The organism is Microlunatus endophyticus (assembly GCF_014646195.1).
Taxonomy (GTDB): domain Bacteria; phylum Actinomycetota; class Actinomycetes; order Propionibacteriales; family Propionibacteriaceae; genus Microlunatus; species Microlunatus endophyticus.
This window is the reverse complement of record NZ_BMMZ01000002.1, coordinates 403,282-460,952: the sequence shown is the minus strand read 5'-3', so window position 1 is coordinate 460,952 and position 57,671 is coordinate 403,282. Positions and strand designations below refer to the sequence as shown.

The 57,671-nt window shown below is 67.6% G+C and carries 50 protein-coding genes (2 of these 50 only partly in view); 37 read left to right on the top strand and 13 right to left on the bottom strand.

Annotation, left to right across the window (positions count from 1 at the left end; all coding sequences use genetic code 11):
- From IEY07_RS05800 to IEY07_RS05755, 10 genes are all read left to right on the top strand, one after another.
- On the top strand, positions 1-261 hold the 3' portion of the coding sequence (locus tag IEY07_RS05800; RefSeq protein ID WP_188894213.1) for an HGxxPAAW family protein. 39 nt of this gene lie to the left of the window's left edge; only the last 261 of its 300 coding nucleotides appear in the window; its start codon lies off the left edge, out of view; it ends in the stop codon at positions 259-261.
- A gap of 93 nt (positions 262-354) precedes the next feature.
- Positions 355-1,161 carry an indole-3-glycerol phosphate synthase TrpC gene (gene trpC / locus IEY07_RS05795; protein ID WP_188894212.1) on the top strand — a complete coding sequence of 269 codons (807 nt, stop codon included), beginning with the start codon at positions 355-357 and terminating at the stop codon, positions 1,159-1,161.
- Between the two features lie 140 nt (positions 1,162-1,301).
- A complete protein-coding gene (gene trpB, locus IEY07_RS05790) occupies positions 1,302-2,612 on the top strand; it encodes a tryptophan synthase subunit beta (RefSeq protein WP_373288812.1) in 1,311 nt (436 codons plus the stop codon).
- 32 nt (positions 2,613-2,644) lie between these two features.
- Positions 2,645-3,502 (top strand): tryptophan synthase subunit alpha, encoded by an 858-nt coding sequence (trpA, locus tag IEY07_RS05785; RefSeq protein WP_373288811.1) that lies wholly within the window; start codon positions 2,645-2,647, stop codon positions 3,500-3,502.
- Positions 3,502-4,059, top strand: a complete 558-nt coding sequence (locus IEY07_RS05780; protein ID WP_188894209.1) for a MauE/DoxX family redox-associated membrane protein — start codon at positions 3,502-3,504, stop codon at positions 4,057-4,059. The genes trpA and IEY07_RS05780 overlap by 1 nt, the downstream gene beginning before the upstream one ends.
- Entirely contained in the window at positions 4,059-4,844 is a 786-nt protein-coding gene (locus IEY07_RS05775) for a DsbA family protein (RefSeq protein ID WP_188894208.1), read from the top strand. Before IEY07_RS05780 ends, IEY07_RS05775 begins: the two co-directional genes overlap by 1 nt.
- Positions 4,845-4,888: 44 nt before the next feature.
- Positions 4,889-5,695, top strand: a complete 807-nt coding sequence (locus IEY07_RS05770) for a DsbA family protein (RefSeq protein WP_188894207.1) — start codon at positions 4,889-4,891, stop codon at positions 5,693-5,695.
- A complete protein-coding gene (lgt, locus tag IEY07_RS05765) occupies positions 5,692-6,696 on the top strand; it encodes a prolipoprotein diacylglyceryl transferase (RefSeq protein WP_229669741.1) in 1,005 nt (334 codons plus the stop codon). The genes IEY07_RS05770 and lgt overlap by 4 nt, the downstream gene beginning before the upstream one ends.
- Positions 6,697-7,084: 388 nt before the next feature.
- A complete protein-coding gene (gltB, locus tag IEY07_RS05760) occupies positions 7,085-11,668 on the top strand; it encodes a glutamate synthase large subunit (RefSeq protein ID WP_188894206.1) in 4,584 nt (1,527 codons plus the stop codon).
- The gene (locus IEY07_RS05755; RefSeq protein WP_188894205.1) at positions 11,661-13,124 is read left to right on the top strand and encodes a glutamate synthase subunit beta; all 1,464 of its coding nucleotides are present in this window, start codon (positions 11,661-11,663) and stop codon (positions 13,122-13,124) included. Before gltB ends, IEY07_RS05755 begins: the two co-directional genes overlap by 8 nt.
- A gap of 33 nt (positions 13,125-13,157) precedes the next feature.
- Here the strand turns inward: IEY07_RS05755 and IEY07_RS05750 are convergent, their stop codons facing one another.
- A complete protein-coding gene (locus IEY07_RS05750; protein ID WP_188894204.1) occupies positions 13,158-14,201 on the bottom strand; it encodes an NAD(P)-dependent alcohol dehydrogenase in 1,044 nt (347 codons plus the stop codon).
- Positions 14,202-14,272: 71 nt separating this feature from the next.
- Between IEY07_RS05750 and IEY07_RS05745 the strand changes: the two genes are divergently transcribed.
- The 4 genes from IEY07_RS05745 to IEY07_RS05730 all read left to right on the top strand — a co-directional run bounded on the left by IEY07_RS05745 (position 14,273) and on the right by IEY07_RS05730 (position 19,634).
- The gene (locus IEY07_RS05745) at positions 14,273-14,797 is read left to right on the top strand and encodes a DUF1697 domain-containing protein (RefSeq protein WP_188894203.1); all 525 of its coding nucleotides are present in this window, start codon (positions 14,273-14,275) and stop codon (positions 14,795-14,797) included.
- A 131-nt stretch (positions 14,798-14,928) separates the two neighbouring features.
- On the top strand, positions 14,929-18,459 hold the full coding sequence (gene dnaE / locus IEY07_RS05740; protein WP_188894202.1) for a DNA polymerase III subunit alpha: 3,531 nt from the start codon (positions 14,929-14,931) through the stop codon (positions 18,457-18,459).
- 6 nt (positions 18,460-18,465) lie between these two features.
- Complete coding sequence (locus tag IEY07_RS05735) at positions 18,466-19,155, top strand: hypothetical protein (RefSeq protein WP_188894201.1); 690 nt, start codon at positions 18,466-18,468, stop codon at positions 19,153-19,155.
- Positions 19,152-19,634 (top strand): OsmC family protein, encoded by a 483-nt coding sequence (locus tag IEY07_RS05730; protein ID WP_188894200.1) that lies wholly within the window; start codon positions 19,152-19,154, stop codon positions 19,632-19,634. Before IEY07_RS05735 ends, IEY07_RS05730 begins: the two co-directional genes overlap by 4 nt.
- Before the next feature lie 23 nt (positions 19,635-19,657).
- Here IEY07_RS05730 and dacB read toward each other — a convergent pair whose 3' ends face one another.
- From dacB to ybaK, 6 genes are all read right to left on the bottom strand, one after another.
- The gene (gene dacB / locus IEY07_RS05725; protein ID WP_188894199.1) at positions 19,658-21,157 is read right to left on the bottom strand and encodes a D-alanyl-D-alanine carboxypeptidase/D-alanyl-D-alanine endopeptidase; all 1,500 of its coding nucleotides are present in this window, start codon (positions 21,155-21,157) and stop codon (positions 19,658-19,660) included.
- A 74-nt stretch (positions 21,158-21,231) separates the two neighbouring features.
- Entirely contained in the window at positions 21,232-22,344 is a 1,113-nt protein-coding gene (locus IEY07_RS05720) for a Gfo/Idh/MocA family protein (RefSeq protein WP_188894198.1), read from the bottom strand.
- 30 nt (positions 22,345-22,374) lie between these two features.
- The gene (locus tag IEY07_RS05715) at positions 22,375-23,154 is read right to left on the bottom strand and encodes an SDR family oxidoreductase (protein WP_188894197.1); all 780 of its coding nucleotides are present in this window, start codon (positions 23,152-23,154) and stop codon (positions 22,375-22,377) included.
- Positions 23,151-25,832: an MGH1-like glycoside hydrolase domain-containing protein gene (locus IEY07_RS05710; RefSeq protein WP_188894196.1), complete on the bottom strand. Its 2,682-nt coding sequence runs from the start codon at positions 25,830-25,832 to the stop codon at positions 23,151-23,153. The genes IEY07_RS05715 and IEY07_RS05710 overlap by 4 nt, the downstream gene beginning before the upstream one ends.
- Before the next feature lie 79 nt (positions 25,833-25,911).
- A complete protein-coding gene (locus IEY07_RS05705) occupies positions 25,912-28,413 on the bottom strand; it encodes an ATP-dependent DNA ligase (protein ID WP_188894195.1) in 2,502 nt (833 codons plus the stop codon).
- A 29-nt stretch (positions 28,414-28,442) separates the two neighbouring features.
- Entirely contained in the window at positions 28,443-28,958 is a 516-nt protein-coding gene (gene ybaK / locus IEY07_RS05700; RefSeq protein ID WP_188894194.1) for a Cys-tRNA(Pro) deacylase, read from the bottom strand.
- A gap of 55 nt (positions 28,959-29,013) precedes the next feature.
- On the opposite strand from ybaK, the gene hisD reads away from it, so the two are divergent.
- Genes hisD through hisH form a run of 4 tightly spaced genes read left to right on the top strand, consistent with a single transcriptional unit; the run spans position 29,014 to position 32,726 of the window.
- Positions 29,014-30,333 carry a histidinol dehydrogenase gene (hisD, locus tag IEY07_RS05695; RefSeq protein ID WP_188894193.1) on the top strand — a complete coding sequence of 440 codons (1,320 nt, stop codon included), beginning with the start codon at positions 29,014-29,016 and terminating at the stop codon, positions 30,331-30,333.
- Positions 30,330-31,445 carry a histidinol-phosphate transaminase gene (locus IEY07_RS05690; protein ID WP_188894192.1) on the top strand — a complete coding sequence of 372 codons (1,116 nt, stop codon included), beginning with the start codon at positions 30,330-30,332 and terminating at the stop codon, positions 31,443-31,445. Before hisD ends, IEY07_RS05690 begins: the two co-directional genes overlap by 4 nt.
- Complete coding sequence (gene hisB / locus IEY07_RS05685; RefSeq protein WP_188894191.1) at positions 31,438-32,079, top strand: imidazoleglycerol-phosphate dehydratase HisB; 642 nt, start codon at positions 31,438-31,440, stop codon at positions 32,077-32,079. Before IEY07_RS05690 ends, hisB begins: the two co-directional genes overlap by 8 nt.
- Complete coding sequence (gene hisH, locus IEY07_RS05680) at positions 32,079-32,726, top strand: imidazole glycerol phosphate synthase subunit HisH (RefSeq protein ID WP_188894190.1); 648 nt, start codon at positions 32,079-32,081, stop codon at positions 32,724-32,726. Before hisB ends, hisH begins: the two co-directional genes overlap by 1 nt.
- Here the strand turns inward: hisH and IEY07_RS05675 are convergent.
- Entirely contained in the window at positions 32,723-33,223 is a 501-nt protein-coding gene (locus IEY07_RS05675) for a GNAT family N-acetyltransferase (protein WP_188894189.1), read from the bottom strand. The genes hisH and IEY07_RS05675 overlap by 4 nt on opposite strands.
- Positions 33,224-33,696: 473 nt before the next feature.
- Here IEY07_RS05675 and IEY07_RS05670 point away from each other — a divergent pair, with 473 nt between their 5' ends.
- Positions 33,697-35,121 (top strand): HNH endonuclease signature motif containing protein, encoded by a 1,425-nt coding sequence (locus IEY07_RS05670; RefSeq protein ID WP_188894188.1) that lies wholly within the window; start codon positions 33,697-33,699, stop codon positions 35,119-35,121.
- A gap of 39 nt (positions 35,122-35,160) precedes the next feature.
- Positions 35,161-36,192, top strand: coding sequence for a TRM11 family SAM-dependent methyltransferase (locus IEY07_RS05665; RefSeq protein WP_188894187.1), 1,032 nt, complete (start codon positions 35,161-35,163; stop codon positions 36,190-36,192).
- On the opposite strand, the gene IEY07_RS05660 is transcribed toward IEY07_RS05665, so the two are convergent.
- Together IEY07_RS05660 and IEY07_RS05655 are read right to left on the bottom strand one after the other, a co-directional pair.
- Complete coding sequence (locus IEY07_RS05660; RefSeq protein WP_188894186.1) at positions 36,146-36,637, bottom strand: class I SAM-dependent methyltransferase; 492 nt, start codon at positions 36,635-36,637, stop codon at positions 36,146-36,148. The two genes, IEY07_RS05665 and IEY07_RS05660, sit on opposite strands and share 47 nt — an antisense overlap.
- A gap of 41 nt (positions 36,638-36,678) precedes the next feature.
- Positions 36,679-38,046, bottom strand: coding sequence for an MFS transporter (locus IEY07_RS05655; RefSeq protein ID WP_229669740.1), 1,368 nt, complete (start codon positions 38,044-38,046; stop codon positions 36,679-36,681).
- 192 nt (positions 38,047-38,238) lie between these two features.
- Between IEY07_RS05655 and IEY07_RS05650 the strand changes: the two genes are divergently transcribed.
- Complete coding sequence (locus IEY07_RS05650) at positions 38,239-39,228, top strand: HAD-IA family hydrolase (RefSeq protein ID WP_188894185.1); 990 nt, start codon at positions 38,239-38,241, stop codon at positions 39,226-39,228.
- On the opposite strand, the gene IEY07_RS05645 is transcribed toward IEY07_RS05650, so the two are convergent.
- Complete coding sequence (locus tag IEY07_RS05645) at positions 39,225-40,760, bottom strand: alpha-N-arabinofuranosidase (RefSeq protein WP_188894184.1); 1,536 nt, start codon at positions 40,758-40,760, stop codon at positions 39,225-39,227. The two genes, IEY07_RS05650 and IEY07_RS05645, sit on opposite strands and share 4 nt — an antisense overlap.
- Positions 40,761-40,815: 55 nt before the next feature.
- On the opposite strand from IEY07_RS05645, the gene IEY07_RS05640 reads away from it, so the two are divergent.
- Genes IEY07_RS05640 through IEY07_RS05605 form a run of 8 tightly spaced genes read left to right on the top strand, consistent with a single transcriptional unit; the run spans position 40,816 to position 48,934 of the window.
- Entirely contained in the window at positions 40,816-41,169 is a 354-nt protein-coding gene (locus IEY07_RS05640; protein WP_188894183.1) for an MmcQ/YjbR family DNA-binding protein, read from the top strand.
- A gap of 42 nt (positions 41,170-41,211) precedes the next feature.
- Positions 41,212-41,616, top strand: a complete 405-nt coding sequence (locus tag IEY07_RS05635; protein ID WP_188894182.1) for a hypothetical protein — start codon at positions 41,212-41,214, stop codon at positions 41,614-41,616.
- A 40-nt stretch (positions 41,617-41,656) separates the two neighbouring features.
- Positions 41,657-42,286 (top strand): TetR/AcrR family transcriptional regulator, encoded by a 630-nt coding sequence (locus IEY07_RS05630; RefSeq protein ID WP_188894181.1) that lies wholly within the window; start codon positions 41,657-41,659, stop codon positions 42,284-42,286.
- 58 nt (positions 42,287-42,344) lie between these two features.
- Complete coding sequence (priA, locus tag IEY07_RS05625; protein WP_229669800.1) at positions 42,345-43,124, top strand: bifunctional 1-(5-phosphoribosyl)-5-((5-phosphoribosylamino)methylideneamino)imidazole-4-carboxamide isomerase/phosphoribosylanthranilate isomerase PriA; 780 nt, start codon at positions 42,345-42,347, stop codon at positions 43,122-43,124.
- Entirely contained in the window at positions 43,121-45,655 is a 2,535-nt protein-coding gene (locus IEY07_RS05620) for an HAD-IB family hydrolase (RefSeq protein WP_229669739.1), read from the top strand. The genes priA and IEY07_RS05620 overlap by 4 nt, the downstream gene beginning before the upstream one ends.
- Positions 45,656-47,242 (top strand): lactate racemase domain-containing protein, encoded by a 1,587-nt coding sequence (locus IEY07_RS05615; RefSeq protein WP_188894180.1) that lies wholly within the window; start codon positions 45,656-45,658, stop codon positions 47,240-47,242.
- Positions 47,239-48,093, top strand: a complete 855-nt coding sequence (locus IEY07_RS05610) for a lysophospholipid acyltransferase family protein (protein ID WP_188894179.1) — start codon at positions 47,239-47,241, stop codon at positions 48,091-48,093. Before IEY07_RS05615 ends, IEY07_RS05610 begins: the two co-directional genes overlap by 4 nt.
- A gap of 55 nt (positions 48,094-48,148) precedes the next feature.
- A complete protein-coding gene (locus IEY07_RS05605; RefSeq protein WP_188894178.1) occupies positions 48,149-48,934 on the top strand; it encodes a YebC/PmpR family DNA-binding transcriptional regulator in 786 nt (261 codons plus the stop codon).
- Here IEY07_RS05605 and IEY07_RS05600 read toward each other — a convergent pair.
- Positions 48,886-49,317, bottom strand: a complete 432-nt coding sequence (locus IEY07_RS05600; protein WP_229669738.1) for a DUF3054 domain-containing protein — start codon at positions 49,315-49,317, stop codon at positions 48,886-48,888. The genes IEY07_RS05605 and IEY07_RS05600 overlap by 49 nt on opposite strands.
- 59 nt (positions 49,318-49,376) lie before the next feature.
- On the opposite strand from IEY07_RS05600, the gene dop reads away from it, so the two are divergent.
- The 5 genes from dop to IEY07_RS05575 all read left to right on the top strand — a co-directional run bounded on the left by dop (position 49,377) and on the right by IEY07_RS05575 (position 54,040).
- A complete protein-coding gene (gene dop, locus IEY07_RS05595) occupies positions 49,377-50,927 on the top strand; it encodes a depupylase/deamidase Dop (RefSeq protein ID WP_188894177.1) in 1,551 nt (516 codons plus the stop codon).
- 183 nt (positions 50,928-51,110) lie between these two features.
- Positions 51,111-51,311: a ubiquitin-like protein Pup gene (locus IEY07_RS05590; protein ID WP_188894176.1), complete on the top strand. Its 201-nt coding sequence runs from the start codon at positions 51,111-51,113 to the stop codon at positions 51,309-51,311.
- Positions 51,312-51,318: 7 nt separating this feature from the next.
- The gene (gene prcB, locus IEY07_RS05585; protein ID WP_188894175.1) at positions 51,319-52,173 is read left to right on the top strand and encodes a proteasome subunit beta; all 855 of its coding nucleotides are present in this window, start codon (positions 51,319-51,321) and stop codon (positions 52,171-52,173) included.
- Between the two features lie 47 nt (positions 52,174-52,220).
- On the top strand, positions 52,221-52,937 hold the full coding sequence (prcA, locus tag IEY07_RS05580; RefSeq protein WP_188894174.1) for a proteasome subunit alpha: 717 nt from the start codon (positions 52,221-52,223) through the stop codon (positions 52,935-52,937).
- Complete coding sequence (locus IEY07_RS05575) at positions 52,934-54,040, top strand: prephenate dehydrogenase (RefSeq protein WP_188894173.1); 1,107 nt, start codon at positions 52,934-52,936, stop codon at positions 54,038-54,040. Before prcA ends, IEY07_RS05575 begins: the two co-directional genes overlap by 4 nt.
- Before the next feature lie 10 nt (positions 54,041-54,050).
- On the opposite strand, the gene IEY07_RS05570 is transcribed toward IEY07_RS05575, so the two are convergent.
- The gene (locus tag IEY07_RS05570; protein ID WP_188894172.1) at positions 54,051-54,800 is read right to left on the bottom strand and encodes a GolD/DthD family dehydrogenase; all 750 of its coding nucleotides are present in this window, start codon (positions 54,798-54,800) and stop codon (positions 54,051-54,053) included.
- A gap of 17 nt (positions 54,801-54,817) precedes the next feature.
- Between IEY07_RS05570 and cmk the strand changes: the two genes are divergently transcribed.
- The 3 genes in view from cmk to der are tightly spaced (each overlapping or abutting the next) and all read left to right on the top strand, a layout consistent with a single transcriptional unit that may run on beyond the window.
- Entirely contained in the window at positions 54,818-55,522 is a 705-nt protein-coding gene (cmk, locus tag IEY07_RS05565) for a (d)CMP kinase (protein ID WP_188894171.1), read from the top strand.
- On the top strand, positions 55,519-56,328 hold the full coding sequence (locus IEY07_RS05560) for a lysophospholipid acyltransferase family protein (protein ID WP_188894170.1): 810 nt from the start codon (positions 55,519-55,521) through the stop codon (positions 56,326-56,328). Before cmk ends, IEY07_RS05560 begins: the two co-directional genes overlap by 4 nt.
- Positions 56,325-57,671 carry the 5' portion of a ribosome biogenesis GTPase Der gene (der, locus tag IEY07_RS05555; RefSeq protein ID WP_188894169.1) on the top strand. Its footprint extends 39 nt past the window's final position, so 1,347 of the gene's 1,386 nt are visible here — the first part of the coding sequence; its start codon is at positions 56,325-56,327; the stop codon falls past the right edge of the window. Before IEY07_RS05560 ends, der begins: the two co-directional genes overlap by 4 nt.

The following is a 57,671-nucleotide window of genomic DNA, read 5'->3' as shown; positions in this document are numbered from 1 at the left end:
CGCGCGCAAGCGGCCAATCCGCAACTGCAGCCGCTGGATCCGCGGCCGATGCGGCATGTCCACCACGGCCAGACCGGGGCCATGTGGACGGCTGTGGTGATCGAGATCGTCGGTTTCATCGTCGGCGGCATCTCGCTGATGCTCGGCCCCAACTGGCCGCTCTTCGCGATTGCCGCCGGGATCTGCGTGGCGGGAATCATCGTCGGGGTGGCGATGCAGAAGCTCGGATTTGGCATTTACGAGAAACACCAGAAGTCTTAGTCGGAAGGCCTGACGGGCTGGTCAGTGTTGTGGCGGCGTCAGGCGGGAACCAGATTCCCGGAACCGGTTCGCAAGAGGGAGTGGGAAACGGTCATGGGCGTTCTCGACACCATCGTCGACGGCGTACGGCAGGATCTTGCCGAGCGCCAGGCAGCCGTGCCCCTGGATCGGCTGAAGGAGCGGGTCCAGCACGTCGATGCGGCCCTGGACCCGATGCCGCGCTTCCGCCAGTCCGGTGTCTCGGTGATCGCCGAGGTCAAGCGGGCCAGCCCGAGCAAGGGGGCCCTGGCCAACATCCCCGATCCGGCCCGACTGGCCGCCGAGTACGCCTCCGGTGGCGCTGCGGCGATCTCGGTGCTGACCGAGCGACGCCGCTTCGGCGGCGCACTGCAGGATCTCGTCGACGTCCGCTGTGCGGTCGACATCCCGGTACTGCGCAAGGACTTCATCGTCACCGCCTACCAGCTCTTCGAGGCCAGGGCCGCCGGCGCCGATCTTGCTCTGCTGATCGTTGCGGCGCTGAGCGACTTCGAGCTGGTCTCCCTGATCGAACGGGCCGAGTCCATCGGCCTGACCCCGCTGGTGGAGACCCATACCGCCGAGGAGATCGACCGTGCAGTCGACGCCGGCGCCCGGCTGATCGGGGTCAACGCGCGGAATCTGCAGACCCTCGAGGTCGATCCGGCCACCTTCGGTCGGCTGGCTCCGCGGATCCCCGACGGGATCGTCAAGATCGCCGAGTCCGGTGTCCGGGGTCCGCACGATGTGATCGAACTGGCGCGCGAGGGCGCCGATGTGGTCCTGGTCGGTGAAGCGCTGGTGACCGGCCGCGACCCGCGGCTCGGTGTCGCCGACCTGGTGGCCGCCGGTGCGCACCCCGCGCTGGCGAATCGCGACTGAGAGCATTATCGCGAGATGATCACCGGCCAGATTGCGGGCATCCGCACCGACCTGCGGCGATGGCGACCCTGACCGAGACCCGCTCGACATGCCCCGCTCGGCCAGAAGAAGGACAATAGACAACTATGACCAGTACGCCCATCGCGCGCGCCCACAGCGCGGCGCAGGATGACCAGCTGCCCGACGACAGCGGCCACTTCGGCCGGTTCGGCGGGAAATTCGTTCCGGAGGCGCTCTACGTCGCCCTGGACCAGTTGGAGGCCGAATTCGGCCGGGCCATGAAGGATCCGCAGTTCTGGGCCGAGCTCGACGCGTTGCGCAAGGACTACTCCGGCCGGCCGACCCCGATCACCGAGGTGCCCCGGTTCACCCGGGCTGCATTGACCGGCAGTCCCGAGTTGACCGGGGTGCCGGTGGACGGGCCCGACACCAGTCCGACGATCGTGCTCAAGCGCGAGGACCTCAACCACACCGGCTCGCACAAGATCAACAACGTCCTCGGCCAGGCGTTGCTGACCAAGCGGATGGGCAAGACCCGGGTGATCGCCGAGACCGGCGCCGGCCAGCACGGCGTGGCCACCGCGACCGCGGCCGCCCTGATGGGCCTGGAGTGCCGGATCTACATGGGCAAGGTGGACACCGAGCGGCAGGCGCTCAACGTCGCCCGGATGCAGTTGCTGGGTGCCGAGGTGATCGCGGTCGAGTCCGGCACCCAGACGCTGAAGGACGCGATGAACGACGCCCTGCGGGACTGGGTGGCCAGCGTCGAGGACACCCACTACCTGATCGGTACGGTCGCCGGGCCGCACCCGTTCCCGAAGGTGGTGCGGGAGTTCCAGCGGGTGATCAGCACAGAGGCCCGCGCCCAGTTGCTCGAACGCTACGACCGGCTGCCCGATGCGGTGGCGGCCTGTGTGGGCGGCGGCTCCAACGCGCTGGGCATCTTCGCCGACTTCATTCCCGACGAGTCGGTCCGGTTGTACGGCTTCGAGGCCGGCGGCGACGGTGTCGAGACCGAGCGGCACGCGGCCAGCATCTCCAGCGGCGGCGTCGGAGTGCTGCACGGCACCCGCAGCTTCGTGCTCCAGGACGAGGACGGCCAGACGAAGGACTCGCACTCGATCTCGGCCGGCCTGGACTACCCGGGCGTCGGACCCCAGCATGCCTGGCTGGCGGACTCGGGACGGGCCTCGTACGAGGCGATCACCGACAGCGAGGCGATGGACGCGTTCCGGCTGCTGAGCGAGACGGAGGGCATCATCCCGGCGATCGAGTCCGCGCACGCGCTGGCCGGCGCGATCAAGCTGGTCCGCCGGCTGTCGGAGGAGGACCGGGAACAGCCGCCGCTGATCCTGGTCAGCCTGTCCGGCCGCGGCGACAAGGATGTCGACACCGCGATGAAATGGTTCGCCGACATCCACGGCGAGGCGACCGGGAGCAGCGAACTGTGAGCACCAGCGAGAACACCGGCTTCGATCAGGGCATCACCGGCAAGATCTTCGCCGCCGCCCGCAACGAGGGCCGCGGCGCGCTGGTCGGCTACCTGCCGGTGGGCTACCCGACGGTGCCCGGTTCGCTCGAAGCGATGCGCGCGCTGTGCGGGATCGGTGACAGCGGCACCAAGGAGTACGCCGGCGTCGACCTGGTCGAGATCGGGATGCCGTACAGCGATCCTGTCATGGATGGGGTGACGGTCCAGAAGGCCAGCACGCGCGCCCTGCAGCGCGGCGTCCGGGTCCGCGACGTGTTCTCCGCAGTCGAGGCTGTCGCCGAGACGGGTACCGCAGCGGTCGTGATGATCTACTGGAATCTGGTCGAGCACTACGGGCCACACGCCTTCGCCCGGGACCTGGTCGCGGCCGGCGGGGCCGGGCTGATCACTCCCGACCTGACCCCGGACGAGGCCGGCGCCTGGTTCGAGGCGTCCGACTCCTACGGTCTGGACCGGATCTTCCTGGTCGCACCGAGCTCGTCCGACGAGCGCCTGGCAGCGACCGTCGACTCCTGCCGGGGATGGGTCTACGCGACCTCGCTGATGGGCGTCACCGGCGCCCGCGCGCAGGTCTCGTCGGCGGCGCCGGCATTGGTCGAGCGGATCCGTTCGCTTCGTCCGCAGGCGCTGGCGGGCGTCGGTCTCGGGGTCTCCAACGGGGCCCAGGCCGCCGAGGTGAACGGCTATGCCGACGCCGCGATCGTCGGCTCGGCGTTGGTGGCGACCCTGATCCAGGCCGACGACGCCGGCAGCCCGGATGATTTGGCCGGTCTGCGTACGGTTGTTGCCGATCTGGCCACAGGCGTCAGGTCGGGAACTTCTGAGTCCGCTGTGAGGTTGAGCAACTGATGAGCGAATCTGCGTCGGCGTCGCGCCCGGCATCCCGGGGGGTCAACTGGGCGGTCGTGCTGCCCTGGGCCCGGACCGTCGTCCGGGTCGGCCTCGGTGTGGTGTGGGTGGTCGCCGGCGCGGTGAAGGTGACGGATCCGACCCAGTCGGTCGCCGCGGTGCGCGCCTACCAGCTGCTGCCGCAGAGCTTGTCGTACCTGGTCGGCTGGACGCTGCCGTACCTGGAGATCCTGCTCGGACTGGTGCTGATCAGCGGCCTGTTCACACGCTGGGCCGCGGCGCTGAGCGGGCTGCTGCAACTGGCGTTCGTGATCGGCCTGCTCCAGGCTTGGGCCCGGGGCTTCAGCATCGACTGCGGCTGTTTCAGCGCCGGCGGCCAAGTGGCGCCGGGAGCAACGACCTACGTACCGGACCTGATCCGTGACATCGTTTTCCTGGCGGCCGCCGCGTGGTTGGTCATCCAACCGTTCACTCGGTTGAGCCTTGACTCGCTCACCGGTGGTTACATCGATGATCATGCCGACCGGACTGCCGACCTGAGCGACGAGGAGAACTGATGAGCGAGGCCACCCGGGTCAACGGCGGCAAGCGGAAGCCGCCGAAGGACGGCGGCAGCCGCAACGCCCGTGAGCGCGCCGCTGCGGCGGCACGGGAGAATGCCCGGCGGAAGCGGCGCCGCAATCTCGGCATCCTGGTGCTGGCCGTCGTCGTGGTCGTCGCCGCGATCGGCGTCGGGATCGGCTACGCCACCAACTTCGGCCACGTCAGTGGCGACAAGCAGGCCAGCGCCACCGGCTGGGGCCCGGTCTCGGTGGACTCGGGCAAGCCGATCGTCCTCGGCAATCCCGACGCGAAGACCACCGTCACCCTGTTCGAGGACTTCCGGTGCCCGCACTGCCAGGAGTTCGAGGAGAAGTTCGGCGACACGCTCAGCTCGCTGCAGAAGAACAACACGATCAAGATCGAGTTGTGGATCCTGCCGGTGATCGACGCCGAGGACGGCACCAACGAATCGGTGCAGGCCGGCAATGCCTTCGCCTGCGCGGCCCAGGACGGCTTCGGCCAGGCCATGTATCAGGGCTTCTGGAAGAACCCGAACCAGACCTGGAGCACGGACTCGCTGGTCGAACTGGCCAACAAGGTCGCCGACCCGCCGTCCTCGTTCAAGAACTGCGTGACCAGCATGAAGCACCAGGACTGGGTGAACTCCTCCCAGCAGGCGGCCTCTGCCGCCAACGTGTCCGGCACGCCGACGATGTTCATCAACGGCAAGGTGCAGGACCTGACCACCGTGATGAACTGGACCACCCAGCAGATGAAGGACGCGGTCACCAAGGGCTGATCGGTGGTCTTGTCAGCGATCCGCCCTGAGTCAGCAAGCACCTGATGCCAACCAACAAACCTGGACCTCGCAAACCGTCCCGGTCGGGCAATCCAGCCGTCCGTACGGCCGCTGCACATCAGCAGCAGGACCGCCCACGGCAGTCCGCGCGCACGAGGCCGGCGCCAGGGCGGGGATCCGGCCCGCGACAGTCCCGGCAGCGATTGGTCCTCGGTGTCCTGCTCGCCGCCGTGGTGCTGATCGTGATCGTGGCCGTCGCGGTGATCTCCCACCAGAGGTCCGCTGCCGACCCGCAGCCGCCCGCTGCCCAACCGAGCTTCGCTCCGGTCACCCTGACCAACGGCCAGCCGATCCGGCTCGGACACGACGACGCCGGGGTGACATTGACCCTGTTCGAGGATTTCAACTGCCCGCACTGCGCGGATTTCGAGAAGAATCTGGGGCCGACGATCACCGATCTGCAGCGGTCCGGACGGGTCGAGGTCGAGTTGTATCCGATGAGCTTCGTCACCAAGCGCTCACCGGCGCTGGCCAATGCGATGGCCTGTGCGGCGACCGAGGGCTTCGGACAGCCGTACTGGGTCGGGCTGTTCGCCAACAGCGGCCTGTCCTGGTCCGACGACCAGCTGATCCGGCTCGGCACGCTCGTCGGCAAGCCGTCGCGCGACTTCGCCGGTTGCATACGATCTGATGCGCACCGCGCGTGGGTGGATAGCATCACTTCCGCCGCAAGTGCGAAAAACGTGACGGAGACCCCGACTGTGTTCATCAATGGCGTACGCCAGCCGGCCGACAAGGTGTCGAGCTGGACCGCTGCCGATCTCAAGTCCGCGATCGGCGCGGCGACGTGATCCCCGCCCTGTCGATCCCCAGCCCGCCGTTCCGCGAGTTCCATCTCGGCCCGCTGCCGATCCGGATGTACGCCCTGTGCATCATCACCGGCGTCGTGGTCGGCACGATCATCGCCACCCGGCGCTGGATTGCGCGCGGCGGAGCCCGGGACACCGTGGAGACGGTCGCGCTGGTGTCGGTGCCGTTCGGCATCGTCGGCGCCCGGGCCTATCACGTGATCACCGACCACCAGCTCTACTTCGGACCGGGACAGCATCCGATCCGGGCGCTCTACATCTGGGACGGGGGACTGGGCATCTGGGGCGGCGTCGCCCTAGGAGCCCTCGGTGGCTACCTCGTCGCCCGCCGTCGCAAGATCAGGTTCTGGGCACTGGCCGACGCGCTCGCTCCCGGTGTCGTGGTCGCCCAGGCGATCGGCCGGCTGGGCAACTACTTCAACCAGGAGCTGTACGGCGGCCCGACCACCCTGCCCTGGGGCCTGCAGGTCGACCCCCAGTACCGGATGGCCGGCTACGAGCAGTACGCCACCTTCCACCCGACCTTCCTGTACGAACTGCTGTGGGACCTGGCGGTCGGCGTCGCACTGGTCCTGCTGGACCGGCGGTTCAAGCTCGGTCATGGCAAGGTCTTCGCCCTCTACGCGATGTTCTACACCGCCGGACGGGCCTGGGTGGAGCATCTGCGGATCGACCCGGCCCATCGCATCGACGGTCTGCGGCTGAACGACTACACCTCCGGTGTCGTCTTCCTGGTCGCTCTGGTCGTCCTCCTGCTGCTGGTCCGCTTCCGGCCCGGGCGCGAGGAGATCGTGGAGGGTGACCGCCGCTACGTCGACGGAGTGCTGCCCGACCAGGAGGACGTGCCGGCCCATGCGGAGGTCGCGGAGGGTATAGCCCACGACGCGGCGGAAGACCCACAGCGCGGCGACCCTGTGACCAACACCTCATCGGCGACCAAGGACGACGGTTTGTCGACCGGCGACGGCGGGGGATCTGATTAATCTCGTGCGCCGCCAGTCCGGAGGCCGCATAATCAATCGTAATGGGACCATGGCCGCTATTCACCTAACGCAATGGGTCCGGTAACGAATTCTGGTCCTGTGGGTGTCCGGCAGTAGACTCCGGTCGGATCGAGGCTGCCGCGCTCACATCGCGGACCCGCCCCGGCCCGACTGCAGTCAACAGGATCGACACCCATCGACAACGGGGGAGTCTCGAGCCTCACCCGGCACGAGCCCGACAACTTCAAGGCCGACCGACCGCGCACGTTCAACGACGCCGTGCGCCGCTATCTCGAACAGGCGCAACGGCGGATTTCCCGCCGACGCCTCCGAACCCGCTTTGCCGCTGGTCCGCACGTGACCCGAGCCGAGCACCGACGGGAGAACCATGACCGCTGGGACCGCAGCACCGTCCACTCCTGGACGTCGGGTTGCCGCACCTTCCGGCCTGCCCGGACGTCAGGGTCTGTACGACCCTGACTTGGAGCGCGACGCCTGTGGCGTCGCCTTCGTCGCCACCCTGACCGGGGTACCCGCTCATGCCATCGTCGAGCAGGGCCTCGAGGCATTGCGCAATCTCGACCATCGCGGCGCGACCGGTGCCGACGAGGCGGCGGGCGACGGGGCCGGGATCCTGATCCAGGTGCCCGATGCCTTCCTGCGTGCTGTCGCCGGAATCGAGCTTCCGCCGCTGGGTGAGTACGCCGTCGGTACTGCCTTCCTGCCTTCCGATGCCGAAGAGGCGGACACGGCGCGTACGGCGATCGAGGAGATCGCCGTCGAGGAGGGCCTGCGGGTGCTCGGCTGGCGCGAGCTGCCGATCGACCCCTCCGGGCTGAGCCCGATCTCGCTCAATGTGATGCCGCGGTTCGAGCAGCTGATGGTGACGGCCGTCGCGCCCGGAGTCCAGGGCCTGGATCTGGAGCGGCTGGCCTTCTGCCTGCGCCGCCGGTCCGAGCACGAGCTCGGGGTCTACTTCCCGTCGTTGTCGAGCCGCACGCTCGTCTACAAGGGCATGCTGACCCCGGCTCAGCTGGAGCAGATCTTCCCCGAACTGCACGACGAGCGACTGGCCAGCGCGCTGGCGGTGGTGCACAGCCGGTTCTCGACCAACACGTTCCCGGCCTGGGAGCTGGCCCACCCGTATCGGATGATCGCGCACAACGGCGAGATCAACACCGTCAAGGGCAACCGGAACTGGATGCGGGCCCGTGAGGCGCTGCTGTCCTCCGAGGTCATCCCGGGTGATCTGGAGCGGCTGTTCCCGATCTGTACGCCGACCTACTCCGACTCGGCGTCCTTCGACGAGGTCGTCGAGTTGCTGCACCTGGCCGGCCGGTCGCTGCCGCACGCGATCCAGATGCTGATTCCCGAGGCCTGGGAGAACAATCCCCAGATGGGTCGCAAGCTGCGGGAGTTCTACGAGTTCCACGCCTGCCTCATGGAGGCCTGGGACGGGCCGGCCGCGGTGGTCTTCACCGACGGCAACCAGGTCGGCGCGGTGCTGGACCGCAACGGCCTGCGGCCCGGGCGCTACTGGGTCACCGACGACGACCTGGTGGTGCTGGCGTCCGAGGCCGGCGTGCTGGACATTCCGGCCGAGAAGATCATCAGCAAGGGCCGGCTGCAGCCAGGGCGGATGTTCCTGGCCGACCTCGAACAACACCGGATCATCGGTGACGACGAGATCAAGCAGGGCCTGGCGTCCGCGGAGCCGTACGGCGAATGGCTGCTGGCCGGTCGGCTGAAGCTGTCCGACCTGCCTGACCGCGAGCACACCATCCACACCCACGCCTCGGTGACCCGCCGGCAGCAGGTCTTCGGCTACACCGAGGAGGAGCTGCGGATCATCCTGGCGCCGATGGCGGCCAGCGGCACCGAGCCGATCGGGTCGATGGGCACCGACACTCCGGTGGCGGCGCTCAGCGACCGGCCGCGGATGATCTTCGACTACTTCTCCCAACTGTTCGCCCAGGTCACCAACCCGCCGCTGGACGCGATCCGCGAAGAGCTCGTCACCTCGCTGCACAACACCATCGGACCGGAGCAGAACCTGCTCGCGCCCGGCCCCGCGTCCTGCCGTCGGCTGGTGCTGGACTTCCCGGTCCTGGACAACGATTCGCTGTCCAAGATCAACCACATCAACCGGCACGGCGACCTGCCCGGTTACGCCACCCATGTCGTACGCGGCCTGTACAACGTGCACGGCGGCGCGGCGGCACTGCAGGCCAAACTCGACCAGCTGATGACCGAGGTGTCCGAGGCGATCGCCAACGGCGCCCGGACGATCATCCTGTCCGACCGGCACTCCAACGCCGAGCTGGCGCCGATCCCGTCGCTGCTGTTGACCGCCGCGATCCACCACCACCTGGTCCGGGAGAAGACCCGGACCCAGGTCGGGCTGATCGTCGAGGCCGCCGACGTCCGCGAGGTGCATCACGTCGCGCTGCTGATCGGGTACGGCGCCGCAGCGGTCAACCCGTATCTGGCGATCGAGACGGTCGAGGACCTGGCGCTGCGCGGGGTTTACCTCGACACCCCGCCGCAGAAGGCGGTACAGAACGTGATCAAGGCGCTCGGCAAGGGCGTCCTGAAGGTGATGAGCAAGATCGGTGTCTCCACCGTCGCCTCCTACACCGGCGCCCAGATCTTCGAGGCGCTCGGACTGTCCCAGGAGTTGGTGGACCGCTATTTCACCGGCACCACCAGCAAGCTGGGCGGCATCGGCCTGGAGCAGATCGCCGACGAGATCCGCAGCCGACATCTGCGCGCCTACCCGTCCGACGGGATCCCGCTGGCCCACCGCAGCCTGGACATCGGCGGCGAGTACCAGTGGCGCCGGGAGGGTGAGCCGCACCTCTTCGATCCGGAGACCGTCTTCCGGCTGCAGCACTCCACCCGCTCCGGTCGGTACGACATCTTCAAGCAGTACACCCAGCGGGTCGACGACCAGGCCGAACACCTGATGACGCTGCGCGGGCTGCTGAGATTCGCCGGCCCGCAAGGACATGGCCGGGAGCCGATCAGCATCGACGAGGTCGAACCGGTCAGCGAGATCGTCAAGCGGTTCTCCACCGGCGCGATGAGCTACGGCTCGATCTCCCGGGAGGCCCACGAGACCCTCGCGATCGCCATGAACCGGCTGGGCGGCAAGTCCAACACCGGCGAGGGCGGCGAGGATCTCGACCGCTTGTACGACCCGGAGCGGCGCAGTGCGATCAAGCAGGTCGCGTCCGGCCGGTTCGGCGTCACGTCGGCCTATCTCACCCAGGCCGATGACATCCAGATCAAGATGGCCCAGGGCGCCAAGCCCGGTGAGGGCGGCCAACTTCCCGGCAACAAGATCTACCCGTGGGTTGCCGGGACCCGGCACTCGACCCCGGGGGTCGGGTTGATCTCGCCGCCACCGCACCACGACATCTACTCGATCGAGGATCTCAAGCAGCTGATCCACGACCTGAAGTGCGCCAACCCGCAGGCCAGGATCCACGTCAAGCTGGTCGGAGAGGTCGGCGTCGGGACGGTTGCCGCGGGTGTCTCCAAGGCCAAGGCCGATGTGGTGCTGATCTCCGGCCACGACGGTGGCACCGGTGCTGCTCCGCTGACCTCGCTGAAACATGCCGGTGGTCCCTGGGAGCTGGGCTTGGCCGAGGCGCAGCAGACCCTGCTGCTGAACGGTCTGCGGGACCGGATCGTCGTCCAGGTCGATGGCCAGCTGAAGACCGGTCGTGATGTGGTGATCGCCGCTCTGCTCGGAGCCGAGGAGTACGGCTTCGCCACCGCGCCGCTGGTGGTCGAGGGCTGTGTGATGATGCGGGTCTGCCACCTGGACACCTGCCCGGTCGGGATCGCGACCCAGAACCCGGTGCTGCGGGCCAAGTTCACCGGCAAGCCTGAGTTCGTGATCAACTTCTTCGAGTTCATCGCGGCCGAGGTGCGGGAGTATCTGGCCCAGCTGGGGTTCCGCAGCCTGGACGAGGCGATCGGCCACGTCGAAGCGCTGGACGTACGGCCTGCGGTCGACCACTGGAAGGCCCAAGGTCTCGACTTGTCGCCGATCCTGTATCGGCCGGAGCTGCCCGAGGGCGCGCCGCTGAAGAACGTCACCACCCAGGACCACGGTCTGGCCGAGAAACTGGACCAGGAGCTGATCAGGATCTGTGCCGATGCGATCGAACGCGGCGAGCCGGTCCGGGCCCAGCTGACGATTCGCAATGTCGACCGGACTGCGGGCACACTGCTCGGACACGAGGTGACCAAGGCGACCCAGGGCAAGGGTCTGCCGGACGGCACCATCGATCTGACGCTGACCGGGTCGGCCGGCCAGAGCTTCGGAGCGTTCGTGCCGGCCGGGATCACGTTGCGCCTGGAGGGCGACAGCAACGACTACCTGGGCAAGGGCCTGTCCGGTGGCCGGATCGTCGTCCGCCCGAGCCGGGAAGCGGTCTTCGTCGCCGAGCAACAGATCATCGCCGGCAACGTGATCGGCTACGGCGCCACCTCCGGTGAGATATTCCTGCGCGGGCAGGTCGGCGAGCGGTTCTGCGTCCGCAACTCCGGCGTCACCGCGATCGTCGAGGGCGTCGGCGACCATGGCTGCGAGTACATGACCGGTGGAACCGTGGTCGTGCTCGGCAGCACCGGCCGCAACTTCGCCGCCGGCATGTCCGGCGGCGTGGCGTACGTGCTTGATCTCGATCAGAGCCGGCTGAACACGGAGATGGTCGACCCGCTCAAGCTCACCGACGCCGATCGGGACGAGCTCAAGGCGCTGATCATCCGGCACCAGGAGGAGACCGGTTCGCAGATCGCGGAGCGGCTGCTGGCGGACTGGGGGATGGCCTCGGTCCGGTTCACCAAGGTGCTGCCCCGGGACTACGCCCGGGTTGTCGCTGCCCGGGAACAGGCGCAGGCCGAAGGTCTCGACGAGGCAACCACCACCGCACGCATGATGGAGGCCGCGAATGGCTGATCCCAGAGGTTTCATGAAGACGCCTCGGCAGTCGGCCAAGCGCCGGCCGGTCGAGGAGCGGGTGCACGACTGGAAAGAGGTCTACCCGGGCACTCCGGGGCGGGCGCTGCTGCCGATCATCTCCGACCAGGCCGGTCGTTGTATGGACTGCGGCATCCCGTTCTGCCACACCGGTTGCCCGCTGGGGAATCTGATCCCCGAGTGGAACGACCTGGTCTGGCGGGGTGACTGGGAGGCGGCGCTGGAGCGGTTGCATGCGACCAACAACTTCCCCGAGTTCACCGGGCGGCTCTGCCCGGCCCCCTGCGAGGACGCCTGCGTGGTGGCGATCGCCGACGATGCCGTGACGATCAAGAACGTCGAGGTGTCGATCATCGACAAGGGCTGGGACGAGGGCCGGGTCCAGCCGCAGGTCACCGAATGGCACACCGGCAGCACGGTCGCGGTGATCGGCTCCGGACCGGCCGGGCTCGCCGCCGCCCAGCAGTTGACCCGGGCCGGGCACACCGTCGCGGTGCTCGAGCGTGACGACAAGCCGGGCGGCCTGCTGCGCTACGGGATTCCCGAGTACAAGATGGAGAAGTCGGTGCTGGACCGCCGGCTGGAGCAGATGCGCGAAGAGGGCACCCACTTCAAGACCAATACCGAGGTCGGTCGCGATATCAGCGGCCAGGCACTGCGGGAGCGGTTCGACGCCGTGATCGTAGCCACCGGTGCCACCGTCGCGCGCGAGCTGGGCGTACCGGGAGCCGACCTGGCGGGGATCCACCATGCGATGGAGTACCTGACCCAGGCCAACCGGGTCGCGGTCGGGGAGTCGATTCCCGACCAGGTGCTGGCCACCGGTAAGAACGTCGTGATCATCGGCGGCGGCGACACCGGCAACGACTGCCTGGGCACCGCGATCCGCCAGGGCGCGAAGTCGATCATGCAGTTGGAGCACAACGTCGAGCCCCCGGTGATGCGGCCGGCCCATGAGCCGTGGCCGACCTATCCCCGCATCCTGCGCACGTCACCGGCCAATGAGGAGGGCGGCGAGCGGATCTTCAAGTCCTCCACGATCGAGGTGGTCGGCGACGACGACGGCAACGTCACCGGCGTCAAGATCATCGAGGTGTTCCGGGAGAACGGCGTGAACACCGCGATCGAGGGCACCGAGCAGATCCTGCCCGCCGACCTGGTGCTGCTGGCGATGGGCTACGAGGGGCCGGAGGCCGCGCTGCTGGAGCAGCTCGGCGTACCGACCGATCCGCGGACCCGGGCCGTCCGCAATGCCGACTACTCGACCGCCCGGGACGGTGTCTTCGTCTGCGGGGACGCCGGCCGCGGCCAGTCGCTGATCGTCTGGGCGATCGCGGAGGGTCGCGCCTGCGCGGCCAGCGTCGACAAGTACCTCTCCGGCGTCACCAAGCTGCCGCTTCCGGTCGCCGCCACAGCCCAGCCGATCGGGCACTGACTGGTTTCGCGGGCGGCACAGTCCGACGGCGGGCTAGCGGAGCGTAGAAACGTCGATGACGAAGCGGTAGCGGACGTCGGAGGCAAGCACTCGCTCGTACGCCTCGTTGACCTTGTCGACGCCGATCGTCTCGATATCGGCAGCCAGGCCGTGCTCGGCGCAGAAGTCCAGCATCTCCTGGGTCTCGCGGATACCGCCGATGTTGGAGCCGGCAAAGGACGCCCGGCTGCCCATCAGGGCGAAGGCGTGCACGGGCAGTGCCTGCGGCGGAGCGCCGACGATGACCAGCGCGCCGTTGAGCCGCAGCAGACCGAGGAACGCGTCGATGTCCAACGGAGCACTGACGGTGTTGATGATCAGGTCGAAGCTGCGCTTGAGGGTCTCGAAGGTGTCCGGGTCGCTGGTGGCGTAGTACGCCTTGGCGCCGAGCCGCAGCCCGTCCTCCTGCTTCTTCAGCGACTGCGACAGCACGGTCACCTCGGCGCCCATCGCAGCAGCCAGCTTGACCGCCATGTGACCGAGACCGCCGAGTCCGATGACCGCGACCTTCTTGCCCGGACCGGCGCCCCAGTGCCGCAACGGCGAATAAGTGGTGATCCCGGCGCACAGCAACGGCGCAGCGGCGGCCGGGTCGATGCCGTCGGGGATCTTCAGGACGAAGTCCTCGACCACGACCACCTGGGTGCTGTAGCCACCCTGGGTGATGGTGCCGTCCCGGTCGATGGAGCCGTACGTCCCCACGTTGCCCTGCAGGCAGTGCTGTTCCTCACCGGCCAGGCAGTTCTCGCACTCGCCGCAGGAGTTGACCATGCAGCCGACGCCGACCAGGTCGCCGACCTGGTGCCTCCTGACCTCGGAGCCGACCGCGGCGACGGTCCCGACGATCTCGTGGCCCGGGGCCAGCGGGTAGGGAACCGGGCCCCACTCGCCGCGGACGGTGTGGATGTCGGAGTGGCAGATGCCGCAGTAGGCGACGTCGATCAGGACGTCCTTGGGACCGACCTCGCGACGCTCGATGGTGATGGTGGACAGCGGTTCGGTCGCCGAGGGTGCGGCGAAGGCATACGCGGTGGACATGGGCCCAACGCTACGCCGGCGGGGAACTGACCGATCGGCGGACTGTCTGTGCCGAGTGGCAGGGTGGACGCGTGACGCGATACGTGGTGCTGCTGCGCGGGATCAACCTCGGCAAACGGCGGATCCCGATGCCCGAGCTGAAGGCGTTGGCGGCCGAGCTCGGGCACACCGAGGTCAGTACCTACATCGCCAGCGGAAACCTGATCCTGAGTTCGGATCGCAGGCCGACCGCGATCGCGGCGGAGCTCGACGAGGCCATCGCTCAGCGGTACGGCTTCGACGTGGACTGCGCGATCCGCACCGCAGCCGAGTTGGCGGCCGTGGTCGCCACGAATCCCTTTCCGCAGGGAGATCCCAAGCAAGTGACCGTCGGCTTCGCCGCGACTGCGATCGAGAAGGCAGCTGATCAGCGGATCGCGGCGTTGGCGTCGCCGGATGAGCGGTTCCAGATCGCCGGCCGGGAGGTGTATGTCGATTTTGCCGGTGGACTGGCGCGCAGCAAACTGGCTGTCCAGCTCGGCAAGGCCGTTGGGCAACCGATCACCACCCGCAACGCCCGGACCGTCGCCTCACTGTCCGAACTCGCGAACCGTTGAGCACTTCGGCCACCACCCGTGTCGGTCGGAACACTGTCGGACCGGGTGGCTAATCTTGGCTTCCTAGCTGTCCTTCCCCGGCCTGCAGCTGATGGATCTTCGTTCGGACCTTTGGAGGTTGTGCAGTTCCCATGTCAGCGGCTTCTGGTGGGAATTCCTTCGTCCATCTGCACGTGCACTCGGAGTACTCGATGCTCGACGGCGCAGCGCGGATCACCGATCTGATGGACGGATGCCAGCAACAGCAGATGCCCGCCATCGGACTGACCGACCACGGCTTCCTGTTCGGCGCCCACGAGTTCTACATGGCTGCGCAGAAGGCCGGTGTCAAGCCGATCATCGGCCTGGAGGCCTACGTCACTCCCAAGACCCACCGCAGCGAGCGGAAGCGGGTGCGCTGGGGCGACGGCGGCTCCGACGACGTGTCGGGCGGCGGGGCGTACACGCACATGACGCTGTGGTCGGAGACGACCGAGGGCATGCACAACCTCTTCCGGTTGGGCACCCGGTCCTCGACCGAGGGTTACTTCTACAAGCCGCGGGCGGACCGTGAGCTGCTCAACGAGTACGCCAAGGGCCTGATCGCGAGCACCGGCTGCCCGTCCGGTGAGGTGCAGACCTATCTGCGCCTCGGCAAGTACGAAGAGGCTCGCGCCAGCGCCGCCGAGTTCCGCGACATCTTCGGCGCCGGAAACTACTACGTCGAGCTGATGGACCACGGGCTGTCCATCGAGAAGCGGGTCCGCGAGGACCTGCTGCGGATCGCCAAGGACCTGCAGCTGCCGCTGGTCGCGACCAACGACCTGCACTACGCCCACGCCGAGGACGCCGAGGCACACGAACTGCTGCTGTGTGTGCAGTCCGGGTCGACGATGGCCGACACCAACCGGTTCAAGCTGGACGGCGGAGGCTACTACCTCAAGTCGCCGGCCGAGATGCGTGAGCTGTTCCGCGAGCTGCCCGAGGCCTGCAACAACACGCTGGAGATCGCCGAGCGCTGCAATGTCGATTTCGTGCATGGCGAGGGCCGCTACATGCCCCGCTTCCCGGTGCCGGAGGGTCACGACGAGACCAGCTGGTATCTGCGCGAGGTCGAGGAGGGACTGAAGCTCCGCTACCCGGACGGCATCACGCCGGAGGTGCGACAGCGCGCGGACTACGAGTCCGAGGTGATCATCGGCAAGGGCTTCCCGGGCTACTACCTGGTGGTCGCCGACTTCATGCAGTGGGCCAAAGACCGGGGCATTCGGACCGGTGTCCGGGGATCGGGCGCAGGCTCGCTGTGTGCATACGCGATGCGGATCACCGACCTCGATCCCCTGCAGTACAAGCTGACCTTCGAGCGGTTCCTCAATCCGGAGCGGGAGTCGCTACCGGACTTCGACGTCGACTTCGACGAGCGTCGCCGGGGCGAGGTGATCAAATACGTCACGGAGAAATACGGCAGCGAACGCGTCGCCCAGATCGTCACCTATGGCCGGATCAAGGCCAAACAGGCAGTCAAGGACGCGAGCCGGGTGCTCGGCTACCCGTACGCGATGGGCGACAAGCTGACCAAGGTGATGCCGCCGCCCGTGATGGGCAAGGACATCCCGCTGCCCAAGATCTTCGACAAGAACCACGACCGGTATTCCGAGGGCGGCGAATTCCGGGCGCTGTACGAGTCCGACCCGGATGCCAAGAAGGTCGTCGACTCGGCGATGGGCATCGAGGGGCTGGTCCGCCAGCCGGGCGTACACGCCGCCGGCGTGATCATGTCCAGCGACCCGCTGATCGACATCGTCCCGCTGATGAAGCGCGAGCAGGACGGCGCGATCATCACCCAGTTCGACTACGCGTACGCCCTCGAGCCGCTCGGCCTGGTCAAGATGGACTTCCTGGGCCTGCGGAACCTGACCATCCTGGGCGACGCGGTGGAGAACGTGAAGCTCAACCGGGGGATCGAGATCGATCTCGACGCGCTCGGTCGCGAGCCGGACGACGCCGAGACCTACGAACTGCTGAGCAGCGGCGAGACCCTGGGCGTCTTCCAGCTGGACGGCGGCGGCGCCCGGTCGCTGCTGAAGATGATGCAGCCCAAGCGGATCACCGACATCATGGCGACGATCGCCCTGTACCGGCCGGGCCCGATGGGGATCAACTCCCACGTCAACTACGCCATGCGGCGCCGCGGCGACCAGCCGATCGTCTATCCGCACGACGAGGTCATCGAGGCGCTGAAGCCGGTCATCGAGGACAACTACGGTCTGATCGTCTACCAGGAGGACGTGATCGAGGTCGCCCGGCGGCTTGCCGGCTACTCGCTGGGACGCGCGGACATGCTGCGCCGCGCGATGGGCAAGAAGAAGAAGGCCGTGCTGGATGCCGAGTACGAGGGCTTCCAGTCCGGCATGAAGGAGCGTGGCTTCTCCGACGCCGCGGTCAAGGCGGTCTGGGATGCGCTGATGCCCTTCGCCGACTACGGTTTCGGCAAAGCGCACGCCGCGGCGTACGGACTGGTGTCCTACTGGACCGCCTACCTCAAGACGCACTATCCAGCTGAGTACATGGCCGCTGTGCTGGAGTCGGTCAAGGACGACAAGGACAAGATTGCCATCTACCTCGGCGAGTGCCGGCGGATGAAGATCAAGGTGCTGCCGCCGGATGTCAACGAGTCGCAGGCCCGCTTCACGCCTGTCGGGTCCGACATCCGCTTCGGCCTCACCGCGATCCGCAATGTTGGCGGCAATGTCGTCGACGGCATCGTGGCTGCCCGCCAGGAGCACGGCAAGGCCCGCGACTTCCACGGGTTCCTTGATCAGATCCCGCTGGTGGCCTGCAACAAGCGGGTGATCGAATCGCTGATCAAGGCCGGCGCCTTCGACTCGATGGGCCACACCCGGCGGGCGCTGATGAGCGTCTACGAAGCGGCCGTCGACGGCGTCATCGACCTGAAGCGGAACGAGGCGCACGGCCAGTCCGACCTGTTCGGCGATCTTGGTGTCGAGTCCTCCCCGCTGTCCGGAGCCGTACCGGAGCTCGAGGACTGGGACAAGCGCACCAAGCTCGCCTTCGAGCGGGAGATGCTCGGCCTATATGTGAGTGATCATCCGCTGCAGGGCCTTGAGCACGTGCTGGAGCGGGAACGCGATCTCAGCATCAGCAGCCTGATCGGCGAGGACGGTCCGCGCGACAGCATGGTCACCGTCGCCGGGATGATCACCAGCATCACCCGCAAGACCACCAAACGAGGCGATCTGTGGGCCGTGCTCACGGTGGAGGACCTCGAGGCCTCGGTGGAAGTGCTGCTGTTCCCCAAGGCGTACGACCTGGTCTCGACGGTGATCGCCGAGGACACCGTTGTCCGCGTCAAGGGTCGGGTCCGCGACGACGACGAGTCGATCGCCCTGGTCGGGCAGGAGCTGACGCTGCCGGACATCTCCGAGGGCCCGACCGGGCCGGTGGTGATCTCGCTGCCGGTGACCCGATGCACCCCGGCGACGATCGACAAGCTCGCCCAGATCCTCAAGTCCCACCCGGGCATGACCGAGGTGCAGCTGAAGCTGAAGGCGCCGGACAAGATCACCACCATGCGAGTGGGCAGCCAGTTCCGGGTCACCTCGTCGCAGCCGCTGATGGCCGATCTCAAGGCCGAACTCGGACCGTCCTGTCTGGCAGGATGAGCTGGCGTGACGAGCACCGGGACCGGCACTTCCGAGCCCAGCCAGCACACCGGAGTCGCCGGGCTGGGTGACCTGCCGGTCGGCCTGGCCGCCGGCTGGCTGGTCGGCTACCTGCTGTTGTGTGTGCTGATCGGGATCGGTGCCGGGGTGTTGTGGGAGCGGATCACCGATCTGCCGGGCTACACCGTCGCCCAGAACGGCACAGCCACAACCACCGAGCGGGGCCTGGCCGGATTCATCTCCGGAGACGCGTCGTTCGCGGCCATCGGTTTCTTCGTCAGCATCGGGCTCGGGATCATCGCGTGGAAATGGTTCGGCCGCCTCGGCTGGCCGGTGGTGATCGTGGCCATCGTCGGTCCGATCTGTGCTGCGCTGGTCTGCTGGTGGGTCGGTTACAAGCTCGGACCGGGTGACTTCGACCCGCGACTGGCAGCCGCCCGGCCGGGCGACTTCGTGCCGATCACACTGACCGTGCGGACGCCGGTGGCATTGCTGGTCTGGACGTTCGGAGCGCTGATCCCGGTGCTGCTGCGCGCCTCGCTGGGCCGGGATCCGGAGGAGAGCTCGCTGCCGCGGAGGGGGCGCCGCCGGACCGATCCGAATGGTCCGACAGATCCGATCGATCTGACTGGTCCGACCGGTCCGGGATCACAGGAGGCCGCTTCGGGTGGGCCGGCCGACGGAGCCGGGTCGTGACCGGCCGGGAGCATCGCTACGCGCTGACCACGACCTGGACCGGCAATCTCGGCACCGGCACCTCCGGCTACCGGGACTACTCGCGCGACCATGAGATCCGGCTGGCGAGCAAACCCGATCAGGTCCTGCTCAGCTCCGCCGATCCCACCTTCCGGGGCGATGCCGGCCGGCTCAATCCCGAGGAGCTGCTGCTGGCAGCGCTCAGCCAATGCCATCTACTGTCGTACCTGCACGCGTGCGTGATGGCCGGCGTTGTCATCGTCGACTACGCCGACCAGGCGAGCGGCACCATGATCACCACGCCCGACGGCGGCGGACACTTCGTCGAGGTCACCCTGCGCCCAGTGGTGACGATCGCAGCAGACTCGGATCCGACCGCCGCCCTGCAGGCCCACGATGCCGCGCACGCGATGTGCTTCATCGCCAACTCGGTCAACTTCCCGGTTCGGCACGAGCCGGTGATCCAGGTCGCGGGCTGACCGCTCCCAGCCGTTGTAGGTACTCAGCGTCTCCGGTCGGCCAGCGTTCGTACGAGCTTGTCCTCGACCGGCCGCGGTGAGGCGCCGGAATAGTTGCTGATCATGGAGAAGACGTACCGCCGCCCATCCCGGCCGCGGACGTAGCCACTGAGCGCGGTCACGCCGGTGAGGCTTCCGGTCTTGGCCCGGGCGTTGTCGGCGGCTGCGGTTCCTCGCATCCGGTCGCTGAGCGAACCGCCGACCATCCGTTTCGGATTGCCGGCGACCGGCAGGGCTGCATAGAACGCCGGGAACCAGGACGCGCGCTGGACGCGGTAGAGCACCTTCGCGACCGCCCGCGGGATCAGCTTGTCCGACCGGGACAGCCCGGAGCCGTCCTTCAGCCGGATCACCTTCGACCGGACGCCGAGGTGCCTCAGGTACGCCTTGGTGTAGGACAGCCCATCCGTCCAGTTGCCGCGCCGGCCCTTGCGCGCTCCCATCGCCTTGGTCAGAGCCTCGGCGTGACTGTTGTTGGACAGCTTGAGGAACGGCACCAGCAGTTTGGACAACGTCATCGAGGCGTCCTGGGCAATCACCGTGCGGCTGCGGGCCGGGGCCGTGATCGATCTGGTGCCGCCGCGCACGGCGACTCCGGCCTTGGCCAGCTCGGAGCGGAACACGGCGGCCGCCAGCAGGTCCGGCCGGCTGACTGTGACCAGCGCGTGCCCCGTCGACCGGCCCCGGGCGACCTTGCCGCGGAGCTTGATGGTGGCGCTCCCGTAGCTGCGCGACGCGGAGAAGGTGGTGGCCGCGCCGCGCTTGGCCGTTGTCACCTTCGTGGACACCTTGAGGTAGGACTTGGCGGCCGCCGGAGTGAAGCTGATCCTGGCCGGCTTGCCGGCCGCGCTGCCCGGGGCGTAGTTGATCTGGACTGTTCCGGCGTTGTAGTCGGCGTCGGGAGCCAGCGTCAGGCCGTAGACCGGCGCAGCGTAGTAGTCGCCGGCATAGGACTTGTCCCAGCCGGAGTTGTAGTGGTGGCTGTCGAAGAAAGACGCATCGACCGCGAGCTTACCGGTGACCGTGCTAATGCCGGCGGCGCGGACCTTCTTGGCCAGGGCCGCGAGATCGGACTGGCGCAGGGTCGGATCGCCGTAGCCCTTGAGGTACAGGTTGCCCTCCAGCGTGTGGCCGCTGACCCGGCCGCGCCGGATGACCTGGGTCTTGAACCGGTACTTCGGCCCCAGGACGTGCAGGGCCGTCACAGCGGTGAGGATCTTGTTGTTCGACGCGGGGGTGACCGACCGGGTGGCCTTGCGGACGTAGAGCTTCCGCCCGTCGGATGCGTCCAGCACGATGGCGCCCGAACGGGCCCTGGTCACCCGCGGGTCAGCCATCACCGTTTTGATCTTGGACTTGAGCCCGGGGTCGGCCGGGGACGCGTGCGCGACCGGCACGGCGACCAACGTGGACATAGTGGCCAGGCCGACACCAAGACCGATCAGCGACCGGTAGACCGTGATGGACTTCAGCGCTGGGGTCATGGCTCAGGACGCTATCGCCACCGGCCGTAGCCGGACAAGGGTCAGCCCGCGTCCGTCCGGCCCGACGCCCGAGCCTAGAAGGTCGTGGTCAGCTCCTGCACCTGCCCGGTCGCGGCCGAGCGATAGGCGGACTCGAAGATGTCGATCACGTGGCGTGCGTGCTCGGCGGTGGCGACCGTCGGGGTGTCGTCGGTGATCCAGTCCACCAGTTGCATCACGTCCTCGAAGACATGGGCCTCCTCCATGCCGCGATGATCCCCGACCACATGCGGCAGGGCGTATGTGTAGCCGTAGGTTTCGGCGACGTCGCGGCCGGGATAGTCGATGACCTCACCGTTCAGCGTTGCGCCGTTGATCGTCCCCTCGGTACCGAAGATCAGCGGGCGGCCGAGATCCGGCAGACTGCCCGCGGCGACACCGTAGACGTGGGCGAAGAACGCATCCCCGAAGTCGACGATGATCATGGTCTGGTCATCCATGTCGGTGGGCAGCCGCTCGCCCCGGAACTCGCGTTCGCTGATCCGGACACCGGACAGGGCCGTGACGCGCCGGGCCGGACCGACGACGGCCGTCAGCGCGTGCAGTCCGTAGACGGTCATGTCGTACAGCGGTCCGCCGCCCGGCTTGCGGAAGTACCAGGCGGGGTTGACGTTGGTCAGCGGGTCGTCCCCGAGCCGGGCGCTCGCCTCCTCCTCGTGGTAACGCCCGAAGGTCGCACCGGTGACCGCCCAGGTGGGCCGGCCCAGCGCACCGGAGCCCACCAGCTCCTTGATCCGCTGCAGCCGCGGATTGATCAGTTCGCCCGGCGAGGCGACCAGCTTCACGCCGCGATCCCGCGCGCGGGCGATCAGGTCGTTCGCCTCGGCAACGGTGGTCGTCATGGTCTTGTTGAGATGGACGTGCAGCCCGGCCTCCACCGCGGTCACCGCTTGTTCGTAGTGCAGTCCGATCGGCGTGGCGATGCTCACCGCGTCCAGGCCCCCGGCATCGAGCATGCTCGCCAGGTCGGGATGGGCGGCCGGGACCCCGAATTTGGCCGCGGCCGCCTGAGCCCTGTCCAGGACGGGGTCGCAGAGCGCCACCACCCGGACCCGGTCCTGGACATCGGCCATAGTCAGATGCGGCAGCAGCCCTCGCAGGGAGATGCTGCCGGTGCCGACGATTCCCAACCGCACTGGTTCTGTCATGACAGCACCCTTGCAGAGTCCGCCGGATCGCTAGACGGCACCCGGCTTCTGCATCAGGCCGCCGTCGGCGAAGATCGTCGTCGCGGTGATGTAGGAGGCGGCGTCCGAGGCGACGAAGCAGGCGACCTTGCCCATCTCGGACGGCTTGCCGATGTAGCCGAGCGGGATTGCGTTGCGCAGTGCGGCGGTCTGCTCCGGGGTGTCGTCGGCGTTGATCGGGGTGTCGATCGCGCCGGGTCCGATGCCGACCACCCGGATGCCGTACGGGCCCAATTCGACGCCGGCGGTCCGGGTCAGCATCCGGATCCCGCCCTTGGACACGCAGTAGGCCAGGTCGGACGGCATCGGCCAGTCCTCGTGCACCGAGGTGGTGTTGATGATCACTCCGCCGCCACCCTGTTTGCGCATCTGGTCGGAGGCGATCTTGGTGCCGAACACGGCCCCCTTGAGGTTGATGCTCATCAGGAAGTCGTACCGGTCCTCGGTCAGATCGGCACTGGTCTGCCCGATCTCCACGCCGGCGTTGTTGACCATGACGTCCAGCCGTCCGTAGGTGCTGACGGCGAAATCGATCAGCTTGGCGATCTCGTCGACTTTGCCGACATTGGCCTGGAAGCCGGTCGCGGTGCCGCCGTCGGCGGTGATGTCGGCGATGATCTTGTCGGTGGCCTCGGGATGGCTGACCCAGTCGATCACCACTTTGGCGCCCTGGGCCGCTGCTTCGCGGGCGATGCCCTCACCGATTCCGGAATTGGCTCCGGTCACGATCATCACTTTGCCGTCGAGCGCGCGGCTCACGTCCTGGCTCATTTGCCGATCTCCTTCTGTTGGGTGGTTCGTTGTGCCTGCTGACAGATCAGGTGGGCGACGACGGCCGTCCAGCCGGTCTGGTGCGAGGCGCCCAGGCCGCGTCCCTCGTCGCCGTGGAAGTATTCGCTGAAGGTCGGATGGGCCTGCCACAGCGGCCCGGTCGGCACATGCCGCGGATCGCTGGGCCGGCGGCCGTCGGGCCCGATCCGGAAGAGGCTGATCAGGCGGTCGTCGATGGCGTCGGCGACCGCGGCCAGATCGCGTACGGAGCCCGATCCGGTGGGGAAGCCGACGTCGTCAAGATCACGGAGGGCGTGGGACCGCAGCGCATCGGTGATCAGCACATTGACCGGGAACCAAACCGGGCCGCGCCAGTTGGAGTTGCCGCCGAACAGTCCCGAGTCCGACTCGGCCGGGGTGTAGGCGAGGGTCCGGGAGACGCCCTCGACCTCCATCGTTACCGGTGTCCGATAGACCGTCGAAACAGCACGGATCCCGTGCGGGGACAGGAATTCCTGTTCGTCCAGCAGGCGGGTGAGCAGCTTCTGCAGCCGGTCCTGGTCCAGCAGCGCGAGGGTCGTCTGATCATGGACGTGCAGGACGGCGTCGGTCAACTGCGGACGATGCCGTGCCAGCCAGCCGAGGCGTTCGGTGAAGTCCGGCAGGGTGTCCTCGACCCAGTCCGGCTGCACCGCGACGGCGACCAGGGGGAGCAGACCGACCATGGTCCGGACGGGGATCTGCCGGCTGGTGCCGTCGGGGAAGACGACCGCGTCGTAGTAGAAGCCGTCCGACTCGTTCCAGAGCTCGACGGCGGCGTTGCCGGCACTGGTCATCGCCTCGCTGATCAACAGGAAGTGCTCGAGGAATTTGCTGGCGATCCCGTCCCAGCCGCGGTCGGTGCGGGCCAGCTCCCAGGAGATCGCCAGCATGCCCAGGCAGAAGAACGCCATCCAGCTGGTGGCGTCACTCTGCTCGAGATGATGCCCGTCGGGCAGCGGGTCGGACCGGTCGAAGAGGCCGATGTTGTCCATGCCGAGGAAGCCGCCCTCGAAGAGGTAGCTGTCGTCGGTGTCCTTGCGGTTGACCCACCAGCCGAAGTTGAGCAGCAGCTTGGCGGCGATGTGGGTCAGGAACTCCCGGTCCCTGGCGCCGTCGAGCTGATAGACCTGCCAGGCCGCCCAGGCGTGGACGGGCGGGTTGACGTCGGAGAAGTTCCACTCGTAGGCCGGCAGCTGGCCGTTGGGGTGCATCGCCCATTCCCGGCAGATCAGCGTCAACTGGTCCTTGGCGAACCCCGGGTCGATGTGGGCGAGGGCGACGCAGTGGAAGGCGAGGTCCCAGGAGGCGAACCAGGGATATTCCCACTCGTCCGGCATCGAGATGATGTCGGCGAGATAGAGGTGGGTCCAGTCGGTGTTGCGGCCCAGCGGCTGGCGTTGCAGCCGCTGGGGCGGCGGTGTCGGCTGTCCCGGATCACCGTCCAGCCAGCGACGGACGTCGTAGCGGAAGAGTTGCTTGCACCACAGCAGCCCGGCGAACGCCCGGCGGGCGGTCGCCCGGTCCTCGGCAGTGGCTTCGGCTCCGATCACGGCGTCGTAGAACTCGTCCGCCTCCGCCTTCCGCACCTCCGCAACCCGCCGAGGGGTCACATAGTCCTCAATATTCGCGGCGTGTCGGCCCGGTGCTGGCTCTTGGGCAGTCAGCCGCACCCGTACGGTCACAGTCGCGCCCGGCTGGATCTCCGGGAACGACCAGCGCAGCGCGGCCTTCGTGACCGGTATGTCATCCGGAGCGAGCCCGGACCGGTCGCCGTACACGATCGCCCGCTCGACCGCATCCTTCGGGTAGGTGGCCTGGTGCAGGTCGCTGCCGAAGGCGGCGACGGTGTTGGTCTCGTTGTCGCAGCGCAGCACCTCGGGTTCGGTGTCGGCCTGCCAGGTCAGCCGGTAGTCGCCGAGGAAGCCGTGGCTCAGTGTCAGCCCGTCGGTCGCCGAACCAGTACCGGTGATCGACGGCTTGCGCGGGTCGCCCCAGCTCCAGGTGTTGCGGAACCAGATCTGCGGGACCAGGTCCAGCCTGGCCGGATCGGGGCCGTGGTTGGTCGCCGAGATCTCGATCACGATGTCGGTCGGGGAGGCTTTCGCGTGGGTGACCAGGACGTCGAAGAACCGGTCATCGGCGAGGATTCCGGTGTCGGCGAGCTCGTACTCCTCGTCGCCGTAGCCGCGGCGGTCGTTCTCGGCGCGCAGGTCGGCGTACGGGAACGCCTGCTGGGGATAGCGATAGAGCAGCTCGGCATACGAATGCGTCGGGGTGGCGTCCAGATGCCACCAGTACTCCTTGGCGTCCTCGCCGTGATTGCCCTGGCCGTTGCTCAGGCCGAAGTACCGCTCCTTGAGCCGGTCGTCGTTGCCGTTCCAGAGGGCGACGGCGAGGTTGAGGAAGCCGTACCGGTCGCAGATCCCGCCGATGCCGTCCTCGCCCCAGCGGTACGCCCGGTGCTGGGCCTGGTCGAAGTCGAAGTTGTCCCAGGCGTCGCCGTCGGCCGAATAGTCCTCACGGACCGTTCCCCATTGGCGTCCGGCCAGATACGGACCCCAGAGCCGCCAGCCCTCGTCCGGGGCGCCGCCGGTCGGTGCGACTACGCGTGCGAGTCGATCATGTTCAGCCGTCACGGTCGCAGTCTGCCGGTACGCGGTGGCGTTGTGACCCCTTGCGGCCGCCCGGCTCAGTTCGTTCTCATCTGAGCCATGATCAGTCCTCGACCACGACATCTTCGGGCGACTTGTCGGGCCGGAAACCGCGCCAGACCGGGAACCGCATCCGGCCGTCATCGGTCCACTCGGCATAAGTGACCTCGCCGACCAGCTCGGGCTCGATCCAATGGGCGTCCCGGGCATCCAGCCGGGGGACGTCTACCAGGGTCGGCTCGGGCTGCTCCATGCTGGCGAAGAGTTCGGTGATGCGTTCCAGTTCGGCGTCGGAGAAGCCGCTGCCGACCCGGCCGATGTAGCGGAGCCGATGATGATCACCGTCGATCGGAATGCCCACCAGGACCGATCCGACGGTGGTGGCGCGGCGCCCGTTGCCCGGACGCCAGGCGCCGATGACCACCTCCTGGGTGCGGAAGTTCTTGATCTTGATCCAGGTGCGGGCCCGGCTGCCCGGTTGGTAGGTGGAACCGCGGCGCTTGGCGACCAGCCCTTCCATGCCGAGGCTTTTGCTGGCGATCTCGGCCGCTTCGAGGTCACCCTCGAAGCTGGGCGGCAGCTGGATCCTGCCGCCGGTGATCAACTTCTCCAGCTCGGCCCGACGGTCGTCGTAGCTGTGCTTCACCAGTGATTTCCCGTTCAGATACGGGACATCGAAGACGACGAGCTGGACCGCGGTCTGGCGGCGGGCGCGGGCCACATCGGCCGGGCTGCTGAGATTGATGCGGTTCTGCAGTCGGGAGAAACTCGGCCGGCCGTTCTCATCCAGGGCGACGATCTCGCCATCCAGGATCGCGTCCTGCACATCGATCCCGGGTAGGGCGTCGGCGATCTCCGGATAGTTTGCCGTGACGTCCAGGCCCCGGCGGCTCATGATCTTGGCACGGCCGGCGGCCAGGTAACAGATCGCGCGTACTCCGTCCCACTTCATCTCGTACGCCCACTCGGCGGGATCGGTGAAGTCGATGCTGTCCGTCGTGCTGGCCAGCATCGGCTTGATCTCCGGCGGAAAGTCAGGTTCCTGCGCAATCTGATCATCCTTACGATCTGAATGCCAGACCATCGACTCGTCGCGTTCAGCCTGCTCGTGCAGCGCCCGCAACTCCTCGTCGGTTGCCGGTTTCGGCTCGGCGGGACTGCCGGCCATCAGGTGCATCAGCCAGTGGTTCTCCGGCTGGCCGCCGCGACCACCGGTATGGATCAGCGCGATCTTGCATCCGGAGCCGACACCGCCGGGTTTGGTGCCGTTCAAGATCGCGATCACCTCGCGGCCGTCGCGCCACTTCTCCAGTTCGTACGTCCCGGAGTCGAAGATGATCACTTCGCCGCCGCCGTACTCGGCATGCGGGATGACCCCAGAGAACGAGCCGTACTCGATCGGATGATCTTCGGTCTGGACGGCCAGGTGATTGGTCCTGGTGTCGACTGGTACGCCCTTGGGCACCGCCCAGCTGACCAGCACTCCGTCGTGTTCGAGTCGAAAGTCGTAATGCAGCCGACGGGCGTGATGCTCCTGGATCACGAAAGTCGGCGCTCCGTCGCTGCGTGGGGTGGGAGGGGTGGTCGGCACCGGCTCCGGAGTCTTCTGGGGATCGCGCATGCTGCGGTATCTGCTGAGTCGATCGGGGGCCGCGGGGCTGGACGGGCCGCCCGGTGCGAGCGGCCATAGCAGATCGCCGAAGTCCTCGACCCGCCGGAGCGCCTGGTCGAGGTCGAGATGCTCGAGATCCTCGTCGAGTTCGTCCCAGGTGCGCGGCACGGCGACCATCGGACGCATCCGACCCCGCAAGGAGTACGGCGAGATGGTCGTCTTGTTGCCATTGTTCTGGCTCCAGTCGATGAACACCTTGCCGGTGCGCTGCGCCTTGGCCATCTCGGCGACCACCAGGTCGGGATGTTCTCGCTGCAATGTCTCGGCGAGCTCTTTGGCGATCTTGGACGCGTCGGCCGAGGTGTAGCTGCCGTCGAGATGGGCGTACAGGTGAATGCCCTTGCTACCGCTGGTGACGGGGAACAGCTCAAGCCCGATGTCCTCCAGGATCTCCCGCGCCCAGAGCGCGACCTGGGAGCATTCCGGCAGCCCCACGCCCGGCCCGGGATCAAGATCGAGAACCAGCCGGTCCGGATTCAGCGGGGTGCCGTCGCTGTCGAAACGCCACTGCGGCACGTGGATCTCCAGTGCGGCCAGCTGGGCGAGCCAGACCAGCGTGGCCGGCTCCTCGACAACGGGGTAGTCGTTGGTGCCGCCGCGGTGCTCGATCTGGCGGCGCGGCACCCAGTCCGGCACCCCGGCCGGTGGCAGGTTCTTCTGGAAGAAAACCGACCCCGGGTCGGACTCGGTGCCCACACCGTGCACCCAGCGCTTGCGGGTCACCGGCCGGCCGGAAAGGTGCGGCACCATGTACGGGGCGATGGCCGAGTAATAGGCGATGACCTCGCCCTTGGTGGTCCCGGTCTGCGGATACAGCACCTTGTCCAGGTTGCTGATCTTGAGCAGGCGGCCGCTGACCGAGACGGTCTGGGACTGCTCCGCGGCGGGCGTCATGACTCCATCATGCCCAGCGGGACGGGCACTCAACCAGCGATCGGCGCGACCACGGCGCCGGTGGTGGCGACCAGGTCGGCGGCCGAGAGCTCGACCTGCAGGCCCCGCCGTCCGGCGCTGACGAAGATGGTGGCGAAGTCGGAGCTGCTGCTGTCGATCACGGTCGGCAGCTTCGTACGCTGCCCGATCGGTGAGATCCCGCCGAGCACGTAGCCACTGCTGCGCTCGGCGGCCCGAGGATCTGCCAGCTGCGCCTTCTTCGCACCGCAGGCCCGGGCCAGCGCTTTCAGATCGAGCTGATCGGCGACCGGCACCACCGCGACAGTGAGCCGGCCACCGACGTCGGCGACGAGGGTCTTGAAGATCTGACGCCGGTCCACGCCCAGCTCCTCGGCAGCCTCGTCGCCGTAGTGCGTGGCGTCGTCCTGGTGCTCGTAGGGATGCACGGTGTAGGCGATGCCGGCCGCCGAGAGTGCGACGGTGGCCGGAGTGCCCGCGGATTCGGGTGCGGATCGCTTCGAGGAGGATCGCTTCGAGGAAGCCACGGTCAGCCAGGATATCGATTGCGGGCGGGGAGTGGGCCCCTCGTAGACTTCGACCGTGCTACGACGTATCGATCTTCGCGCCTCAGGCGTGCCGGCGGACCCGGAGGCACTCCGGGCCGCGCTGCCGCGCGCCGCGTTCGATGTCGATGCCGCCGTCGAGGCGGTTCGACCGATCTGTGAGGACATCGCGCAGCACGGCATCCATGCGCTCACCAAATATGCCGAGCAGTTCGATCATGTGGTGCCGGAATCCTTCCGGGTCCCGGCCGAAGCGCTGACCCAGGCTCTGGCCGATCTTGATCCCCAGTTGCGGCAAGCCTTCGAGGTCTCGATCGAACGCCGCCGCAAGGTCAGCGAGGCCGAGCTCGGCGAGCGTCAGGTCGATGTGGACGTCGCGACCGGCGCCCGGGTCAGCCAGCGGATGATTCCGGTCAACCGGGTCGGACTGTACGTACCCGGCGGCGTGGCGCCGCTGGCGTCGACGGTGATCATGAATGTCGTCCCGGCCCAGGTCGCCGGGGTGGCATCGCTCGCGCTGGCCTCGACCCCACAGGCCGAGTTCGGTGGCCTGCCGCACCCGAGCATCCTCGCGCTGTGCGCGTTGCTCGGTGTCGAGGAGGTGTACGCCGTCGGTGGATCGCAGGCCGTTCCGATGTTCGCCTACGGCGTGCCCGGGCTGTGTCCCCGGGTGGACATGATCACCGGACCGGGCAACATCTACACCGTCGCCGCCAAGCGCCTGGTCAAGGGCTTGGTCGGCATCGACTCGGAGGCCGGTCCGACCGAGATCGCCGTCCTGGCCGACGACACCGCGGTCCCAGCCTACGTCGCCGCCGATCTGATCTCCCAGTCCGAGCACGCGCCGGACGCCGCCTCGGTGTTGATCACCGACTCGCCGGAATTGGTCGCTGCGGTCGAGGACGAACTGGAGAGGCAGGTCCTGCCGGCCAAGCACGCCGAACGGATCCACGCGTCGCTGACCGGACAGCAGTCCGGAGCCGTGCTGGTCGATGATCTTGACGCCGGAATCGCCGTCGCAGATGCGTACGCGGCGGAGCACCTGGAGATCCAGACCCGGGACGCGGCCGCCGTGTCGACCAAGATCACCAATGCCGGCGCGATCTTCCTCGGCTCCTGGTCGCCGGTGTCCCTGGGCGACTATTCGGCCGGCAGCACGCACGTGCTGCCCACTGCGGGTTGTGCCTGTCACTCGTCGGGCCTGAATGTCAAGAGCTACCTGAAGGCCGTTCACGTGATCGACTACGACCAACAGGCGCTTGCCGAGATCGCCGACGGGGTCGTCACGTTCGCAGAGGCCGAGGATCTACCGGCCCACGGCCGCGCGATCTCGGTCCGTCAGGAGGGTCGCGGATGAGCGGCACCGCCGATCCGAAGCTGACCGATCTGCCGCTGCGCCCGGAGTTGAAGGGCGAGGAGCCGTACGGGGCACCGCAGCTCGACGTACCAGTGCTGCTCAACGTCAACGAGAATCCGTATCCGCCGAGTGCCGCGGTGATCGCCGACATCGGCCGTGCGATCACCGACGCTGCCGCGAGCATGAACCGTTACCCGGAACGCGACGCGATGGCGCTGCGGGATGATCTAGCCCGCTACCTCGGCCACGGACTGACCACAGCGAACGTCTGGGCTGCCAACGGCAGCAACGAGGTGATGACCCACGTCCTGGGTGCTTTCGGCGGTCCGGGACGCAGCGCCCTGACATTCGCGCCGTCCTACTCGATGTATCCCGAGTACGCACGCAACACCCACACCGAATGGCTGACGGTGCCGCGCCGGCCGGACTTCAGCCTCGATGTTGATCTCGCGCTGCGCTCGATCGCCGAGATCCGTCCGGACGTGGTCTTGGTCGCGAGCCCGAACAATCCGACCGGCACCCGGGCCGAGCTTGATCAACTGGAGGCGCTCTGTGATGCGGCGCCGGGGGTTGTCGTGATCGATGAGGCGTACGCGGAGTTTGCTCGTCCAGGTACCCGGAGCGCCTTGGAGCTGTTGCCGAAGTATCCGCGGCTGGCGGTGAGCCGGACGATGAGCAAGGCGTTCGCCTTCGCCGGTGGCCGGTTGGGTTACCTGGCGGCGGCGCCGGCTTTCGTTGACGCGCTGCGGATCGTACGGCTGCCCTATCACCTGTCAGCGGTCACCCAGGCCGTTGCGCGGGTGGCCCTTGCGCACGCGCCGGAGATGCTGCGGCAGGTCGACGTGCTGCGGGGTGAGCGCGATGAGTTGGAGCGATGGTTGCAGACGACGGGCCTGGATGCGGCCGAGTCGGACGCGAATTTCATCCTGTTCGGCAGGTTCGCCGATCGGCACCAGGTCTGGCAGCAACTACTGGACCGGGGCGTGCTGATCCGTGAGACCGGACCGCAGGGCTGGCTGCGGGTGTCGGTCGGCACTCCGGCGGAGAACGCTGCGTTCCGGGATGCGCTGACCGAGGTGCTTCCGACGGCTGAGAGGGCGGGCGATGAGTGATCAAGCGAACGGGCTGACCCCGGAACGGATCGCGCGACTGGAGCGGACCACCTCGGAGTCGAGCGTCTCGGTGGTGATCAACCTCGACGGCTCCGGCGATTCGGTGATCAACACCGGGGTCGGATTCTACGACCACATGCTGACCGCACTGGCCCGGCACGGACTTTTCGATCTTGAAGTGCAGACCAAGGGAGACGTCTGGATCGACGCCCACCACAGCGTCGAGGACACCGCGATCACCCTCGGACAGGCGATCCGACAGGCTCTCGGTGACAAGAGCGGGATCCGCCGCTTCGGTGATGCCCTGGTTCCTCTCGACGAGGCATTGGCCCAAGCGGTCGTCGACATCTCCGGGCGACCCTATTGCGTCCACAGCGGAGAGCCCGCGGGACAGGAATACGTCCAGATCGGCGGTGGCACGGCGGGCGTTCCGTACACCGGGTCCCTGACCCGGCACGTGCTGGAGAGCCTGGCTTTCCACGCCGGGATCTGCCTGCACGTACGGGTCCTGGCCGGCCGCGACCCGCATCACATCGTCGAGGCCCAGTTCAAAGCTGTCGCTCAGGCACTGCGTGACGCGGTGGCGCTGGATCCGCGAGTGATCGGGATTCCGAGCACCAAGGGCGCCTTGTGATGGCGGTGTCAGCTGAGAGCTCGAACAAGTCGGTCGTCGTGCTCGACTACGGGCTGGGCAACATCCGGTCCGCCGAACGTGCGGTGGCACGTACCGGTGCACAGGTGATGGTCAGCGTCGATCGGGACGCCGCGCTCGCCGCCGACGGCCTGGTCGTCCCGGGAGTCGGTGCATTTGCCGCGTGCATGGACGGGCTGTTGTCGATCGGCGGCGACATGATCATCGCCGAGCGGCTCGAGGCAGACAAGCCGGTGATCGGAATCTGCGTCGGAGCACAGATCCTCTTCGCCGAAGGCGTCGAGCACGGGAATCGCGTCGAGGGTTGCGGCAGATGGCCGGGAGTCGTCGAGGAGTTGCACGCCGAGCGGCTTCCGCACATGGGTTGGAATACGATCACGGCGCCCGCAGGCAGTGTGCTCTTCGACGGCGTGGAGGACGAGCGGTTCTACTTCGTGCACTCCTACGGTGTCCGCGAGCAGGGCTCCGTACGTGACTTCGGTGATGCCCTGGTCACCTGGGCCGAACACGGTGGCGATCGGTTCATCGCCGGCATCGAGCAGGGACCGCTGACAGCGACCCAGTTCCATCCCGAGAAGTCCGGTGGAGCGGGAGCCAAACTGCTGGCGAACTGGGTCTCGAGTCTCTAGACCCGATTCCGCGTCGCTCCCGAGTCGGTCCGGCACACCATCTTCTGCCGGCCTCCGGCTGGTTCTCCAACGCCGCTGAAGCCGAGACGTTCGTAGAGTCTTCGGGCATCCGGATTGTCCGACTCGACTTCGAGTTCGACCGGGATCCCGGACCTGGCCGCGCGCTCGAGCACGAAGTTGATCACGGCCGTGCCAAGGCCTCGGTTCTGGTGCTTCGGCAGGACCTGCAGGCCGGCGATCTCGATCACGGCGGTCGTGGTGACCAGGCGCAGTCGTCCGACATCGGCGTCGTCATGGGTGATCACATAGGTCATGCTGTCGGGGACGTTGCCGGCGATCTGAGCGGACGTGTCGTCGGTCATTGCCCGACAGAAGTCGTCGGCGTCCCACCCGGGATGCTTCCCGTAGCGCTCCTGGTTGGAGATCAGTAGGACGTGAGTGAGGAAGCCGATGTCGGCGTCCGTCGCTTTCCGTAGACGAAACGTGGAGATGGGCATGGCCGTGACGTTACGGGGCGGCACGATCTGCTGCATGCGATTTCGTTCGAGGGGGTTGTCCCCAGGCTCTCTCGGGTGGTGGGCAGAACTGTCGGTCCCTTCCCGTAGGCTCGTACGGGGCACTTGTCGGTCTAGTTCGGATAGCGGCTTTTCTCTTGTATACAAGGGATTTCGGCGATCTGAGGTCTTGCATTCGCACGCTGGAGCGAATAGAATCTGTCGTTATGGGGCATCAGTCGTTGTCGGGGCCGGAGTGGCTTCCGGGTGAGCTGGATGCCCTGTTCGCGAGGGAGCCGGAGGAGCTGGAGCCGACGGTCCCGGATCCTGAGGATCCCTGGCCCCTGGACCTTGACGATGAAGATCTTGGCGGCTGGTTCGAGTCTGACCCCGACTTGGACCTCGAGTCTGGCTTGGACTCTGGCCTCGAGTCTGGCTTGGACTCTGGCCTCGAGTCTGGCTTGGACTCTGGCCTGGTGGGTGATGAAGCGCCCGGCTCGGTTCCGGAGCGGTTTGCTGCGGCGATCGGCCGGTTGTCGGCAGTTTTGGATGATGTGGCGTCGTTGGCGGCTGATCCGGGACTGGGGTTGGCCGGTGGGGACCTGTTGATCGGTTGGGTGCGGGAGTTGGAACGGTGCCGGAACCGGTTGCAGGTTCCGGATCAGGTGTTGCTGAATCTGATGGAAGCGGCCGGTTGTCGGATCGATGGCCCGCTCGGCTTGTTCGCGAGTCCGCAGGCGTTCTTGGCGGCGTTGGTGGGGGTGCCGGTGGGTCAGGCGAAGGCGCGGGTGCAGGCGGCCGGCTTGTTCGCCGCGACGGTCGGCACCGATGGCCAACGGGTACCGGCACGGTTTCCGATGTTGGCGGAGGCGATCGGGTCGGGCGAGATTTCTGCGGACCGGGTGTGGTTGTTGACCAAAGCCCTGGTGGAGTGGGAGAAGCTGCTGCCGGTCACCGGGAACAATGTGACCGTCGAGTCGTTGGCTGAGGCTGAGGAACTGTTGGCCCGGCAGGCGCGGGTGTTTGGTGGTCGGCAGTTGATGCAGGTGATCGACCGGGTGGCGGGCTGGCTGTGTCCGGACGGGATGGTGGATGATCGGCCGGCGCAGGATGCGGTCCGTGAGTTGGAGGTGCGGCCGATCGAGCGGGGCATGCATAAGGGCACGTATCGGCTGGAGGGTCGGTTGACCGCCGAAGCGGGTGCGAAGGTGTTGGCGGTGTTGGATCCGCTGTCGAAGCCGCTACCGGTCACTGACGAGTCCGGACATGTCATCGAGCAGGATTGCCGGGACCGCGGCCAACGTATGCACGATGCGCTGGAAGAGGTGATGGATCGCAGCCTTCGGGCGGGTGAGTTGCCGGCTCATGGTGGCACGCCGGCGACGTTGATCCTGATTGCCGAGGAAGACGAGTTCGTGGCCGCCGCTGCTGCGGATCCGGAATCCGGCGATGCGGGTCGTCCGGGTTCAGGGGTGACCGAGACTGGTGACATTCTGTCGATGGATGTGGTGGTCGGCCTGGCGGATGAGGCGGAGATCGTACGTACCGTGTTCGATCGGCGGACCGGTGACGTGTTGGATCTGGGTCGGACTCGTCGGCTGGCGTCGTATGCGCAGACGTTGGCTCTTGCCGCGCGGGATGGTGGGTGCACGTTTCCGGGGTGTTCGAAGTCGCCGAAGTGGTGCCAACGCCATCACATCGTGGACTGGGCCAAGGGCGGCAAGACGGATCTGGCGAATCTGGCTCTGCTCTGCGGGTTTCATCATCAGCGGTTTGCCCGTCATGGGTGGTCGGCTGAATACGAGGCTGGCAGGGTGTGGTGGCGGCCGCCGAAGATCATTGATCCGGAGCAGAAACCGATCCTGAACATCCGACACCGCGCCGGACTACTGCTCACCTGAGCCTGGAGAGATAGTGTCGGGCCGATGAAGGTGCTGTGCATGCATACCGCCGGGCTGGGCGAGCTGGTGGCGATGTCGCTTGCCGCTGACGTCGACGCGCACGTCGTGTACGCCGACGACAGCGCGGTCGTGATCAACACCAAGGCCGCCGAATCCAAGATCGGTTCGCTTGCGTACGTGAAGAACTGTTTCGTGGTGCTCGGTTCGGTTCCACGTCGACGTGATCTTGCCGAGGCGGTCGGCACCGTGAGTGGTCAGGTTCCCGGTTGGCGGCTGCAACGCACCGGGAAGCCGTACCGACTGATGTTCTCCGAGGACGGCAAGTTGACAGGTGTTCCCGGCAACGCTCGTGCACGGCTCGAGGCGGCAGTGAGCCGGGCAACCGCCGGACGACTCCAGCCACGAGGCGGGGGAGACGAGTACTGGACCATCGGACGCCGCGATCTCGACGAGATTCTCTTCTGCAGGCGCCTTCCCCGGCCCAAGCGGCCGGAGACTCCCAAGGGCGGGTTGGCGCCGGACGTGGCGACGTTGATCGTCAACGCGATCGGTCGCAGCCGACCCGGTGACGTCGTACTGGACCCGTTCGCGGGGAGCGGCGCGTTGATCGCCGCCCGGATCCAGCAGCCGTTCCGCGAGGCGATCTGTTCTGATCTTGGGTTTGCCGATGGTTCTGTGAGGTTGTTACCACAGCTAGCCCGGCGGAAGGACGTCCGTGCACTCTCCGACGACGCCCGTACGTTGACCTCGCTACCCGACGACACGATCGACGTCGTCGTCACCGATCCGCCCTGGGGCGAATTCGATCAGCAGGACTCACCGCCGTCGGAGTTGGTGGCTGCTGCACTTGGCGGCATCCGACGCGTCCTTCGTGACAACGGAAGTCTCGCCATGCTGGTGGCCCGGCGGCTCGCCGGTGAGGTGGCAGCCGAGTGGACCGGCTCCGGGTTCGCGATCAAGAAGTCGTACGACCTGTTGATCAACGGCCACCCCGCGACGCTGTTCGTCGGTGCGCCGGTCCCGGTCAGTGCCGACGATCCGACGGCAGCAACACCAGTCCCCGGTTCATAGGTCCGGCGAAGCCGAGTGTGACCGGTTCGACCGAACCGCCGCGCTCTTCGTGATATCGGGTGATCGCCTCGGTCAGCGCAGCGCGACCAAGCCGGGTCTCCGGATCCCAGAAGTTGCAGCACGGTACGACCAGAACGGGCCGGCGCTGTGCCGATTCGACGACCGGCCTTAGGGCTTGGTCGGGATGCAACCCGACGACCAGGTCGTAGAACTCTGCCGAGCCGGCCTCGTACGCCTCCTGCCGGCTCGCTACTCCGCGCAGGGCCCAGCCGCGCGGATCGATCAGCTCCGCCTGCTTGTTGTAGCGCTTGGTGAGGATCCGCGCCAGCATGCCCTGCCCGCCGGCCACATCCGCGACGTACTGCGCGTTCGGAAACCGGTCGGCGACGAACCGGGCGGTAGCCTCGAATCGTCCGGGAGCACCGTGGAACGAGTGATGCGCCACGCAGCAGACGATACGACCGCCGGTCCCACAGCGCCCGGCAATTACCCGGCCAGGCGCTGCCGGCGACGCTCGGCGCGGACCGGATCGTTCAACAGGAAGATCGGGATCAACGAGATCAGACAGACCACGACCAGTGCCAGGTAGTGCCAGGTGAAGCCGTAGTGGTCGACGATCCAGCCGGCGATCGGGGCGGCCACGATGCCGGAGGCGCCCAGGCCGACCCCGACCATCAGGCCGAGTCCCGTCGAGGCGGCTTCCGGGACCACATCGATCACCGATGCGTAGAGCACCGGATACGGTGCGTTGCGGACCAGCCCCCAGGCGAGCAACAGGATCCAGGCCATCGTCAGCGAATGGATCTCGATCATCAATGCCAGCGCGATCGCGTCACCGATCGTGACGATCAACAGCGGAATCTTGCGGCCGATGTGGTCCGAGATCGCACCCCAGACGATCTGGCCGATCCAGCCGGTCAGACCAGAGGCACCTGACACGACGGCGGCAACGGCGAGCGTGATCCCGAGATCGCGGGTCAGCTGCAGCGTGATGAACGAGGTGACCGCAGTCTCGGTCCACAGGAACAGGAAGTTCATGATCATCGCCAGCGCCACATTGCGATCGGCGCGTACTGCATCGCGGATCCGGGCGAACGGGTTCTGCCAGCCCGTCACCTCGTCGGGATCGGCCGACGGCGTCAGGTCATGATCGGTGATCCACCGATCCACCTTGACCAGATTGCGTCGACGCGCGAGCAGGATCTGCGCGATCACGATCGGTATCGCGAGCAGTGGGATGAAGAGGAACGTGCCGCGCCAACTGGTCGCCGCGATGATCGCGCCCATCAACACGGGCCCGACGAACTGGCCCGCCGGGAAGCCGGTGTGGTGGGCGCCGACGGCGAAGCCGCGATCCTCCTTCTGCCACCAGTCGCCGATCATGGCGACGTTCACCGGTTCCATTGAGCCGGTCCCGATCCCCATCGTCACGCGCAGGACCTGCAGCAGCCCGAGCGTGCGGGTGACCGCGGTCGCAATCGCCGAGGCGACCACCAGCGCCACCGTGACCAGCCAGATCCACGCGCGCCTTGGGCCTTTGCCGAACGCGTCGCCGATGGCACCGACCAGGACACCGCCGATCAGCGTTCCGACATAGCTGAGACCGACCAGCCACCCGCCGGCCGTCGCACTGAGATGGAACTCCTTCAGGATCGCCGGCAGCACGGTCGGCAGAATGGTCCGGTCGATCGCAGTGATCAGGATCGCGCCGAACGTGACCGCGAGCATCGTCCACGAGATCCAATGTGCCCGCGGCAGGATCCGGGCCTGCGGGGCTGTCGTCCGATCGGGACTGCCCGGGGGAGTGGTGGTCGGCGTGTGCTGGTCCTGGTCCCCGAGACGGTCCTGATCCACAGTGCTACCCGTTCCTCTCGTCGCTGAGCCGGCAGGGCGGGTCTGCCCACCGAAGAAAGCGACTACCCAACCGACAGCGCTGGTAATCACCGCAGACCGTGCCCGGCCTGTGATGACTGGATTGCGCCGATTGGATTGCCATGGGCCGGTTACTCATTCATCATGTCTGCAAGCCTGAGAAAGGGGCAGTAGATGAGCGACGCAGCCAGCGACGGCGGTAGCCGCACCTTCACCGATGTGATCTTCGATCTGGGTGGCGTCGTGCTGCGGTGGGAACCGCAGCGGGCGTACGAACAGGTCATGCCGGCCGAGGAGGTCGGTGGCTTCATGGACGAGATCTGCTTCAACGAGTGGAACCGCCGTCACGACGCTGGACACGACTGGGATGAAGGCGAAGCCGAACTCATCTCCCGGCTGCCACACCGGCGCGAGGCCATCGAGGCCTACCGTCGGTACTTCGACCAGACCATCACCGGTATGGTTCCCGGTACCGGAGCGATCATCGCCGAACTGCAGCAGGCAGGCATCCGGCAGGTCGCACTGACCAACTGGTCGGCTGATCTCTTCCACCCGACGCGGCGCCGTTTCGGGCTGCTCAACCGGTTCGCCGGCATCGTGGTGTCCGGCGAGGAAGGCATCGCCAAACCGGATCCTCGCTTGTTCTCGATCGTGCTCGAGCGATACGACATCGATCCAGCGTCGGCCATCTTCATCGACGACAACCAGCACAACTGCGACACCGCAAAAGGCCTCGGCCTGGAAGTGATCAACTTCACCGGCGCCGACCAGGCCCGGCAGCGGCTTGTCGATCTTGGACTGCTGGGCGAGCGTGCCGACGTACCTGGGCCGATCTTCCACATCGCCAAGCGGAAGCAATGGGAAGCCGCCAAGGAGCACGGCAACTACATCTGGTCGACCCGGCGGGTCACGCTGGAGACGCAGGGCTTCGTGCACTGCAGTTCCGCCGAGCAGGTGCTGCCGGTGCGTACCCGTTCCTACAGTGATCTTGCCGATGACGAGCTCGTCGTGCTGCAGCTGGATCCCGCGGCGCTGTCGGCGCCGGTGATCATGGAGGCGGACCCGTCGAGCGGCGAGCAGTATCCGCACCTCTACGGCGAGCTGGTCCCGTCCGAGGTGTCGGCGGAGTTGCCGATCACCGCGTTCGCGGGTGCGGTCCTCTAGTCGAGCAGCAACTCCAGCGTCGCGAACGAATGCGGCGGCAGCGTCACCTGCAGCCCGCGTGGATGGGGCTGGACGTCGGTCAGTTCGCGCGGGCTGACGCGGTCCGGGTCGGCCGGCGTGTTGTGCGCCTGCAGGACATCGGCGGCCAGCACCCGCGCGGTCTGTCCGGCCAGGTCGCGGCCGCGCAGATCGAGCACCACCGTGGTCGGCTCGTTCGCCTCGACATTGGTCAGCGACACCAACGCGCTGTCACCGGTCGTGCTCGCGGAGGCCGACAACAGTGCCACCTGGTAGCCGCCGGCCGGGTGGGGATCCGGACCGGTAACGATGTGCACGGGGAGTCGCTGTGCGCCCTGGTGACCCTTGTTCATCTCGAAGACGTGGTACGTCGGCGTCAACACCAATGCGCCCCGGCCGTCGGCGGAGTCGTCGGTCAGGATCATCGCCTGCAGCACGTTGACGGTCTGGGCGATGTTGGCCATCATCAACCGCTCGGCGTGTTTGTGGAAGATGTCGAAGTGGGTGCCGGCGACCAGCGCGTCCCGCAGGGTGTTCTGCTGGAACAGGAAACCCGGATTGGTCCCCGGCTCGACATCCCACCAGGTGCCCCACTCGTCCAGCACCAACCCGACCGTCCGGTCCGGGTCGTAGGCGTCCATGATCGCCGAGTGGCCGGAGATGATCCGGTCGACGAACTGTGCCTTGCCCAGTGTGAGGTAGTAGTCCTCAAGATCGAATTCGGTCGCCGAACCCTTGTGGTCCCAGGGGCCGGCCACCGTGTAGTAGTGGATCGACAACCCCTGGAAGATCTTCTTCGGCGTCCGCGAGCAGCCGAGGCAGCTGATCGCCTTCATCAGCGTCTCGGTCCATTCAAGATCACCGTCTGCGGCACCGGCCGCGATCCGGTACAGCTCGTTGTCGCCATGGTCGCGGCAGAAGGTCGCGTACTGCCGGGCCAGATCGGCATACGCCTGGGCCCGCATGTTGCCGCCACAGCCCCAGGCCTCGTTGCCGATTCCCCAGAACGGCACCCGCCACGGTTCGTCCCGCCCGTTGGCCTTGCGCTGCCTGACCATCGGGCTGTCACCGTCCCGGGTCAGGTATTCGACCCAGTCGCTCATCTCCTTGACAGTGCCGGAGCCGACGTTGCCGTTGACGTAGGGATCGGCGCCGAGCAACTCGCACAGCGCCATGAACTCATGGGTGCCGAAGTGGTTGTTCTCCTCGACATTTCCCCAGTGCGTGTTGACCATCGTCGGCCGCTGGTCTTTGGGTCCGATGCCGTCGGTCCAGTGGTACTCGTCGGCGAAACAGCCGCCCGGCCAGCGCAGATTCGGAATGTTGATCTTGCGCAGCGCCTCGACGACGTCGAGACGGATGCCGCCCTCGTTGGGAATCGGAGAGTCTTCACCGACATAGAAGCCGCCGTAGATGCAGCGGCCGAGGTGTTCGGAGAAGTGTCCGTAGAGATGCCGGTTGATCACCGGTCCGGGAACGTCGAGATCGATCACGATGCGAGCGTCGTTGGCCATGAGTTGATCATCCCAGGTAGGGCCTGCCGATCCGTTGCCGGGCTAGCGTGGTGCCGTGACCGATTGGAAGGCGTACGCGTTGGCCAAACCCGGCGCCCGGCCGGACGAGCCCTGGGAGGCAGACCTGGTCGCCAAGGTCGGCGGGAAGATCTTCGTCTTCCTCGGCGGCTCGGGTTCGGGCGAGGTCACCAGCCTGGGCGTCAAGTGCGGTGATCGGGAGGCGGCGGACGAGTGGCTGCTGCGCTACCCGGAGGACGCGGTGAAGATGGCCTACATCGGCCAGCACGGGTGGAACACCCTGGTCGTCGGTTCGCGGATCCCGGAGGACGAGCTGCGCGATGCGATCGACACCTCGTACGAGCTGATTGTTGCCAAGCTGCCCAAGCGCGTGCGGGAGTCCTTGGACTGAACTGTATTGACCATTGGGTCAATAGTCGGCAGTATTGACCACGTGGTCAATAGCAATCCTGTGGCGCGGCGTGCGCCCAACCTCGGGCTGGTCACCCGCCTCGTGTACGGCTACGTCGGCCTGACCGCCGCGACCCTGGTCGCGCTGGCGGTTCTCTCGGTGCTCGCGCCGCAGCAGGCGACAGCGGAGGCGTGGGGTCACCAGGTGATCGTGGCGATCTTCGCGGTGGTCCTGCCGTTGCGGGTCCGGGCAGCACGGCGGGGCAGTGACCGGGCACTCCGGGCGGTGACGATCATCGCCCTGGTCGTCGCGGTCGTGAACCTGGTCGAGGCATTCCTGCCGGCGTTCCCGCTCTGGATGCGGGTCGTGATGGTTGCGGTCGTGCTGCTGATGGCGGCGCTGGCCGGTGTCGCCACCGGCCGGCTCGCTGCCCGGACGACGTCGTAGCCATGCGGGGATCCCGCGCGCCCGTGCCATAGTGGCGTCCGTGCCCAGCGACCCTGTCCGATCGGAGCGGCGGCCACGATCGCGCCGGCGCCTGGGCGAGGACGAGCGGCGGGCCCAAATCGTCCGCGCAGCCCTGGCAGTTGTCGCCCGCCACGGCTACGCCGGCGCGTCGACCACCCTGATCGCAGCCGAGGCGGAGGTCTCCAAGGGCCTGCTCTGGCACTACTTCGCCGACAAGAACGACCTGCTCAAACAGGCGGTTGTCACCACAGCGACGCGGATCACCGACGAGCTGATCGCGGAGTTGGACGTCACGGCTCCGCCGCCGGAGCTGATCCGGAGATCGATCCACTGGATCGCCGCCTGGAGCCTCGGCCATCGCGACGAGCTACGGGCCATGGACCAGATCAGCCGGAGCCAGCGGGGCGCCGACGGGCTTCCCGACTTCACGCTGGCAGACTACGAGCCCACCTATGCCAGCCAGGAGCAGTTGTTCCGCCGCGGGCAGCAGCTGGGCTACTTCCGGCCGTTCGACACCCGGGTGATGGCGGTCACCTATCAGGGCGCGATCGACATGATGCTGTCCTACGCCGACAGCCACCCGGACATCGATATCGAGCAGTACGCCGACGCGCTGACCGACATCATTCTGGCCGCGGTCACCGCCTGAGGGCGGGGCCGCGGAAGTGATCGCCCGCGGCCTTCTCCGCTAGGGTCGTCTGGTGGGCATGGAAGAGAAGATCGCGTCGCGGCTGGAGCTGTTGCCGGCCGTCGACGTAGCCGGAGGTCAGGCCGTCCAGTTGGTCCAGGGCAAGGCAGGCAGCGGCAAGGTCTTCGGCGATCCGGTCACGGCTGCCACCCGCTGGGCCGAGGCAGGCGCGGAATGGATCCACCTGGTCGACCTGGACGCCGCATTCGGTCGGGGCAGCAACGCCGAGGTGATCGGCCGGGTCATCACCGAGATCTCGGCGATCTCCGGACTGAAATTCGAGCTGTCCGGCGGGATCCGGGACGACGCCAGCCTGGAACGGGCGCTGGCCACCGGCTGTCGGCGGGTCAATATCGGCACCGCCGCGCTGGAGCGACCCGAGTGGTGCGAAGAGGTCATCAGGACCTACGGCGACCGGGTCGCGATCGGGCTCGACGTCCGCGGCGAGACGCTGGCCGCCCGCGGCTGGACCACCGAGGGCGGCAACGTGTTCGAGACCCTGGCCGGGCTCGACGCCGCGGGCTGCGAACGCTACGTCGTCACCGATGTCAACAGCGACGGCATGCTGAAGGGCCCCAACTACGACCTGCTGCGGGCGATCTGTGCCCGGACGGACAAACCGGTGGTGGCCAGCGGCGGCATCACGACGCTGGACGACATCGCGGCGCTGCGCGAGCTCGTCGGCATCGGCGTGGAGGGTGCGATCATCGGTACCGCCCTGTACGTCGGCAACTTCACCCTTGCTGACGCGCTGAAGACCGCCCGGAGCCCAGAGCCTGTCGAAGGAGCGCAGGCGTGACGGCCTCGACGGCGCCGGCCGAAGCCTTCGGCACCCCACTGCACGGGGCGACCCAGGCCGAACATCCGGCACCGACCCTGGACGGTCGGCTTGCGGACCTGCTGGCCGACAAGAAGATCCTGCTCACCGGCGTGACCGGCTTCATCGGCGAACAGCTGTTGTGGAAGATCCTGAACGACCTGCCCGACACCAGGGCGGCAGTGCTGGTCCGGCGTAAGGGTTCGGCGACCGCTCGGGACCGGATGACCAGTGTGGTCAAGAAGAAGATCTTCAAACCGCTGGCCGAGCCGTACGGTGGCCCCGACGGCTTGCTGGACGCCAAGATCGACATCATCGAAGGCGATCTGCCCAATGTGCCGAAGTTGCCCACCGACATCGACATCGTGGTGCACTGCGCCGGCGACGTGTCCTTCGATCCGCCGATCGACCGCGCCTTCAACACCAACCTGATCGGCACCGCCAATCTGATCGACCGGTTCCTGGAGTCCTGCACCGGGCCGGACGGCACCTTCACCCGGATGCCGCACTACGTACACGTGTCCACCGCCTACACCGCCGGCCGCCGTCGCGGCGCGATCGGCGAGGCCCCGCACGCCCACGACATCGACTACGAAGCCGAGATGGCCGCCGGTCTCAAGATCGCAGCGGAGATCGAGACTCAGTCCCGTACGGCCGACCAACTCGCGAAATTCCGCAAGGCGGCCGAACGCGAGCACCGAGCCGCCGGCCATCTGATCACCGCTACCGACACCGAGCGGCGGCGCAAGGAGTGGGTGCAGCAGAAGCTGGTCCAGGCCGGCACCGAACGCGCCCGGTCACTGGGCTGGACCGATGCGTACACCTTCACCAAGGCGCTCGGGGAGAAGGTCGTCGCGGACAAGTGTGCCGGCATCCGGGCCTCGATCGCCCGGCCGGCGATCGTCGAGTCGTCCCTCAAACATCCTTATCCAGGGTGGATCGAGGGCTTCAAGATGGCCGAGCCGATCATCCTGGCCTACGGCCGCGGCGAACTGCCGGAATTCCCGGCCTCGCCGGAGGCGATCTGCGATGTGGTGCCCTGCGACTACGTGGTGAACGCCACCCTGGCCGTCGCCGCCACCGAGCCGAAGGTCGGGGTCTGCGAGTACTACCACGTCTCCAGCGGCGCCAGGAATCCGATGAGCTTCCGGGAGTTCTACGGCTACGTCCGCGACTATTTCCTGGAGCATCCGATGGTGGCCGGCGAGCGGGGAGCGCCGGCACTGCCGCAGTGGCAGTTCCCCGGTGCCGCGTCGATCGAGCGTTTCCTGTCCCGGTCCGAGCGCGGCCACCAGCTGGCCAACACCCTGATCAAATTCGCGCCCCGCTCGGAGCGCACCCGCAAGGCTGCCCGTGATCTTGACCGGTTCGGGTCGAGGATCAACTTCCTGCGCTCCTATCTCGGTCTCTACAACGAGTACGCCCAGTCCGAGTTGCATTTCGTCGATGACAACACCCTGCGACTGACCCGGTCGTTGCACCCGGATGATCAAGAGACGTTCAGCTTCGACACCGGTGATTACGACTGGACCGAGTACATCCTGCACACCCACATCCCGGCGATCGTCGCACCCGTCCGCCGGCTGGAGGAGTTGCGCCGTCGACGCGGCAACCGGGCGACGACCTTCGTCGATCTGAGTCGTACCAAGGACAAGCCTGGCGAGGTCCTGGCTGCTTTCGATCTCGACGGCACGGTGATGTCGACCAATGTGATCGAGCAATACCTGTGGACCAAGCTTCCCGATCTTGCTCCGACCGGGCAGCTGCGGGAGATCGCTTCGATAGCCCGCAAGCTGCCCAGCTACCTGCGCGCCGACCGGACCGACCGTGGGATGTTCCTGCGGACGATCTACCGCCGCTACGCCGGTGCCGATCTTGCCGCACTGGAGGAATTCGTCGACACGGTGCTGGCCCGGGAGATCCTGTCCCGGCTCTCGCCCGAGGCCGTACGCCGGGCCCGCGAGCATCGCGAGGCCGGGCACACCACGGTGTTGATCACCGGCGCGATCCGGCCGCTGACCCGGCCGCTGCGGCCGCTGTTCGACGTGATCGTCGCCAGTGATCTTGCGACCGATGCGAACGGGATCTGCACCGGGTTCCTGACCGGGCCGCCGATGGTCGGGGAGAGCCGGGCCGCGTGGCTGAACCACTACGCCAATCTGCACGGCATCGACCTGTCCCGCAGCTACGCCTACGCCGACAGCCATCCCGATCTGGCGATGCTCTCGGTGGTCGGCCGGCCGGTCGTGGTGAGCCCGGACATCGCGCTGATGCGGGCCGCGACAGCCAACGGCTGGAGCAGCGTGATCTGGTCCAGCAAGGCGCAGGACCCGCGCTGGACCCGGCCGTTCCGGATCCGCGGCAGGGATGTGCCGCCCGCGACCGGGAGCACGCCACAATTGGAGTCCAGCGCAGAATCCAGCGCGGAGTCCGGCCGGGAGTCCGCCGGAGAATCTGCTGGGGGATCGGGCGCGGAATCGAGCTCGGCAGTCGACGTGAGGGGAGAGCGCTGAATGGCGCGTCCGGGATTCGTACTCGAGGTTGACGATCGGACACCGGCGTTGCTGGTGCCCGACGGTCCGCGGGTGCGCTTGGAACGGTTCCCGCTCGGCACCGAGGTGCTCTATCCGGCCGAGCCGCTGCCGGCGGTCGGCGATCTGGTGGCGGCGATCGACGCGGCGCTGGCGGCACCTGCCGAGTCTCGGCCGCTGGCCGACCAGCTGCGGCCGGGGATGCGCCTGACGATCGTCTTCGACAGCGTCACCGCCGCACCGGCGCTGCGGACCCCCGACGTCCGGGGCCGGATCATCGAACGGGTGCTGGTGCAGGCAGCGGCGGCCGGCGTGGACGACGTCCAGCTGATCTGCGCGACTGGGCTGAACCGGCGTAACACCCAGGGCGAGCTGCGGCAGCTGCTCGGCGAGCGGGTCTTCCGCTCTTTCTACGCCGACGGCAACCTGACCAATCACGACGCTCTGGACCGCGACCGGCTCACCGTCCTGCGACCCGCCGGCCAGGGTCAGCCCGCGAGTCAGCCCGAGGGCCGGCCGGATGATCAGTACGAGATCGCCGTGAACAGCCGACTCGCCGAGTCGGACCTGGTCGTCGCAGTGCACCTGGCCCACGACATCGGCCAGGGCGGACTGACCGGCAGCGGGCTGGGGATGCTCAGCACCGGCCTCACGTCCCTGGAAACGATCCGGGCCGTACGCGGCTACGGCGCGCCGCAGGGCAGGATCGACGAGATCGGCGCTGCGATCACCGAGGCGGTGCCGGTGTTCGCGGTCGAGGCCGTGCTGGACAACAACAGCTATCCGCCGGCGCTGGACTTCCTGGCCACCCGCGAGTGGGAGTGGACGCTCAAGTCGCAGGCCAAGTTGCTGGCCCTGCGCGGGGCGACGGCGCTGCCGTCGCGGTATTCACTGTTGATCAACGACCGGCTCGAATCCGGTTATCGGGTCACCGCGGTCAACGCGGGCGCACCGGCACCGGTCGCCGCCGCCGGACGGGCGCGGGTGCTCGAACAGCAGCAGGTCGAGGTGTCCGGCCAGGCCGATGTGCTCGTCCTCGGCGTGCCCGCCGTGACGCCCTACAGCATCGGATCGGTGACCGACCCGGTGCTGGCCGCCTGGCACGCCCTCGGGGTCGGCTACAACTCGGTGACCGGTGAGCCGCTGGTCCGGCCAGGCGGTGCGGTGATCGTCTACCACCCGCTGGCCCAGGAGTTCAGCACGCTGCAGCATCCGGCAACGGTCGACTTCTTCGCCGACGTGCTGCCGACGACCACCGATGCCGCCGAGCTGGCGGACCGGTTCGAGTCCAAGTACGCCGACGATCCTTGGTACAGCCAGCTCTACCGGACCTCGCAAGCCTTCCACGGGTTGCTGCCGTTTCACCTGTGGTACCAGCTCGCACCCGCCGCGGAGCAGGCCGGCGACGTGATCTTCGTCGGCGCTGATCGTGGCAGCGCGGCACGGCTTGGCTTCCGAGCCGCCTCGACCCTGGCCGACGCGCTGGAGATCACCTCGGCGACCGTCGGCCGTACGCCACGGATCCGCTACCTGCACACACCGCCGGCCCTGCTCGGGTCTGTCACATGACGAGCCGCACCACCGGCCCGGTCGTCGGAGTGCTGGCGCGTCGCGGCCTGGCCTGGGCGCGACGGTCGCCGACAACGAGACTCCGGAGGGCACTGCAGGCCGGGGTGGTCCGGCCGCTGCTGGTCAGCCAGGTGCAGACCGACGTCGGCGGGTTGGAGGAACTGCCGCCCGACCACCGGCCGGTGCTGCTGGTGGCCAACCACGCCAGCCACCTGGACATCCCGCTGCTGCTGGAATCCCTGCCGGAGCCCTACCGGGAGCGTACGGGGGTCGCGGTCATCCCGGGCACGGCGCTCAACTCGCTGGTCAAGACCATCGCGTCGTCGGTGGTCTTCAACACCGTGCCGCTGCGGGGCGACGTCTGCCGGGACCTGCTGCGTACGGGCTGGAGCGTGCTCGTCTTCGGCGAGCCGAGCCGGTCCCGGGACGGCTTCGTCGGCGAGTTCACCACCGATGCGGCCCAGGTCGCGATCGAGCGGCAGGTGCCGGTGATCCCGGTCGGCATCCGGGGCAGCTTCGCCGCCATGCCGCGCGGTCGCAACCGGCCGGTGCTCGGCTGGCCGGGCGGCGGGCGGTTCGGACCGGCGGGACGCACCCGGCCACGGGTGAGCGTACGGTTCGGCTCGGCCTTGCAGCCGGAGCCGGGCGAGACGGCCGCCGGCTTCACCGCCCGGATCAACCGGGCGGTCAAGGACCTGATCGTCGAGGACACCACGACCTGGTGGCAGAGCCTGCGGCATCCGGAGGCGGTCGCCCCGGCGCCGCCGGCGGGCAGCTGGCGTCGGATCTGGGAGCAGAGCCAGTCGGCCGAGCCCGGCGGGCAGGCCCGCAAGCGCCGCATCTGGTCCTGATCCCGGAGCCTGCTCGCTTGGGCGGTTGGTCGCTTCGGCACTAAACTCGGCTCTTATGTCGGGACATAGCAAATGGGCGACTACCAAGCACAAGAAGGCCGTGATCGACGCCAAGCGCGGCAAGCTGTTCGCCAAGCTCATCAAGAACATCGAGGTGGCGGCTCGCGTCGGCGGCGGCGACCCTGCTGGTAACCCGACGCTCTACGACGCGATCCAGAAGGCCAAGAAGACCTCGGTCCCCAACGACAACATCGACCGTGCCGTCAAGCGCGGGTCCGGTGCCGAGGGCGGCGGTGCCGACTACGAGACCATCATGTACGAGGCGTACGGCCCGGCCGGTGTCGCGATGCTCATCGAGTGCCTGACCGACAACCGCAACCGTTCGGCCTCCGATGTCCGCGTGGCGGTCACCCGTAACGGCGGCACGATGGCCGACCCGGGTTCGACCGCTCGGATGTTCGACCGCAAGGGCGTAGTCGTGGTGGCCAAGGAGCAGACCGAGGGCGAGGGCCGGCACGAGACGACCCGTACGGTCACCGAGGACGACCTGCTCGAGGCGACGCTGGACGCCGATCCCGAGGACGTCAACGACCTCGGCGACTCGTTCGAGATCATCTGCGATCCCAACGACGTGGTGAAGGTGCGCGAGGCCGTCCAGGCCGCGGGGCTGGACTACGAGTCGGCGGAGGTCAGCTTCGTCCCGCAGTTCACCCAGGAGATCGACGAGCCGACGGCGGAGAAGCTGTTCAAGATCATCGATGCCCTCGAGGATTCCGACGACGTGCAGAACGTCTACTCCAACTTCGACGCCTCCGACGAAGTGATGGCCGCCGCGGGCTGAGTCTCGGATCCGGGTCGCCGGTTGCTGATCAGCCGGGCGACCAGTCGCCAGCCCAGCAGCAGGATGCCCAGGGTGACGAATGCGACGATCCAGAAGGGCCAGGCGGCGGTGCCGCCGGCCAGCAGTCGCAGCAGCATTCCCACCAGGACCGTGCTGACCAGCACGATCAGGCCGGTTCGCCAGCCGTACGGCTGATGGCCCCCCGTCGCCCGAGGCCGGGCCAGAGCTGCGACCACCGATCCGATGATGGCCGCCACCGCGAACGGCCAGGCGGTGGCCAGGATGCCGGTCACTGAGTCCGTTTCGCTGTGGCTCGCCCGGCCGATGGTCGCGAAGACGAGCACCATGACGACATCGAGCAGCAGGCTGACTGCGAACTTCACGCCGCGAGCCTACGTCGGGTCCTCCGCCGGACGTGTGCCGGTCCAACTAGGCTCGGTCCATGGCTGATGTCAGCAATCGCAGGGTGCTCGGGATCGAGACCGAATACGGGATCTCGGCGCTCGGCCAGCCGGCGGGCGAGGAACTGCACCCGATGCAGCTCTCCAACCACGTGGTCAAGGCGTACGGCTCGGTGTCCGGGCGGGAGGCCGGCTGGGACTACGAGTCCGAGACGCCGCTGCGGGATGTCCGTGGCTACGAGGTCAGTCGCGAGCAGGCCCATCCCGATCAGCTGACCGATTCCGACCTCGGCATGGCCAATGTCATCCTCACCAACGGCGCCCGGCTGTATGTCGATCATGCTCATCCGGAGTATTCGGGACCGGAGGTCACCAGCGCCCTGGATGTGGTGCGCTACGACCGGGCCGGCGACCTGATCATGGCGATCGCGGGGCAGGAGGCCAGTCGGCGGCTCGGCCGGCCGGTCCGGTTGTACAAGAACAACACCGACGGCAAGGGCGTCTCGTACGGGACCCATGAGAACTATCTGCTCGACCGTCGGACGCCCTTCGACCGGATCATCCGGCAGTTCAGCCCGTTCCTGGTCACCCGGCAGGTCTTCACCGGTGCCGGGCGGGTCGGCATCGGCCAGAGCAGCGACACTGCCGGTTTCCAGCTCAGTCAACGCGCCGACTTCTTCGAGGCCGAGGTCGGGCTCGAGACGACCCTGAACCGGCCGATCATCAACACCCGCGACGAACCGCACGCCGACGCCGGACGCTACCGGCGGCTGCACGTGATCACCGGCGATGCCAACCTGTCGGAGATCTCCACCTATCTGAAGGTCGGCACCGCAGCGCTGGCGTTGCACGTGATCGAGGCCGGCAGCCTCGGAGATGATCTTCGGCTGCGGCACTCGGTCCCGGCGATGCAGCAGGTCAGCCACGACCTCAGTGTGGGCACTGTTCTTGATCTTGCCGACGGCCGTCGGATGACCGCGATCGACATCCAGGAAGCCTACTTGCTCGCCTGCCGCAAATGGGTGGGGGAGCAGACCGTCGGCGAGGCCGGCACCACCGCGGAGATGATCACCGAGTGGCAGGACATCCTGGAACGCTGGCAACACGTCCTGGACACCCTCCGCAACGATCCGATGCAACTGGCCGACCAGTTGGACTGGGTGGCCAAACTGGCTCTGCTGGAGTCCTACCGGCGCCGTGATGATCTTGGCTGGGACGCGGCGAAGTTGTCCTTGATCGACTTGCAGTACACCGATGTCGACCCGCGGCGCAGCCTGTTCCAGGCGCTGATCTCTCGGGGCAAGATGCGTCGGCTGGTCGACGACGATCAGATCCAGGAGGCCCGACTGCGGCCGCCGACCGAGACCCGCGCCTATTTCCGCGGCCGGGTGATGGAGAAGTTCTCGGCCGCGGTGGTGGCCGCGTCCTGGGACTCGGTGATCCTGGACGTACCGGGCTGGCCGGCGCTGCAGCGGATCCCGCTGCTGGACCCGTTACGGGGGACCAGCGCCCAGGTCAAGGCACTGATCGACTCCAGCGAGACGGTCGCGGAGCTGTTCGAGGCGCTCGGCCTGGGTGGTCCGGCGGACTGACCGGAGCTCGGCGATGCCAGATCACGGTTGGGCATCGGTCACCGACGGCTCGCGGCCGGAACGTGAACCTGCGTGCCGATCGGCGGTCCGGCGAACTACGCTGGGACCATCCCGGTCGGGTCTCCCGTCCGGGAGCAGTCTTTTGGCCACAGTCAGCCACGGACAGACTGGAGAGGAGCGATCATGGCCGAGTCGGAGCAGAACCGACGTCAGTCGCGCAGCCGCGAGGACGACACCGAGGAACTGGAGAGCGCACCGCTGGGCGGCGCCAAGAAGCCCGAGTTGGACTCCGAGGTGGATTCGCTGCTCGACGAGATTGACGACGTCCTGGAGACCAATGCCGAGGAGTTCGTCCGGTCGTTCGTCCAGAAAGGTGGTCAGTGATCCGCCGATGAGCGACTACCGAGATCATGCCGGCCTGTCCAGCACGTTCCTGCGGGCTGGCACGTCGTCGTTCACCGAATTCGTCTCCCTGATCGCGCCGCAGACGCTGCCGGGTGCTCGGGTCGCCTCGGGTGCGCTCGGAACCGGTAGCGCGGCCCACCTCACCGCGCACGCGACGACGATCCTCGCGCTGTGTTACCAGGGTGGTGTCGTGATGGCCGGCGATCGCCGGGCCACCGCGGGCAACATGATCGCCCAGAACGACATCCAGAAGGTGTTCGCGGCCGATGAGCAGTCGTTGATCGGCATCGCCGGCGCCGCCGGGATCGGAATCGAGCTGATCGGGCTGTTCCAACTGGAACTGGAGCACTACGAGAAGATCGAGGGCGCCCCGTTGTCCACGATCGGCAAGGCCAATCGGCTGTCGACGATCCTGCGACAGAATCTCGGGCTGGCCATGCAGGGACTTGCCGCGGTGCCGTTGTTCGCCGGTTGGGACGACGCCGAGGGTCGCGGTCGGATCTTCTCCTACGATCCCGTCGGCGGTCGGTACGAGGAGCGCGCGTACCACGCGATCGGGTCCGGATCGATCTTCGCCCGGGGATCGGTCAAGAAGCTCTACCGTGACGACTTCACCGCCGAAGAGGCGGTGCTTGCGGCGTTGCAGGGCCTCTACGACGCGGCTGAGGACGACTCGGCGACGGGCGGCCCGGATCTGGCCCGCCGGATCTATCCGGTGGTGTGGACCGCAAGCCTCGACGGCGCCGAGCGGATCGGTGACGACCGGGTCGGGGAGTTCATCGACCAGATCGTCGCCGGCCGCCGGACGCGTCCGGACGGACCCGCAGCCCCCGTCCTCTAGTCAGCCGAAAGCCAGCCCGCAGCAGGGACCAGGAAGGGACCAAACCTATGTCGATGCCGTTCTACGTCGCGCCCGAGCAACAGATGAAGGATCGGGCCGACTATGCGCGGAAGGGCATTGCACGTGGCCGGTCGGTGATCGTGATCGACTACGCCGACGGCATCCTGTTCGTCGCCGAGAACCGGTCTCAGGCGCTGCACAAGGTGAGCGAGATCTACGACCGGATCGGTTTCGCCGCGGTCGGCCGGTACAACGAATTCGAGAATCTGCGGATCGCCGGCATCCGGCACGCCGATTTCCGCGGCTACAGCTACGACCGCAGCGATGTCACCGGTCGCGCGCTGGCCAACGCGTACGCCCAGTTGCTCGGCACGATCTTCTCCTCGGGCGGAGAGAAGCCGTACGAGGTGGAGTTGATCGTCGCCGAGCTCGGAGAGACCCCCGAAACCGACCAGATCTATCGGCTGACCTACGACGGTTCGGTCCAGGACGAGGACCACTACGCGGTGATGGGCGGTTCGGCCGACGCCATCGCCCAGACGCTTGAGGAGCAATACGCCACCGGTCTCGGGCTCGCCGCAGCGGTCCAACTGGCCGTCCGGGCGTTGGAGTCCGACGGCGCCGAACCGCGCCAGCTCGGCGTCGGATCCCTCGAGGTGGCGATCCTGGACCGGCGCCGGACCCAGCCGCGCAAGTTCCGCCGGATCGTCGGTCCTCGGCTGGCCGAACTGCTCGCCGGCAGCGCTGAAGGCACGCAGCCATGAGCCTGTCGCCCGCCGTCGTGATCGGCGCCGGGCTGGTGGGCGCCTCGGTCGGCTGTGCGCTGACCAAGGCCGGTCACCGGGTGCATCTGGAGGATCGCAACGCCTCGCACGTCCAGGTGGCGGCCGGCATCGGCGCCGGGACGTCGGAGCCTGCGGTGCCAGACGAGGTCCGATTGGTAGTGGTGGCCGTGCCGCCCGCCGCACTGGCGGCGGTGATCATAGACGCCCTGGACCGGTTCCCACGGGCCACGGTGACCGATGTCGGCTCAGTCAAGGCCGGGGTGCTGAACGCTCTGTGGGACAGCGGCGGCGACGTCACGCGCTACGTCGGTTCGCACCCGATGGCCGGTTCGCAGTTCAGCGGCCCGCTGACCGCCCAGGCTGATCTCTTCCACGACCGCACCTGGGTGATCGCGCCGCACCGTAAGTCGTCTGCTGCCGCGACCCAGGACGTACGCGATCTGGTCGCGGCCTGCGGTGCCAACGAAGTGATCATGGACGTCGACATCCACGACTCGGCGGTGGCCCGCGTCTCCCACGTGCCGCATCTGATGAGCGTGCTGATGGCCGGCCACCTCAACGAGGTGCCCGTCGAACAGCTCCAGCTGGCCGGCCAGGGACTCCGTGACGTCACCCGGATCGCGGGCAGCGATCCCGACCTGTGGGAACAGATCCTGGGCGCGAACTCTGCCGCTGTACTGCCCGAACTGCGGGCCGTACAGCATCAGCTCGACACCTTGATCTCTGCGATCGAGAGCGATGGGACGGCCGGTGCCCAAGCCCATGCAGTATTGGCCCATCTTGAACGGGGACTGGCGGGCACCCGCCGGATCCCGGGCAAGCATGGGGCGGCACCGGTTCAATATCGGCAACTCGTGGTCGAGATCCCGGACGCTCCGGGTGCCCTGTCGCGGCTGTTCGCCGATGTCGCCCAGGCCGGGGTCAACGTCGAGGACATCTCCATCCAGCACGATCCCGATCGCCAGGTCGGCTATCTGTCGCTGGCTGTCGCCCCGGACCAGGCCGATGCACTGGTCGGGTCGATGACCGACGCCGGCTGGGCGATCGGCGACTCGGATCCGTCCTCCGACAGCGCCGGCTGAGGCGGAAGCCTCAGCGGGCCAGGAAGCCCCCGTCCACCGGAAGATCCGTGCCGTTGATCATCAATGAGGCGTCCGAGGCGAGGAAGAGCGCGGCCGCAGCGATCTCCTCCGGTTCGGCGAACCGGCCGGCGGGGATCAGCTGTTTGAAGGCATCGCCTTCCGGACCTGACCATGCGTAGCGGCCGAGTTCGGTCAGCACCACGGTCGGCGAGATGGTGTTGGCGCGTACCCCGCGCCCGCCCCATTCCAGCGCCAGCACCCGGGTGAGCCCGATCACGCCCGCCTTGGACGCACAGTAGGCGGCATGCTTGTCCAGCGCGGCGCTCGCGGCCTGGGACGCGAGATTGATGATGCTGCCCGAGCCCTGCTGCAGCATCAGCCGGCCGACCGCCTGGGCGACCAGGAAGGTGCCGCGCAGATTCACGGCGAGGGTGGGATCCCAGATGTCGAGTCCCAATTCCTCGGCGGGCGCCAGCGGGCCGATGCCGGCCGAGTTCACCAGGACATCGATCCGGCCGAAGTCGTCCGCGACCCGGCCGACCGTGGAGGTCACCGAATCCGGGTCGGTGACGTCCAGGCCGTACGCCTTGGCCGGCCCCCCGAGCGCGCGGGCCCGCTCGGCCGCAGAGTCGGTATTGAGATCGGCGATCGCGATCCGGGCGCCCCGGCCGGCGAAGAGCTGACAGATCGCCCAGCCGATCCCGGACGCGCCACCGGTGACCAACACAGCCTTGTTGTCGAGACTGAAATCGATGTCCATACAGGTAGTGTGGCCCCGTGCCCGATGCCAGTAGCCGCCAGCCGGCAGATCGCTTCGTCGTCGCCATCGACGGTCCGAGCGGCTCGGGCAAGTCCTCGACCGCACGCGGGGTCGCCGAGCGGATGGGATACGCCTACCTCGACACCGGCGCGATGTATCGGGCCGCGACCTGGCTGGTCCTGAACTCCGATGTCGATGCCGCCGAGCAGCCGCTGGTGGCCAAACTGATCGCCGAGGCGGACTTCGGGATCGGCACCGATCCGAAGGCGCCGGTATTCACCGTCAACGGCCTCGACGTCACCCAGGCGATCCGGGAACCGCAGATCAGCGCTTCGGTGAGCAAGGTCGCGACCAACCTCGACGTCCGCCGGATGCTGATCGCCCGGCAGCAGGAGATCATCGCCGCGGCGGCGCCCGGGATCGTGGCGGAGGGCCGCGACATCACCACCGTGGTCGCCCCTGATGCGCCGGTCAGGGTGCTGCTGGTCGCCGATCCGGCCGCCCGGGTGGCGCGCCGGCAGACCGAACTCGGCGGCCAGGTGACGATCTCCGACGTCCGCGACCAGGTCATCCGACGCGACCGCGACGACTCGACGGTCGCCCAGTTCGAGGCGGCGGCGCCGGGCGTGACGGTGATCGACTCCACCGACCTCACCCTCGCCCAGGTGATCGACCGGATCTGCGATCTGATCGACACCGCTGGGAGGACAATGGATGTGTGAGCCTGGGGACATTGGCGGGACTTCCGCATACTGAGCAGCTGCCTCGACGGCGGGACCTGATCTTCCGGACTCTTCGGCAACCCACCCGCTGGTTGATGACCCACTACTGGCACATCCGGATCCATGGCCGGGAGCAGCTGCCGCCCCGCGGTCCGATGATCCTGGTCGCCAACCACGTCGGCGTGATCGACGGACCGCTGATGGTGGTCGTCCATCCGCAGCCGGCGTTTGCGCTGGCCAAGGTGGAGTTGTTCACCGGGGCCCTGGGCAAGGCACTGGACTACGTCGGTCAGATCTCCATCGATCGGCGCCGGGCCGACCTCCGCGGCGTGACCCGGGCCATCCACCTGCTGCGGACGGGTGGGGTGCTGACGATCTTCCCGGAGGGCAAGCGGACCGGCGGCGAGGTCGCGTACGCTCACCGCGGCGCCGCGTATCTGGCGATGGTCACCGGCGCGCCGGTCGTCCCGGTGGCCCTGCTGGGAACTCGCGGGCCCGGTCACACGACCGGTCATGTTCCGAGCTACCACTCGCCGATCCATGTCTGCTACGGACGGCCGATGCAGATTCCGGCGGTACCCTGGCCGAGGACAAAAATCGCGGTCGCGGAATGGACCGAGAAGATTCGTACGACTCTGGCCGAGCACATCGCCAGTTCGGCGGAGCTGACCGGTATGCAATTGCCCGGCCCGCCGGGGGAACGGCGGCCCAAGCCGTCGCGCCGCGATTTCCTGGGCCCCCGACTCAGGAAGACGATTCGCCGGTCGCGTGAGACGCGACCGCAGCTACCGACAGGTGACAGATGACCGACACGACCGACGCCAACACGATTGACGTGAGCGCGATCGATGACAGACCGCTCGCGGCGGCACCACCGCCGGTTGTGGCCGTTGTCGGGCGGCCGAATGTCGGCAAGTCGACCCTGGTCAACCGGCTGATCGGCCGTCGCGCTGCAGTCGTCCAGGACACGCCGGGCGTCACGCGCGACCGGGTGTCGTACGACGCCGTCTGGAACGGTCGGCAGTTCGTCGTGGTCGACACCGGCGGCTGGGCCCCGGACGCGCAGGGGATGGCGGCCCAGATCGCCGAACAGGCCGAGCTGGCGATCGCCGCAGCGGACGCTGTGGTGTTCGTCGTCGACACCCACGTCGGGGTGCTGGACGACGATGACGCGGTCGTCCGCGTCCTGCGGCGCAGCAAGAAGCCGGTGCTGCTGGTGGCCAACAAGGTTGACGACCAGCGGGCCGAGGCGGAGGCTGCGGCGATGTGGAATCTCGGGCTCGGCGAGCCGCACCCGGTGTCGGCGCTGACCGGCCGGGGCAGCGGCGACCTGCTGGACGCGATCCTGGACATCCTGCCCGAGGCACCGCGTGAGGCGGTCGAGGAGGGCGGCCCGCGGCGGGTGGCCATCGTGGGCAAGCCGAATGTCGGAAAGTCGAGCCTGCTGAACAAGCTCGCCAACCAGCAGCGTTCGGTGGTCGACAACGCCTCCGGGACCACCGTTGATCCGGTTGACGAGCTGGTCGAGATCAACGGCGTCGTCTATCGGCTGATCGACACCGCGGGCATTCGCCGGCGTGTCAAGGAGGCCAGTGGCCACGAGTTCTACGCCAGCCTGCGCACCCAGGGCGCGATCGAACGCGCCGAGGTCTGCATCGTGGTGATCGATGCCAGCGAGCCGTTGTCCGAACAGGACCTGCGGATCCTGACCAATGTCGAGGAATCCGGCCGGGCGCTGCTGATCGCCTTCAACAAATGGGACCTGACCGATGAGGAACGGCGCCGCTATCTGGACCGGGAGATCGAACGGGACCTGGTCCAGTTCGGCTGGGCCGGCTCGGTCAACATGTCGGCGCTCACCGGCCGTCACCTGGACCGGCTCGGTCCGGCCATCGAGGAGGCTCTGGCGGGCTGGGAGACCCGGGTGCCGACCGGCAAGCTGAACGCCTTCTTCGGGCGCCTGGTCGCCTCGCATCCGCATCCGGTGCGCGGCGGGAAGCAGCCGCGGATCCTGTTCGGCACCCAGGCCCAGGCCGGCCCGCCGACCTTCATCCTCTTCACCTCAGGCCGGATGGACGCGAGCTACGTCCGCTTCGTCGAGCGCCGGTTGCGCGAGGAGTTCGGCTTCCACGGCAGCCCCATCCATCTG

Coding starts and splice junctions, on each gene's coding strand:
- trpC (WP_188894212.1), top strand. CDS start 355: ATGGGCGTTCTCGACACCATCGTCGACGGCGTACGGCAGGATCTTGCC.
- IEY07_RS05780 (WP_188894209.1), top strand. CDS start 3,502: ATGAGCGAATCTGCGTCGGCGTCGCGCCCGGCATCCCGGGGGGTCAAC.
- IEY07_RS05775 (WP_188894208.1), top strand. CDS start 4,059: ATGAGCGAGGCCACCCGGGTCAACGGCGGCAAGCGGAAGCCGCCGAAG.
- IEY07_RS05770 (WP_188894207.1), top strand. CDS start 4,889: ATGCCAACCAACAAACCTGGACCTCGCAAACCGTCCCGGTCGGGCAAT.
- gltB (WP_188894206.1), top strand. CDS start 7,085: ATGACCGCTGGGACCGCAGCACCGTCCACTCCTGGACGTCGGGTTGCC.
- IEY07_RS05755 (WP_188894205.1), top strand. CDS start 11,661: ATGGCTGATCCCAGAGGTTTCATGAAGACGCCTCGGCAGTCGGCCAAG.
- IEY07_RS05750 (WP_188894204.1), bottom strand. CDS start 14,201: ATGTCCACCGCGTATGCCTTCGCCGCACCCTCGGCGACCGAACCGCTG.
- dnaE (WP_188894202.1), top strand. CDS start 14,929: ATGTCAGCGGCTTCTGGTGGGAATTCCTTCGTCCATCTGCACGTGCAC.
- dacB (WP_188894199.1), bottom strand. CDS start 21,157: ATGACCCCAGCGCTGAAGTCCATCACGGTCTACCGGTCGCTGATCGGT.
- IEY07_RS05720 (WP_188894198.1), bottom strand. CDS start 22,344: ATGACAGAACCAGTGCGGTTGGGAATCGTCGGCACCGGCAGCATCTCC.
- IEY07_RS05715 (WP_188894197.1), bottom strand. CDS start 23,154: ATGAGCCAGGACGTGAGCCGCGCGCTCGACGGCAAAGTGATGATCGTG.
- IEY07_RS05705 (WP_188894195.1), bottom strand. CDS start 28,413: ATGACGCCCGCCGCGGAGCAGTCCCAGACCGTCTCGGTCAGCGGCCGC.
- IEY07_RS05690 (WP_188894192.1), top strand. CDS start 30,330: ATGAGCGGCACCGCCGATCCGAAGCTGACCGATCTGCCGCTGCGCCCG.
- hisB (WP_188894191.1), top strand. CDS start 31,438: ATGAGTGATCAAGCGAACGGGCTGACCCCGGAACGGATCGCGCGACTG.
- hisH (WP_188894190.1), top strand. CDS start 32,079: ATGGCGGTGTCAGCTGAGAGCTCGAACAAGTCGGTCGTCGTGCTCGAC.
- IEY07_RS05675 (WP_188894189.1), bottom strand. CDS start 33,223: ATGCCCATCTCCACGTTTCGTCTACGGAAAGCGACGGACGCCGACATC.
- IEY07_RS05665 (WP_188894187.1), top strand. CDS start 35,161: ATGCATACCGCCGGGCTGGGCGAGCTGGTGGCGATGTCGCTTGCCGCT.
- IEY07_RS05650 (WP_188894185.1), top strand. CDS start 38,239: ATGAGCGACGCAGCCAGCGACGGCGGTAGCCGCACCTTCACCGATGTG.
- IEY07_RS05645 (WP_188894184.1), bottom strand. CDS start 40,760: ATGGCCAACGACGCTCGCATCGTGATCGATCTCGACGTTCCCGGACCG.
- priA (WP_229669800.1), top strand. CDS start 42,345: ATGGAAGAGAAGATCGCGTCGCGGCTGGAGCTGTTGCCGGCCGTCGAC.
- IEY07_RS05615 (WP_188894180.1), top strand. CDS start 45,656: ATGGCGCGTCCGGGATTCGTACTCGAGGTTGACGATCGGACACCGGCG.
- IEY07_RS05610 (WP_188894179.1), top strand. CDS start 47,239: ATGACGAGCCGCACCACCGGCCCGGTCGTCGGAGTGCTGGCGCGTCGC.
- IEY07_RS05605 (WP_188894178.1), top strand. CDS start 48,149: ATGTCGGGACATAGCAAATGGGCGACTACCAAGCACAAGAAGGCCGTG.
- dop (WP_188894177.1), top strand. CDS start 49,377: ATGGCTGATGTCAGCAATCGCAGGGTGCTCGGGATCGAGACCGAATAC.
- IEY07_RS05590 (WP_188894176.1), top strand. CDS start 51,111: ATGGCCGAGTCGGAGCAGAACCGACGTCAGTCGCGCAGCCGCGAGGAC.
- prcB (WP_188894175.1), top strand. CDS start 51,319: ATGAGCGACTACCGAGATCATGCCGGCCTGTCCAGCACGTTCCTGCGG.
- prcA (WP_188894174.1), top strand. CDS start 52,221: ATGTCGATGCCGTTCTACGTCGCGCCCGAGCAACAGATGAAGGATCGG.
- IEY07_RS05575 (WP_188894173.1), top strand. CDS start 52,934: ATGAGCCTGTCGCCCGCCGTCGTGATCGGCGCCGGGCTGGTGGGCGCC.
- IEY07_RS05570 (WP_188894172.1), bottom strand. CDS start 54,800: ATGGACATCGATTTCAGTCTCGACAACAAGGCTGTGTTGGTCACCGGT.